Raw genomic sequence first — 57,671 nt, 5'->3', positions numbered from 1 at the left:
GGTAGAGAAGAAATCAAATAAGTCAACGGATGAGTTAATGGTTATTACAATACTATCAGGTTTGGCGGTAAGCGCTATGCGTCAAAGTCCAACTTCTAGCCATATTAATATTCGTTATGATTTATCTGTCGCTCTTCCTATGCAGCTTATTACACAAGAAATAGCTGCTGAAAATGCAAAACGTTATATGGGAAATCATAAGGTTATTTTCCATTATCCGAACGGACGCGATGTGACAATTAATGTTTCAATTGAGTATTGTAAATGCCTGCCTGAGGGTGCTTCTGGGACGTGGGGCATTGTATACGATGAAGAAGGAAATGTTGTGAAACATAAAATAGAATGTGAGCAAAATCAAGTTTCTGAAATTGATTTTGTAGATAAAACTCTACTCTCTTTTGATATTGGTGCAGGGACGACAGAAGAAGTTGTTTCATTAGGGGTAAATTTCCGTCCGCAACTAAGTAAAGGTTTATCTTATGGTGTAAAAGAGACGTTACTACAAATCATTACGAGATGGAACCGGAAGTATCCAACTAAGACGATTGATAGTATTACAGAATTCAATCAAATTTATTTAAATGATACGCATCCGAGAAATACCTTATTAGTTGAGGAATCACAGCCGGCACTATTAGGTTTAGCAGCGCGTGTCGCAACAGATATTATAAATAAAATTGATGATATGAAAGATGATCCATACGTGTTTATTTATGGCGGGGGTGCAGTAATTATTAAAAATAGTTTAAAAATGATTTTAAAGCAAAAAGGACGACTCAAAAATGTAATCTTTGTAGATAATCCGTTATTTACAAATGCACGAGGATTATTAGTATATACTTGTTCGCCAAAATATAGAGAGCATAAGCAAAAAGAGTTAGGATTTACAAACTTAACGATAAGTTAGTTGGTGGAAGTATGCGATCTAGGCGATATAAACGTGGTGATCGAGTAAAAATCAATATTCATAAATCGGTATCACCTGAAATGCTTGCGTGGCTGAATAAACAATCAAATCCAACTAATTTCTTCTTTTTTGCTGCGCAGCAATTATTTAAACAAGTAGGAGATATTGACGTTTCAAAAGCTTTACCAAGCAGCCATGTTTTCTCATTATATGTGGAGCCTTCATCCTTATTAAAAGTCGAAGTAAACCCTTTTAAAAACATGACACTAGAAGCAAATACATCCACCGAAAATGCAAAAAAAAAATTATGGGAATCTGTTGATCAATTAGATTGTCCATTTTTTTAAACATAGAAAAATATAAGAAGTCCCATCACTATACATACGAATACAGTGATGGGTTTTTGTTTGTAAATGGAAGGGGGCACAATACAATTTGTGCCCCTTCTGTTAATTATTTGTTTGTCTAAATTTCAGATGTATGTTTAGAAACCGCAGTAATTATGCTTTCCCAATCATTTGGATGATTTTCATGACCTGCCCCTTTAAGAGTTAATAATACTGAGCTTGGAATTTCATCAATTAGTGCGAGGCCATGTTCAAATGGGAGTGCTGTATCGTCTGTTCCATGAATAACCAATGTTGGTGCTTGTATGGAGTGAAGTACACCTTCATATGCATCATCACCTTGAAGTAAAGCGTGATTAAACATACTTAATAAATTGTTTGCGCGTTCTATTTCTTGTTTTACTTGTGTATAAACTCTATTTTCATCAAATATTCGCTCTGATCCACATAATAGACGAGATCCTGAAACTAAATACTCTGCCACATCATTTTTATTTGTCCAATCAATACTTGCGCTCTTTACATGATGTGTTAAAATCCTTTCATCCATTGGGGGTAAATCGCGAGTATTATTATCAGATCCTATTACACTAGTCGCTAGTAAAGTTAGCGTTAAAATTCTTTCGGGATGTTTTACAGCGGCAATTTGAGCAATCATACCACCTAATGACATACCAAAAAGATGGGCTTTATCAATATGATAAGCGTCTAATACCCCGATTGCATCTTCAGCCATATCTGTTACTGAATAATTTGAAGTGCCAGGTTCATATGTAACAGAGCGTCCAACATCGCGATTATCAAAGCGAATAACAAATTTTCCTGTGTTCGCCAACTGTTCACAAAATTCTTCATCCCAATATATCATTGAACAAGTAGCTCCCATAATTAATAAAATAGCGGGATCATTAGAGTTACCGAAGCTTTCTGTACATATATCAATACCGTTTATTTTAAATATCTTTTCACTCATAAAGTTAGCCCCATTTCTTTTGAATTTAATTAATAATACAGTTTTGAATAATTCTAAGATGTGTGTAAGATTCTTTTTGAAATTCATCCCGCTATTTGCCGGGCAGTAAGAGCCCGATTGGTGAGGAATGATTAAAGTTTTACTTTATAATGCTTTTTGCATAATTACCCCCAAAAATAAGTATATGGTAATTCAAGGCAAAAAATTTTGAGAAATAATTGTATGTTATTAAAATAAACAGTAAGGAGGAGAGGAAATGAAAGCAATTGTTATTGATCGATATGGCAGTGTTGAAGAATTAAAAGAAAGACAAGTTTTAAAACCGGTTGTTAAGAATAATGAGGTATTAATACGTATTCATGCAACATCTGTTAATCCAGTTGATTGGAAAATAAGAAAAGGTGAGTTACAAGAACAGTTACGCTTTTCATTTCCAATCACTTTAGGATTAGATGTAGCTGGAGTTATTGAAGAAGTTGGAGAAGATGTAGAGTGTTTCAATATAGGAGATAAAGTGTTTACGAAACCTGAAAATATAGGAAGCGGCTCTTATGCTGAATTCATTGCAGTACAATTAGATTTAGTATCACATATGCCTAATAATATTAGTTACGAAGAAGCAGCTTCTATTCCTCTTGCAGGACTTACAGCGTGGCAAAGTCTTGTAGATTACGCAAAAATAAAAGAAAATGACCGTGTATTCATTCATGCTGGAGCTGGTGGCGTTGGAAGTTTGGCAATCCAAATCGCAAAATTATTTGGAGCTTTTGTTGCCACGACTGCTAGTAGAAAAAATAAAGAATTTTTACAGTCTTTAGGAGCGGATCTCGTTATTGATTATAAAAAAGATAAATTTGAAGAACTAGTATCAGATTTTGATATTGTGTTAGATACAATAGGTGGCGAAGTGCAAGAAAAAAGTTTTCGAATTATTAAACCTGGTGGTGTTCTAGTTTCCATTGTTCATGAACCACTACAAAAAGTAGAAGGAATAAAATCAGGATTTTTATGGCTAAAACCAAATGGAAAACAATTAGAAGAATTATCAGCTTTAATTGTAAACGGGAAAATCAAACCAATCATAAGTAAAGTGGTGCCATTTAATGAAGCAGGAGTTCGAGAAGCTCATATTTTGAGTGAAGGACAACATGTTAGAGGAAAGATTGTAGTTAAAGTGGAATGATAATCAAGATTACAGCTTATAGAGTAACTAGATTTGAATAACGAAAAAGCTCAACAATAGATAATATCCCATACTATACATTTTCATTTGCAGGTATTATTTATTGTTGGCTATTGTGATATTACTTCTAATAAATACTGTTTCGTATTGTATCGTATAATTTCTCTAATCCAATTTCCATATCTTTCTCGTTTAACATTGAATAGCTAATTCTTAATTGGTTATCATTTGTTTCGTAATTTAATAGACAAGCTGTTCCTGGTAAAAAAGAGACATCTACTTCATTTGCTTTTTGTAATAAGGTAAAGGGATCTATCGAATCAGGCAGTGTCACCCATAAATTAAAACCGCCATTTGGTATTTCAAAGTTTAGTTCTTTTAATGGCGATAATATATCAATTGTTAAATCACGTCTCATTTGTAAAGCTGTTCGTAATTTTTCTAAATGATTTTTCATACGTTCCGCACGTAAAAACGGTAGAAGTGCCTTTTGTGTTAATAAAGGACTACCGATATCCATTGAACCTTTCACTGCATATAGCCATTCAAAAATAGGGCCATCGACAATAAGTGCTGCAATACGCAATCCTGGTGCTAACGTTTTACTAAATCCTTTTATATATATTACGTGGCCATCCTTATCAAAACTTTTGATTGGAGGTGGTACTACAGCATCTTCAAAATATATTTCTCCGAAAGAATCATCTTCAATGATAAAAAATTGATATAGCTCCGCTAGTTCTATAAGTTCCATTCTTCGTTCTTTACTCATTACTGTACCTGTCGGGTTTTGGAAGGTCGGATTCGTATACAATAAAACGGGATTTTTACTTTGACAAATACCATCAATTAAGTCGGAGCAAACTCCATGATTATCAAGAGAAACAGGAATGATTTGAACACCTTTATTGATGAAAACATCAAGCGCGGCACTGTAACACGGACTTTCTACTAATACAGTATCTCCAGGTTTTAATAATGTTTGAGCAATTAAATCAATTCCTTGTTGTGCTCCGCTTGTAATTAATAATTGAGATGGGTCCGTCACTAATTTTTGGTGTTCATTTAAGTAATTTGCTATTTCAACTCGTAGCTCATAATCGCCTTGAACTGGCCCATAAGTTGCTAACAACATCGGATTTTTATCTAGCAATTTATGCATTTCGTCTGCCAAAAATGGATTTGGTAACAGACGGGGATACAGAATTGCTTGTGAAAAATCATAATATTTACGGTGTTTATTCATTGCATATTGAGAACGCATAACATTAATCGTTTTCGTTTGTTGCCATTTATACGGAATTGGTTTGAAATCTTTCTTTACCCGTTTATATATGTAAGCACCTTTTCCTTGTTCGATGCGTATATACCCTTTCGTTTCTAACTGTTTATACGCTTTACGAACTGTTAATACATTGATTTGTAAATCTGTGGCCATACAACGTAAAGAAGGAAGAGATTCACCATGTGAAAGCATACCACTTTGTATTCTGTCAACAATTTGCATATATATTTGCTTGTAATACGGTATGTTTGTTTCTTTACGCAATACAATCTTCATAGGTTCACCTATTTTTCTTTTTAATTTAATTAAAGCGAAAAATATATAGGGAATCAACTACAACTTGAAGTAACTGTTATATGTACCGATACACTGTTATACACCATAGCCTCTATACTCATTTTAAGAGTAAAAAGGAGGAAGTAAAATGGTCATTTTTAATTACATTTTAGTATGTATTATTTTCGGGACAACATTTTTAACGATTAAAATTGGAATTGAAGTAGGGGCGCCACCGTTGTTTTCAGCAGGAATTCGCTTCTTTTTAGCGGGTATAATCCTTATGATTATTTTTAAATTAAAGCGAAAAGAAATTATGCCACATATATTTTCAAAACGTATTATGTATGCTGGATTTTGTTTAACATTTATGACATTCGCAAGTTTATATTGGTCAGAACAATATATTTCTTCGGGATTAGCTGCTGTTCTTTCTGCTACGGGACCAATGATGATTTTATTAATACAAGCAAAGAGGAATAGGGAGAAATTACAAAAGGAACAACTCGTTGCTTTAGTTATTGCACTGATAGGTGTTATATTTGTTTCTTTACCAGGAATGCATCAACAAGTAAGTTTCATATGGAGTATTGCTTGTATTGTTTTAGTTATAGGAGAGTTATTTTACGGAATAGGCTCTATTCGTTCGAAAGAAATACTTTCAGATTTATCAAATGTATCACCATTTCTTATTAACGGAATTCAAATGTTTTATGGAGGGATTTTACTACTAATCGCATCTATTATTGTAGAACAACCAAATGTAACTGTATTAACTTCATGGAGTGTACAATGGCCTATTTTATATCTCATATTTATCGGATCGATCGGTGGACACGGATTATATTACTGGCTCTTATCAAAAACAAACCCAGTATTTCCATCGACGTGGTTATATGTATCACCGTTAATAGCAATTATCGTAGGGTATATCGTATTAGCAGAACCCTTAAATCCTACAATGGGAATGGGGGCTTGTTTCATTTTGATAGGTGTGTTTTTAGCAAACCGTACAACAATTGGAGCTTATTTTAAGCAAGGGAAGCTATTAAAGAAGGAGCTTTAAATAGAAACGACTAAAGTGTTTTGAGAACTTAAATAAATAGATGACACAAAAAACATGCTATTACTAATTTGTAGCATGTTTTTCTTATTGGAGCCGTTACCATAATTTTCTTAGAGAATAACGAACACTGTACTTTACGAACAGTGTTCGTTATGTTATAAATAGAACAAGTAATTCAAAAACATGTAAGGTGTGATTAATGATGGAAAGAACGAAAAATATGAAAAAAAGAATTGCCATTATAGGCGCTGGACCAGGAGGATTAACATTAGCTCGTATATTACAACAACATGGTTTAAAAAGTGTGGTGTATGAAAGAGAAACATCCCCAATGATTCGTCAACAAGGAGGTTCATTAGATATCCATCATGATACTGGTCAAGAAGCGCTAAAAGAAGCAGGATTGTTAGAGAAATTTTATGAATTTGCTAGATATGAGGGAGAAGATTTTCGATTATTTGATAAAAGTGGAAAAATATATTTAGATGAAGAAGCAGATTCAGCTGGCGGGAATCGTCCTGAAATTGATCGTGGTACTTTGCGTGAGTTGCTTTTAAACTCTGTTGATTCAGAATGTATACATTGGGGATATAATTTAATAAAAGCCGTTTCTCTAGAAAATGGTATGCATAAACTTCATTTTGAAAATGGACATGTAGATATTGTGGATTTAGTTGTAGCGGCAGATGGTGCTTTTTCACAAATTCGCCCACTTGTCACAGATTCGGCACCGCAATATACTGGAATTAGTATGATTGAATGGAATTTGCAAAATGTCACGGAAAATCATCCGGGAATAGCGGAGTTTAATCGACGTGGTAAAGTCTTTGCGCTTTCGGATCAAAAAGGTATTTTGACACAGTTAAATGGAGATGACAGTATTCGAGTATACTTAAGTTTTAGAACTAATAAAGAATGGCTTGATAATTGTGGGATTCCATTTGAAAATGTAGAAGAAGCAAAGAGTCAACTTCTACAATATTTTGAGGACTGGGATGAAACTCTTAAAAATTATATTAGATGTGCAGATGGTGCAATTTTTCCTAGACGAATTTATATGTTACCTGTGGGGCTAACTTGGAATAGTACACCTGGTGTTACTTTAATTGGTGATGCTGCTCATTTAATGTCTCCATTTGCTGGAGAAGGTGTGAACCTAGCTATGCGTGATGCAGCAGAACTTGCACTAGCTATTGTAAAGTATGACGATTTGAACGAAGCAATCAAAACTTATGAAGGAAAAATGTACGATTATTCTTCACAATCTGCTGCTATCTCAAATGATAACCTTGAAATTTGTTTTTCAGAAGATGCTGCTATTAAAATGTACAATCTTATGAATCAACTTCATGGACAACAATAAAACTGGATGTAATTAAGGAGAACTATGGAAGAGAAAACAAATACAACGAATAGCCGTCGTTCGCGACCAGCAAAAGAACCATTGAGTAAAGAAATCATTGTGAAAACCGCATATAACCTCCTGGAGTCTGAAGGAATATCAGGCCTTAGTATGAGAAAAATTGCAAAAGTGCTAGATACAGGACCATCTTCTTTATATGTTTATGTTAAAAATGCTGATGAATTAAGAGCGTTTGTATTAGATTATGGTCTAGGAAACATTGAAGAAATAGATGTCAAAAATGAAACATGGAAAAAAGAATTATTTGAACTTGTATATTCATATTTCAGAATTTTGTTCAATTCCCCTGGAATGGCAGAATTGGCTTTAATGACAATTCCAATTGGACCAAATTCGTTAGCTCTTACCGAACGGATTTTGCACCAATTACACCTAGGAGGAGTAAATGCGAAATCATCAGCATGGGGAGTAGATATTCTACTGTTATATGCTGCTTCAGTCGCCTTTGAACAAACAGCACGTAAAGAAAAGGGAACTACACTTGACGCAATTCGTGCTTCGTACGAAACATTAGATGTAGTAAAGTATCCGATGATTGTAAGCTTAAAAGATGATATGTTGTCTGGTGGAGAAGAAAGGTTCCGCTGGGGATTAGAAGTTGTACTTCAAGGTATTTTACATGCACAATAATAAGGATTTTAAAATCGAGAATTAATGGCGATATTTATATAAAATAAAAAACACACTATGTCTTTAAAATATAGTGTGTTTTTTATAATTAATTCACTTTTTTAATAAAGCCTTTATAATGACGTTTTACAAGCTGGCTTTCTAACGTCTTCATAGTTTCTAGTGCTACACCGACAATGATAAGTAAGCTTGTACCACCAATTTGAGCAGAAGGTGGTAACGTAGCAATTTTCGTGAATACGAGCGGTAATATAGAAATTGCACCTAAGAAAATTGCACCAATAAATGTTAAACGGTATAAAATTTTAGTTACATATTGTTCAGTTGCTTTACCAGGACGAATACCAGGAACATATCCATTTTGCTTTTTCAAATTCTCAGCCATTTGTTCAGGATTTACTTGAATAAATGCGTAGAAGTATGTGAAAGCAACGATAAGACCGACATAAAGTGTCATTCCAATTGGATGTGCGAAATCAAGATTTGCAACTAACCATTTTGATACGCTTGAATCAGGGAAGAGCTGCGCAATTGTACGCGGCGTCATTAAAAATGCAGAAGCAAAGATAACTGGTATAACACCAGCACTATTTACTTTAAGCGGTAAATGAGTGTTTTTTGCTCCTTGATATTGATTGTTTCCTGAAACAGCTTTTGCATATTGGATCGGTATTTTACGTACAGCTTGTTGAATGTAAATAACACCAACAACTATCGCTAAAATTACGAGTCCAATTAAAACAATTTTTATTATGTGCATAAATAGCTGATCGCCAGCATTTTGGAATTGTTGTAAATAAATTTGATTTGCAACATTTGGAATCGCGGCAACGAGACCTGCGAAGATAATCATCGAAATACCATTACCAACTCCGTTAGCGGTAATTTGTTCGCCTAACCAAAGTAAAAATGCAGTACCTGCAGTTAAAACTGTCGCAATAAATAAGTATGTAGTCCAGCTTTGATCTGTTATTAATTGTCCACCTGCTATATTATTAAAGCCATAAGACATTCCGATGGCCTGTATGAATGCAAGAATGATTGTAAAGTATCGAGTGAATTGAGCTGATTTCTTACGGCCCATTTCTCCTTGCTTTGCCCATTCCGAAAACTTAGGTATAACATCCATTTGTAGTAATTGTACTATGATGGAAGCTGTAATATATGGTGTAATACCTACAGCAAAGATTGAGAAATGTTGCAATGCTCCTCCACCAAATACGTTTAACATACCTAGAACGTTAGCTTGATCTTGTACTTTTAATACCTCTGCGTTAGTATGAGGAACTGGAATAAACGTGCCAATTCGAAAAACGATTAACATCGCTAGTGTAAAAAGGATTTTCCTTCTTATCTCAGCTACTCTCATGAAATTTGAAATCGTACGAAACATTATGTCGCCTCCTATATTTTTATCAGTAAAAAACTGATTATTATACCCTATGAAGTAACCACAAACCTCCTTCCGCACTAAATTCATTTGACAAATGGATTTTCATACATTTTGTAGTTTTCACGGATATAAAAATATAAGGTGTTATATAAGCGACCTTTACACTTTACGTAATCATTCAATACCCATAATATATCGAATAAATTAACAAATGTACATACATACGCATTAAAAATGAATAAATAGGGTCATTTTTTACATTTATTTAATGATAAATTGATAGGACATTATTATTCAAGATTGTTATACATGTTATCAATTAAAGTTTATCCCGCATTAACTGGTAGCCCGATTGGTTCAACTAATAATCAGTGGGGATGAACAAAACCATCGCTGATTAAAGTTTCACTTTATGTGATTAGAAAATTCTTTTTGTTTAAGAAGGAATAAATATTAAAGAAAGCTAAATAAACAGTGTACGTATTTATAGGGGAGAAGATGTAAATGAAAGTTGTTATAAAAAAATTACCACCATTAGAAGTAGCGTATATAAGACGAACTGGTAGCTACTTTGAACCGCAAGATCACTGAGGGAAGTTACTGAACTGGTCAATTGAAAATAAACTGTATCCACCAGAGCAATCATTTATCGGAATATCATTAGATAATCCTGAACTTGTTGCAAGTCATAAGTGCCGGCATGATGCATGTGTTACGATTCCTGAAAACTTCGATAAAGAAAAGTATCATGATGTGCAATTTAAAAGATTAGATGGAGGTACATATGGTCTATACCAGTTCTATGATGAACCTCATAAATTAAGTGAAGCGTATCAATACATGTATGCAGAGTGGCTACCAAATAGTGAGTATGATGCAGATTATGATAGAGATAATTTAGAGTTTTGCTTAAATAATGTTGCTGAAGATCTAGAAGGAAAGTTAAAGGTTGATTTATTTATGCCAATTAAAAATATACAAAAAAACAAATAACTTCATTTGTGGCTTTAAAATGAAATTGGAATAGTAGTGAAAGAAAATCTTTTTTCGAAGATAATATTTCTAGCGTAGGAATTTAAGTATGTAGGTTACAATGAAAGGAGAATCCACATGGATACATTTGTAAATGACAAGTTTTATGAAACGAGAAATCAATTAGTTGAGGAAATTTCTTTCTTGAGTGATACTCAATTTAATAGGAAACCAGAAAAGGATAAATGGAGTATTGCACAAGTTTGTCATCATTTAGTTTTATTAGATGAGAGAGTGATAACAGTTATTTTGTCAGGATTAAAAAAGTTAGATAGTGCCCAAAATGAGCGTAAAGAAATTCACACTATTTTATTAGATAGAACGAAAAAGTTTATAGCTCCAGAAATGATTGAACCGAGTATAGAACCATTTGAAGTGCAGCAAATGCTCAATATGCTAAGCAAATCAAGAAAAGAATTGATGCATTTCCTGAGTACAATAGAAGATGAGTCTGTATTAGCGAAAAAATCAGTGATGCATCCAGCTCTTGGAGAATTGCCCCTTGATCAGTGGATAGAACTGATCTATTTGCATGAACAGCGTCATATTTCACAAATAAAAGAGATAAAATTGCTTTGTGAAATTGAAAAGTAAAAATTATTCCCTATTTATTGATACGTATTATAAACAGGGGAAACGGTTGATTCATATTGATTCAGAAGAAAACAAAAATATAATGAAATTAGTTGAAAGTGACCAATAAGCTTAAGAAAATATGAAACTATCCGATTTTCTGTATAAGTGTAACCCCGTCTTAAATGAAGAGCGGGGTTATTTTTTTGAAAGTGTATTTATTTAGAAGGAGATAAATCAGCAACGAAACTCAAAAAATTAATCATCATAACATATTGTATATGCCCGTTTTAATAAATTGAAATGATGATAAATGATATGTCCTTATTTTGAAAGTACACTTCACACCCTTAAGGAAGGGGGATTCTGTCAGAAAACGATAAAATACAATTCTGTTAGGGATGTATGCAATTTATTCTCTTTATTTTTGCAACAGAACCACCTTCAAAATTATCTTTTGTAGTTGAAGTTTCCTGAATAATAAGTTACATTTTTAAAGTTCAAGCAACTTTATGAAAGTACAAAAAGGGGAGAAATATTATTATTATGCAAAAAATGAAATGGAAGAACTATGTATGTTACTTTGTAATTCTATTACTGCTTGGAACGGCAGTAATAGTCAAACCATCTATCTCTAAGGCTGAGGAATCTGAAGTTAATATCACATTGTTAGGTACTGCAGATATTCATGGTAGATTTATGCCTTGGGATTATGCGCTTGATGGAGCAAATATGAGTGGAAGTTTGACGCAGCTTTATACGGTTATAAAGAAGGTCCGTCAAGAAAATCCAAATACCATATTAGTAGATGCCGGGGATACAATTCAAGGAAACTCAGTAGAATTATTCAACGATAAGCCACAATCGCCAATGATGGTAGCGATGAATACAATGGGATATGACGCCTGGGCATTTGGAAATCATGAATTCAACTTTGGATTAGATACATTGAAAAAAGTTAGTGAGCAATATAAGGGAAAAACGTTAGCAGGTAATATTTATAAGGAAAATGGAGAGCGCTTTCTTCCTGCATATACAATTGTAGAAAAAGGTGGAATTAAAGTCGGGATTATTGGTATGAATACCCCAATGATTAGTGACTTTGAAAAAGGAACCGATCATTTAGAGGGTTTAGTGGTGAAAAATCCAGTAGAAGAGACAAAAAAGGCAATTAAAGAATTAGAAGGTAAAGTAGATGTAATGGTAGGAGTTATGCATATGGGACTAGAAAATGAGAATGGTATACCTGGTACTGGTGTTCAAGATATTGCAAATGCTTGTCCGGAACTAAGCGCTATTTTTGCGGCTCACATGCATAAACTTGTAAAAAAAGAAGTTGTAAATGGCGTAATTATTACAGAGCCAGATAAATATGGAACACATATTTCACGTATTGACCTTACTTTTACAAAGCAAGATGGGAAGTTGGTTTTAAAAGATAAAACTGCTACCGCTATACCTGTAAAAAATGCTGATGGAACAACGATATTATCTGATCCTACACTTGAAGAAACACTAACACCTTTTCACGAATATGCGAGAGGAGATGCAAATGTTGTAGTCGCTCAATTAAAGGGTAGAAATCTTGTTCCTGAAAATGAAATAAAGGGTATTCCAAGTGTTCAGATTCAAGAAACACCTTTATCAGATTTCTTTCATGAAGTCATGCTCTACTACAGTAAAGCAGATGTAGTAGCCCATCAAATTGATAATGATTATGCCCGTTTGGATACAGGTCCTATTAAGAAAAAAGATATTGCGTACAATTACCAATATGCCTTGGGAGAAATTACAGTATATAAGATTTCTGGAAAAGATTTAAAAGACTATATGGAATGGGCAGCGGGATATTTTAACTCATCTCGTGCTGGAGATGTAACCGTTAGCTTTGATAAAACCCGCCGTGCATCTAAATACAGTACGAACGATTTCTTTGGAGGCGTAAAATACGAAATTGACTTAACAAAACCATACGGAAGCAGAATTACAAATTTACGCTCTATTCGTACAAACAAACCAATCAAAATGAGCGATGTTATGACGCTGGGAATGAATGCATATAGAATGGAGGCTCTTCAGGCAAAAGGGGGAGCTTTAGAGGGGCGTAAGTTTGAACAAATTTGGTCATCTAAACAAGAGAATGCATTCGGAGAAACAGGTGGAACCATTCGTAACCTTGCTATTACATATTTAAAAGAGGTAAAGAACGGTGTATACACACCAAAAGTTATGCATAATTGGAAAATTACTGGTGTAGATTTACATTCTTCAGAGCATAAGGCTGTAGTTGATCTTGTGAATAAAGGGATTTTAGAAATTCCAAAAACAGAAGACGGAAAATACACAAATATAGCATCTATAAATACGAAAGATTCAATTACAAAAGAAGAGATTGTAGCACTCTCACAAAAAGCAAATATTAATCCAAATCAGTTTAAGCACATAAAAACAAAAGGTGAATTTTACAAAAAACTTAGTAGGATTACTAAAAAAATATAAATTATAAGGTTTCTTATAGTAATTGTTATTTTAATAGCATTAAACCCACTCTTACAATAGTAAAGAGTGGGTTTTTATGTTGTTATTTAGATGTAAGTGTACTTTTATTAGAATGAATATAGATAATTAATAATTAACCAATTGGATGAGCTCCTAAAAGGACTCTTTTTTATTCAAATTAATGTTCATATGTGTTCCGTTCATTATTTATAATATTGACCACAATTTATGTAATTTTGCATAATGTTACATAAATTGTGTATTTTCTCTTTTTTCCGACAGAAATAGACAGTATACTTTGTACAAGCTTTCTATTTCAAAAATTATACGAGGTGAAATAATGAAAAACACAAAGACATTAACTAAGGTAGCATTAACAACAGGATTAGCTTTAACAGCTGTGGCACCATATGGGGTAGGTCATGCAGAGGAAACAGATCAGTTACAAGTTCAAATTCAGGAGGAATCGTTCCGTTCGGGTGAACTTACACAACCGTCACAAAAGGCACCAGAAAATGTAGTAAAGGATGCACTTAAGGAGAAAACAGAGCAAGCTCTGTCCCAAAAACAAGTCAATGGAGAAGCAGGAGTAGATTATAAAGTCCTTCAAAAACGTGGTTCGTATGATGGAACTACACTTGTACGTATGCAGCAAACATACGAAGGAAAAGAAGTATATGGCCATCAATTAACTGCACATGTAGATAATAATGGTGTTATTAAAAGTGTTTCAGGTGATAGCGCTCAAAATTTAAAACAAGAAGAATTGAAAAAACCTATTAATCTATCAAAAGATGAAGCAAAACAATTTATTTATACGAAGTACGGGAACGATATCAAGTTTATTACTGAGCCAGAAGTTAAAGAGGTTATTTTTGTTGATGAAAATAATGGACAAGCTAAAAATGCATACCAAGTTACCTTTGAAGCTGCAACACCAAACTATGTTTCTGGTACTTATTTAGTAAATGCACAAAATGGTGATATGTTAAAAAATATGGTACAAGAATCTAACTTAAAGGCCAGTGACAAACTAGTTGGAGCTTTAAAGAAAAGTAAACAAAGCAGTCTTACATCATTAACCGGAACAGGAAAAGATGATTTAGGTATTTCTCGTTCATTTGGTATCTCTAAACAAAGTAATGGCAAATATGCTCTTGCTGATTATACAAGAGGGCAAGGAATTGAAACATATGATGTAAATTACAAAGATATTACTAAAGAAGAAAGCTATTATCCTGGTACATTAGCGACTAGTACTTCGGCAACATTTAACGATCCAAAAGCGGTAAGTGCTCATTACTTAGCAACAAAAGTATTTGATTTTTATAAAGATAAATACAAGCGTAATAGCTTTGATAATAATGGACAAAAGGTAGTTTCAGTTGTACACGCTTGGGATTCTGAAGAGACGAATGATCCGAAGAATTGGCAGAATGCATTAAGTGCTAATAATGGAAGTATGCTTGTATATGGTGATCCTATTGTTAAAGCATATGACGTAGCTGGACATGAATTTACACATGCTGTTACTTCTAGCGAATCTAATCTTGAATATTACGGGGAATCTGGTGCGATTAATGAGGCACTATCTGATATTATGGGAACATCTATTGAGAAATACGTAAATAATGGAAACTTTAACTGGACAATGGGAGAACAAACAGGATCTGTTTTCCGTGATATGGAAAATCCAGCTTCTGTTCCATCTTCACTAGGAGTACCTTATCCAGATGATTACAGTGAATTTAACGATTTTAATGGATGGGATCAAGGCGGTGTTCATTTTAATTCAAGTATTATTAATAAAGTTGCGTATCTCATTGCAAAAGGCGGTACTCATAACGGAGTAACTGTTAAAGGAATTGGTGAAGATAAAATGTTTGATATTTTCTATTATGCAAATACTGATGAGTTAAACATGACTTCTAATTTCAAAGAATTGAGATCAGCATGTATTCGAGTGGCAACTAATAAATATGGTGCGAATACAGCTGAAGTTCAAGCAGTTCAAAAGGCATTTGATGCAGCAAAAATTAAGTAATTTAGAAATATAGTCATCATTCATATATTAATACATTATGAAAAACAGCTAGTATCATTTTAAGGATATTAGCTGTTTTTTTACGTAGCTATGTATTGTTGAAAATAAACTGACTAAGCAATAATTAGGTACGTTATCTGTAAGAAGTTGCGACAAATAAATAAGGTTTAAAATGTGTAAAAACAGAAAATTAATAATATATTGACCTCTTGATAGAAAGTCTATAAAATGAAAGCGACAACAAACGATTGCTTTAAAATGATTTCCCTGACCTTTTAGCATTTACAAATATATGAGGGCATACACAAATCTATTTTTTTAACTATTAATGCAAACGTTTTCGTATTAAAAGGTCATTGAAATACATACGTGAAAATAGCCAATATGGAGGTGAATTAAAAGAGATTTCTAGATTAATTTAAGAAGTGTTATTCAGTGTAAGCATAATAAATCGCTAGTAATATTTGAAGAAAGGGTGTATGTGGTGCAAATTACAAAAAGATTAATTAACAAATCATTCTTATTACTTACCATAATCGTTATGTTATCATCTGTTTTCTCCTTTCAGGGTGTGAGAGCAGTTTCAAATTTGAAAACAACTGAAGTTATCATTCATTACAAAGAGAAGCTTGGAAATACAAAAGACTGGAATCTTTGGTTATGGGGTGAAAATGCAAATGGTACATCTTATGAATTTACTGGTGAAGATGAATTTGGAAAATACGCTAAGATAAAAATAGACGGTGACTATAATCGTGTAGGATTTATAGTTCGAACAAATGAATGGGAAAAAGATGGTGGAGATCGTTGGATTGAAAATATAAAGGACGGTCGTGCTGAAGTATGGATTCTTTCGGGTGATGAAAAAGTATATAACTCTAAACCTTCATCGGATCTCTCAATTCAAAAAGCAACTATTGATAGTTTCCATGAAATTACTGTAACGACTAATGTCCCATTTAATATTAGGGAAAAGAAAATTGAAATTGAAGGCATTAAAATTAAGGATATTAGTCCTTATGATATAAACAGTGGAGATATTACTAATAAGGTTAAAATAATTACGGAACAGAAAATTGATTTAAAACAAACATACAAACTTAAAATAGAAAACTTAGCTGATACGAATACTGAAATTGGTAAAATCATTCGTAGCGAGGAATTTGATAATTTATTTTATTATAGTGGTAACGATTTAGGAAATATATATACTCCGCAATATACAAAGTTCCGTGTATGGGCTCCTACTGCGAGTGAAGTGAAGTTGGTTACATATAAAAAATGGAGCGATAAAATAGGTACTGAAATAAACATGCAGCAAGGTGAAAAGGGAACTTGGACAGCAGAACTAAAGGGGAACCAAAAAGGGCTCTTTTATACGTATAAGGTCAAAATTGGTGATAAGTGGACTGAAGCAGTTGATCCGTATGCACGTGCTGCTTCTGTAAATGGAGATAAAGGTGCGGTTGTTGATTTAGAAGAAACAAATCCGAAAAAATGGAAAGCAAACAAAAAGCCAAAATTTAAAAATCCAGAAGATGCTATTATTTATGAATTACATGTACGCGATCTTTCCATCCAACCTGAAAGTGGTATTAAACAGAGAGGGAAATATTTAGGTGTAACAGAAAAAGGAACAAAAGGGCCAGAAGGTGTAAAAACAGGACTTGATCATATAAAGGATCTTGGTGTTACTCACGTTCAGTTTTTACCGATATTTGATTATGCTTCAGTAAATGAAGAGACTTTAAATGAACCGCAATATAACTGGGGATATGATCCTAAAAATTTCAATGTTCCAGAAGGCTCCTATTCTACAAATCCTTATGAGCCGACTGTTCGAATAACTGAATTAAAGCAAATGGTTCAAACACTGCATGATAATAATCTTCGTGTGGTGATGGATGTAGTATATAACCATATGTATAATGCTGCTGAATCTAATTTTCATAAGTTAGTTCCAGGTTATTATTATCGTTACAATGAAGATGGAACATTTGCAAATGGAACCGGTGTAGGAAATGATACTGCTTCAGAAAGAAAAATGATGAGGAAGTTTATGATCGATTCTGTAGCATACTGGGCAAAAGAATACAATTTAGATGGATTCCGTTTTGATTTAATGGGTATTCATGATTATGAAACGATGAATGAAATACGTAAAGCTGTTAATCAAATTGACCCTTCTATTATACTGCATGGAGAAGGCTGGGATTTAAATACACCTCTTGCAGCTGAGTTGAAAGCAAATCAAAAAAATGCGGAGAAAATGAAAGGGATTGCTCATTTTAACGATAATATACGTGATGGATTGAAAGGTAGTGTATTTGAGGAGAAAGAAAATGGTTTTGTAAATGGAAAGCAAAACATGGAAGATCGTATTAAAAAAGGCATTACAGCAGGTATTGACTATGATACCAATTTGTCTACCTATCAAGATCCAGAGCAGGTATTAACTTATGTGGAAGCACATGACAATCATACATTATGGGATAAACTTGAGTTAACTAATCCAGGTGACAACGATGAAGTGCGAAAACAAATGCACAAATTGTCTTCTTCAATTTTATTAACATCACAAGGAATTCCATTTTTACATGCAGGGCAAGAGTTTATGCGGACGAAATACGGTGATCATAATAGTTACAAATCTCCAGATTCAATTAACCAGATGGATTGGCTGCGCCGTGCAACGTTTAATAATGAAGTAGATTATATGAAGGGTTTAATAGAATTACGCAAAAAGTACTCAGCTTTTCGAATGACATCTGCAGAGCAAATAAAAACACAAGTTTCATTTATAGGTGCCCCGAAAAATACGTTAGCTTATACAATAGAGGGGAATAAAAATGAATACTTTACGGTGGCTCATAATGCAAATAGAGAAGCGGTTGAAATAACACTTCCATCGAAAGGGCCTTGGAAAGTACTAGTAGACGGGAAGCAGGCGGGAAGTAAACCACTATATGTTGTCCATGACAATAAAATTAAAGTTCCTGCATTAAGTTCATTTGTTTTAAAGTTAAAATAATATAATTTCACATACTGTAATTATATTACAATTTAATAAACAAAAAGAGAAGAACTCACTAAGGTTCTTCTCTTTTTAATGTGAAATTAGGGTTTCCATAATTGTAGATATAAGAGTTCTTGAAAATAGCAAAAGGCAAGACGATGAACCTATTTACAAAATGACAAGAAAATGACAAAACTGTAAGAATGCATGAATGTTTGTAAGAAAGTTCGATGTTTTCCTTTTTCTTTTTTTATTAAAGTGAAAAAGAAGAAAGTGATGTCATAAGAGGTTGATATTTTTAGATAGATACAATAACCAAAACTATTTATGTAATGAAAGTATATGGAAATCAGTAAAACACCTTACTAAAAAGGAGGGATTTGAAATGTCTTTTTCTCAATTCAATATTGATATTTTTCGAGCAATTAATGATTTAGGTAAACAATATTCATTCCTAAACTCAGCCATGGTATTTTTGGCAGAATATATGGTATATATTTTAGCTTTTATTGTTTTAGCTTATTGGTTTACTGGGTCCAGAAAAAGTAGGATGATGGTTATTCAAGCGATGGTTGCTTTTGTAATTGCTGAGGTAATCGGGAAAATAGCAGGGAAATTTCATTTGAATTATCAACCATTTGCAGTATTGCCTGATGTTAATAAACTTGTCAATCATGCTATAGATAATTCATTTCCTAGCGACCATACGATTCTCTTTTTTTCGATTTGTTTTTCATTTTTGCTTGTTCGTAAGAAGACTGGATGGTTATGGCTTATACTTGCATTTTGTGTGGCAATCTCTCGTATTTGGGTAGGAGTTCATTATCCTTTTGATGTAGTAATAGGGGCTTTAATAGGATGTGTTTCAGCGTTATTTTCGTATTGGTTTATACCGAAATTTTCTTTTATCAACAAGTTGCTTACTCTATATGGAAGAGTAGAGAAACATGTTTTACCATCAAAAAACAAATCAAAGGGATTTTGAGTATACAAGTATGTGAGTCTTTTGAATTAATCAAATGGCATTACATTAAATCGTCTTGGAGGTCATTTTAAAGGAAGAACTGTTTTACACTGGAAAGTTGGAAATTATATTAAGGCATTTTGCTAACAGGTGATATTTTTCAAGTGATTGCCAACTGTCAGTGAGTGAGTTTCATGTACAGTTATCTACATCCACTGCTAGTAAAGTAAAATAGCTGACGGATATAGTAAAAGGGCTACCATTCAACCGTATTTATAATGCTTTTCATCGAGTCGTGTCAAAGCATGTGGACCTTGCTGTTCAGAAGTCAGCAGATCGATACATAAATGCACTGCAGGGAACACTTTTTAATACATGGGATGTTTCAATATTATCTATAGATATCTGTAAGAAATAAATAGATAAGTTTAGAGCATGTTATTATCATTTTTTTAAACATGCTCTTTGTATTTAAAGTAACACCAGCATTACTGACACGTACAAGTTATCAACAATCTTTATGTTGAAAGAATCTTAGTGTACGAATGTTGGTACTACCCCTACTTAGTAATCTCACAATTTAAGGCCTGTCATTGGATAAATGTGGGGAATTCAATCGATTCTGAATAAAATTAATAGTATCAGCGGCAATTTTTTTACGTTTAAGAACAATCCCGGCATGCCCACATGTATAAATATATCGCGTAGGTCTTTCCCAAGATTCCCACAAATAGTCCGTATCCTCAGAGTGCACATATAAATCGTGTTTACCTGAAATTAATAAAATATTTTCTTTTTTTACTTTTGGTAATGCTTGACTCGGTTCAGTGATTTTCCAATAATCTATTAAATTATCATACGTTACACCATGATGTTCCAAGTCTTCTCTAATAAATTTACCTGGAGTTGTATTCCAAATTGAATAAGAGAGTCGATTTGCATAGAAAATGGATGCTAACACATCAATTTCTTCTTCAACAAGAGAGGTTAAGTTAGTAATAAATCCACCTAAACTAATTCCTATTAGAATCAGGGGACCATTTTTATTTGCTTTAATCCATTTAATCAAAGCTCGTAAATCAGCTACCGCTTGTCTAGTTGCTTGTACTGTTCGTTCAATATTTGCACTTACCATATACTCTCCACTGAAAAAGGATTGATCGGGTTTTCTTTCAAAATGATAGGGTAGAGTGAAATAATACATATTCCACTTCAGGCTGGTCATATGATCGTGGAATATTTTTTTCACACGTTCGTTAGAATCCATTCTCCAACCGTGAACAAAGATAACATGAGGTGCATTTTTATTTTTATGTAAGAATAATTCCCCAGTTACAGAGTCGTTGCGTGAATCACCGGATTGAACCGAGCTTTTATATTTGAATTGCCCAACCATGTATTCCTTTTCCTGTTTTGAATGCTTAATGTCAAAATGAATATAGGATGGTTTTACTTTATAAAAAGATTCTATGTCCTTTATATTTAATGAAGTGTTAGATAGGGAAGTATACTGAAACGCTACACTTCTTTTTTTGTGTAAATCATATAAGGCGTACCGATCAATGAGTTTTGAAAAAATCAAATTAACCTCCTCCAAAATACATATTGTTTAAAACCTGGACAAAATTTATGTTGTAAATTAATTATAAAATATGCTCTTTTCCTAATAGTAGGTGATAAATTTGTATATCATATTATAAAGCTTGCAATAAAATAAAACTATAAATAAATTATACTAAAATCTAAAAAGTAAGTTAATATTCTTATTCATATAAGAGAATATTAACTTGCTTATTTTCGTATTAAAAGATGCACCTTTTAAAGCGACGTGATTTGTATGAGATACAGTAACTATATTAAAATCCCTATTATAGATATCCAAATAGGTTTCTCTATATTTATTGTATAGAAATTACACAGTAAATATTTTTTGTGCTACATATATTAAATTAATCTTAACCTTATAATTTATTAAACGGAATAACTCCTTACCGAAATTAAAAAACGACTGAGTTTTTGAATTTGTGTTCTAGCTTTTTTGGAACAGGTAAATAACTACACATAAACTCCTTGTATCTCTAGTTAAACTACCGATTAGCTCCATATAAACTCTAGATAACCTATATAGAATACAAGTTATCAAGGAGGTAAGAAAAAATGAATTTTATGAAACGAGCAATTCTCAGTATGAAAAAAAGGATAGGAACATCATTAATTTTGATGGCAGTTTTTCTGATTGTTACAAATTTGGTTCTTTCAGGTTTTACAATCCAAAATGCATCAAAAAAAGCAGCGGATGCTGCGAGAAAAAAACTTGGTGCAGATGTTACTTTAGGTCTTGATTTCGACAAATTAGGTCAAAAAGCTAAGGAAACTGGAGAAATGCCAAATCCCCCGCAGCTTGATACAAAAGAAACAGAACAATTAGCGAAGTCCAAGTATGTAAAAGACTATAATTACATAGCTAACACTTTCGGTATTTCTGATGGACTTAAACTAGTAGGAGCTTCAGAAGGAGAAGAAGAAGGTAAAGGTAAAGCCGGAATGGCGGCTGTGCGAGGCGGTTCAAGCTCTGGTACAGAAATAGATATGAATGCTTCTTTTATGATTGAGGGAGTTCGCAAGACTGCATTACAAGAAAGCTTTAAAAACGGAAAAAGTAAAATCATTGATGGAAAACCAATTACAGAGCAAATGAAGGATCAGAATGTAGCTTTAATGGAAAAACGATTAGCGGAATTAAACAATTTCAAAGTAGGAGACAAAGTTAAAGTGCAATCAGGGGATAAGAAGGAAACCCTTGAGGTTGAAATTATTGGTATTTACGAAACAAATGAGCAAGCAATGGTTCAACAGGTTCCTCCTATAATGGATCCGGCTAATAAACTATATATGCCGCATTCAACTATGAAAAAATTAGAAGTAGACCAAGGTATAAGTAGTGTTCAAGTCGTGTATTTCTTGAATGATCCACAATATATTGATGCATTTAAAAAAGAAGCAAAAAAATCTAATATTGATTTTAATTATTATAAATTAGATGCGCATGATTCATTGTACAAGCAAATGATTGGTCCTATCGAAAATATCTCTTCGACTTCTCAAATGATTATTTATATTGTATCAATTGCAGGTGCGATCATTTTAGGATTAATCATTATGCTATCAATTAAAGGGCGTCGTAAAGAAATGGGAATTCTATTGTCTATTGGAGAAAAAAAGTGGAAACTGATGGCGCAATTCGTAGTAGAAGTGGTCTGTGTCGCTATTTTAGCATTTGGATTATCCATAACAACAGGAGCTAAAGTTTCTCAATATATCGGGGATAATTTACTTTCGAATGAAATTGCTACTGCGAGCGAAGAAACAGATACCTCGCAACATGGTACTGTAATGATGGCTGGACCTGGTGGTACTCTACAAAATCAAAAAGAAGATCCAATTGATAAAATTGATGTAAGTGTAACAGGAGAAGATGTAGGAAAAATGGTTGGAATTGGACTAGCTATTGCTATAATAGCAACGCTTCTTCCGGCATTATCTATTCTACGTTTAAACCCAAAACAAATTCTTTTAAAAGATGAATGAGGAGGCTCGATATGGAGACGATTTTACAGTTTAAAAATTTGGATTATTATTATGAAAGTAATGGGAAAAATGTAGCGATACTAGATAATGTTAACTTTTCTTTTCAAAAAGGACATTTCTACACGATTTTAGGACCATCTGGATCTGGTAAAACCACAACTCTGAGCTTAGGTTGTGGACTGGATGTCCCTAAAAATGGTTATGTACTGTATAATGGCAAAGATATTAGAAAAATTGGTTTGGATCGATACCGTAATCAAAATGTATCTGTAATTTTCCAATCTTATAACTTAATTACCTATATGACCGCTCTTCAAAATGTCTTAACAGCAATGGAAATTACAGGTGTTAAAGTACAAAATAAAACAGCAAGAGCATTAGAATTATTAGAGAGGGTAGGACTCACAGAACTTGAAGCGAAACGAAACGTATTGCAACTAAGCGGTGGACAGCAACAGCGTGTAGCAATTGCTCGAGCACTATCTTGTAATGTTGATTTACTAATTGCAGATGAGCCGACAGGAAACCTCGACGAGGAAACCGCAATGGATATAATAGAACTGTTTCAAGAACTTGCACATAAAGAGAATAAATGCATTATTGTTGTGACGCACTCACAGGAGGTTGCTAAAAAATCAGATCGTGCAGTGTATTTAAGTAAGAAGAAGTTAGTCATAAATGAAATCTAATATAAACATCGTAGCTGTTTAATTCACATATTTTTCAAAAACTAGACCTTTCAAAAGCTTATATTTGATTTATAATAAAATCAAGCCATAATCAAAATGGTCTCCCTGTACTGAATGTTAAAATAGTTTGTCGTTCCCGTTTTAATAATATTTGAAAAAGAACTTGTAGAATATCCTACAAGTTCTTTTTATTATAATTGGTTACCTATATCATGGGATAATTACACATAAAAAACGGGACATTACCTAGATGTATGATCTAAATGCTGTCCCGTTTCCCTATGTATCTGTATAGTTATTGCAGAATTAAACCTACAATCATAATTAAACTAAATACTATCATCCAACCAAACGCGCAATAGCCAAAAATTCTAATCCATTTAGGTAATTGATTCATGTTAATTTTATTTGTGGGAACTCCTTGCATAGAAAACATCATTTTTTGATCTCTATCTCTATTATTTTGTTGTTCATACATAATATCATCACCTTTCCAGAACTATTGTGTTTATAGTATATCAGCCTAAAGAAAATTATGTACAGAATAAGAGGGGATAACATATATATTATGTGGTGAATTTTATAAATAAAGACATTTAATTGCCATGGTTCTAAGCGCTAATCCGTTATAAATTCTGAAAAAGAGCCCTACATAAATAGGAATCTTTTTCTTCAAATATTAAGTTGCTGGATATACATCAGAACCAAGGTAACGTTCTTTTATAATTTGAAGATGATGAAGCTCATGACCAGCAATGATGTATGCTAATGCACGAACTGTAACTTCAGAATTATTCGCATTTCCTCTTTGTGACCAAGCTTCTTTATCTAAGCTTCTAAGTAAATACAGGGTAGATTGGCGAACAACTATTAAATTCTCAAGAAGATCTTGCATAGATTGCTTATCAAAAGCAGCTCTAAGAACATACATATCATCATTATAGCCTGGAAGTTCTGCTGTCTCGCCTCGAGCGATTGATAACAATCGATACGCCATAATCCGTTCTGTATCTGCTATATGACCGATTACTTCTTTTATACTCCATTTAGTAGGAGCATACCGGAAAAGTCCCTCACTATTAGAAATTCCCTGTAACAAAAGATTCGTTTCCTTCATTTGTTGTTCTAGAATATGTATGATATTTCCGTCTGATACCAAGTTGGTATACGTTGCATAATAGGAGTTATATTCACTTACCTTTGGTCTTATTTGCATACGAATCATCCTTTATGTTTTATGTTTAATCTTTACATATAGCTTATCATAAAAGAATTCCAAATTAATCTGAAAGTTTGAAATTGAAATCAAAAATTATGCTTACTTCCGTAGGTGAGCTATAAATATTGTTTCACATATATAGGAAGGTTCAAGTCGAATGTTCTGCATCCGCTAAATGAAGGGACTACTTCATCATCAAAATAATAAAACTTGTTTATGACAAAAAGATAAGTTTTTTAAATATTATTATGTTTTATTAGATCTATTCCAGTTCATTCTAGTAACTATATATTCAATACGAAACACAAATGAAACAAGTAGAATGAACTTAATAAAGACAAGAAACTATCCCGTTAGGGCTTTCTGAGGCTGCATCAATTTTTTAGCGTGGAAAACACACCTAGATTTCATCGTAGCAAACTAGAAGAAGGGGATTAAAGTTCATCCGTTTTTCTCTCTTGAAAACTAGGATTCAACCCTTTGGAGAGTGAAACACAACCATATTTTATAGCATAAAAAAGCAAGAGGGATGAAGCATTACCATATTAAAACATCAAAATCGGATAGTGTCATAAATGTATTTACTACATTCAAAATGTGAACACTTATTATTCTTTAGCGTGGTCTCAATTTATTGAAAAAGCTATTCTTTCCTATTATTGTATAGAAAGAATAGCCTGTTTTGTCCGTTATATTTTTTTATGTTAGTTCAATTGCTATATGCAGCATGACGTAAAAATCCTTGAAATCCCAAATTAAGAAATACTTCTATATTGAACTGGTGATGATAAGTTAATTAAAGTTGATGGATAGCCGAACTCCATAGAATCATCGATAAATTCTTCTAACTGATGCACGGATTCAGTGATTATTTTCACCAAATAACTATATTGTCCAGCTAATCTGTGGCACTCAAAAACCATGGGATTTTCTTTGCAAAAATCCCTGAATTGCTTACATTTTTTTGATTCAAACAATACAAAAGCCGTTACATTCTTATTCAACTTTTCTGGGTTTATAACTGCCCTATAGGCGGTAATTATACTTTTATCTTCTAACTTTTTAACTCTTTCTTTTACAGCAGGTGTCGATAAGTTAACCATTTTTCCGAGCTCAGTCATAGATACCCGTCCATCTTCTTGCAGTATATATATAATTTTTTGGTCAATGTGATCCATTCTCAATAACTCCTTTTTATTTAATGTAAAATACGTATAATAAATTAAATTTTTAAGTTTACCAGATGAAATAACTCATAATTTGTATTTAAACAAAATTATTTAAAATTTATAATTTTAAGTATATCATGAAAATAATGTTATTGGAGGAATTGAAATGGGACTTGAGATGAGAAAACATTGCGAGAAATGCAATAAGAAGATTGAGGCGCAATCATTAGCCTTTATTTGTACACATGAATGTACATTTTGTGAGGAGTGTACAAAATTAATGAACAATGTATGTCCTAATTGCCAAGGAGAACTTGTTAAAAGACCTAGAGCCCTGTCGAATAGTGTCTGTCCTATTAGTTTATAACAATATTACTTATTAAGTTTATAGTGAAATAGTTTCTAAAAATACTAGATGGCGACATTATGATTATAAAAATGAGAAAAGCTATGGATAACATAAATATGTTACATAAAGGAGTTTTTATATTGAAACATGCCTTGCGTATTATTGATGTACAACAAGAATTAAATGTAGATAATTTTTCTGTTGTTCGAACTAGCCACGAGGATTTGTTTCAACCCATTCATAATAATTACAGATAAATCTATACCAAGGGTACAACTCTTACTGAATAATTATCGGAAAGGATTGTACTTTTTATTTAATATACAATAAATCGATGACTTTAATATCATTGGGTTTGAAACTGAAAAATTACTTTCTCAGATACACAAAATCAATGGATTGTGAAATAGATTTTCACGAAATGTTTGATAATCAAATTGCAATTGTAGAGGATGCTTTAATACACCGAAATACAAAAGAAGAGCAAATTCAGGCTGCGAAGAGTGCCTATGATGATTGTATATTAAAGAATCGTAAACAAGAATATCGTTTCATTTAAAACGAAAAGCCAGCCTATTAGTTCCTGATAAGTCTATAGTTACTACAAAAACAAACAAACTCGTCCTACTAAGAGGGGAGGTTGTTTGTTTTTGGTCTAGATAATGGAATCCTTATGCAAAATTGCACACTATGTTCCATATTTTTTATTGAATACTTTATATCTAGCGTTTCAAGAATTTGTTTAACAATATATAGCCCCAAACCACTTCCTCCAGTATTTCGATTCCTTGATTTTTCAATACGATAAAATGGTTTGAAAATTTGTTGTATATCTTCATCTTTAATATTGATACCTGTATTTGTAATTTGTATTTCGATTTGATCTTGTTTAGAATTCTCGCTTAACTTTATATAGACTTTTTCATTATGTGGTGAATACATAACCGCATTGTGAATAATATTTTTACATGCTTTTTCTAAAAGAGCACAATCTGTATAAATAGAAAGATCAGAATCAATTTCTTTTATTATTTCGATGCTTTTTTGAGAAGCAAAAAATTCGAGATCTTTTGTGATTGTACCTATTAACTTTGAAGGATTAACTTCCTCTACTTTTAGTTTGAAGGTGTGTTGTTCTAATTTCGATACGCTTAAAATTTCACGAACTAATTGTTCCATACTTTCAATAATTTGATGATTTTTCTTTAAATATTGATCGCGATTTTGATAAGGGCCAATATTGTAAATCATCCCTTCTAAGTAGCCTTTCATTACAGTAAGAGGGGACTTTAATTCATGTGCTACAATCGCAAAAAACTCTCTGCGTTTTGTTTCTATTTCTCTTTCTTTTTCAATATCATTTTTTAATTGTTCATTTGCTTTTTTTAAATCAAACATAGCTTGTTGTAAGTTAATAGACATGTCATTCAAACTATTAGACAATTCTCCTAACTCATCTGTAGAGCGAACCTCAATTTTTTCGGAGAAATCTAAATTTGCCATCTTTTGTGCACCTTCATTAATATAAATAAGTGGCTTTGTAATAAACCTGGAATAAAAATAAGCACTCCCTATACCAATTACGAGTACAATGATACTAATATAGGGGAGAAAGCGTACTAAAACCTGTGAAGCTTCATCAATCGGTTGAAATGTAGCAAAGACTATAAGCGTTAAACTACCATCTTGGAATTGAATTGGTTTCGTAACGTTATATGAATTGCTAAGGGTACTTGCATTCTCGAATCGTGTTGCTTTAGTAACTACTGTTTTTTGCGTACCACTTTGAATAAAAGAAAACGAAGGAGAGTAAATAATTACCCCTTCTTTATTTTGAAGGTAAAGCATCGCATTATTTTTTTTTGCGTATTCATCAAAAAGTGGTATCGCATCTTGAAACGTAAGATTTTTAGACTTATCAATGATTTCGTTTATCCCTATTTGAAGTTGATCTGTTTTATATTGCTCATAAAATGTAGGGAGAAAGAAGTATAAAGTTAAATAAATCAATACTGCAAAGGATAACAAAATGAGAGATGTAGTCATAAAGAGTTTATAAGTGATTTGCTTCATCTTCATAAGTTTCACAATACTATTCATCAATTTTATAACCAATACCCTTTATTGTTTTAATATAAGGGATAGCTAATTTTTTACGTAGATTTTTAATATGTGTATCAATTATTCGTGTTTCTCCAAAATAATCGTAGCCCCAAACCTTCTCTACGATATTTTCTCTTGTAAGTACTTTTCTCTCATTTTGAAATAGTAGTTGTAGAATTTCAAACTCTTTTGTCGTTAATATAATTTCAACGTCATTTACATACACTCTATATGCATCCACATCGATACGAACTTCTTTAAATATCAAATGATTATTTACATTTTTATCATAACTTCTTCTAAGTACAGCTTCGACTCGTCTAATCAAAACATGAAATGAAAAGGGTTTTGTTATATAATCATCGATCCCAAGATCGAATCCTTTCATTTGATCTTCCTCTTCTTCCAACGCAGTTAGCATAATAATTGGTACGTTTGACTGACTTCGAATCATTTTAGAAACTTCAAACCCATTAAGATTGGGCATCATAACATCTAGAAGAATTAAATCAAATGATTGCTTATTAAATTGTGTCATACCCTCTAGTCCATCTGAAGCGACTACCACTGTATAATGCTGTGTCATTAAAAATTGTTTAATTAATTCCTGAATTTCTTGATCGTCCTCAACCACGAGGATATGATAGTTTTTCATAATATCACCTCTGGTAGTCATTATAGCCGTACAATCTGGAGTTTATGTGGAGATACAGTAGTAAACTTCATAGGATGTTTACTATCAAAAAGTATTATTAGCTATATTACTTTTTTATGGAGAAATAATTGCTTAAAAAAACTTATCGTATGAATTGATGTACGATTAATATTTACGAAAATATACTTTTGCTTCTTTACCAAAAGAGGAAAAGGAATTTCAATATAGAAGAAGCTACCGTAATACTAGAGTTAGAGTGTGTGCCAAGAACTTTGGATTTCTTTCATCTAGTTTCTATTTAATCGTTAATCACTACATAACAATATTCTTGCTAAACCAAAAGTTTAAAGGTACAAACTTGGAGAGATTTTTATAATGCTAGAAAGGTTGTGAAATGATTTGATGGGTTATAAAGCGATGCTGTTTGATTTAGATGATACATTACTTGATAGGGATAAAGCAGTAGAGGCATTATTTTTAATTGTTTTAGAAAAGTGTTATGAAAATGTAGATGGTGCGGCTAAAAGCAACATGTTACAGAAATTCAAAGAATACGATAAAAGAGAATATGGCATAAGTAATAAAACGACAGTTTTAGAATCATTGCTTGATGAATTCACGCCGAAGTATAGATTGCCACGCAATTACATCCAAGATTTTTGGAATAATAATTTCCCTAGATGTTTTTCAATAGACCATAATACTATTCATTTCTTAAATCAAATAAAGAAGCACTTTAAAGTTGGAATTATAACAAATGGCTCAACTCAGAGGCAAAAAGCTAAAATATTTAACACGAATTTAAATAGGTATTTTGAAACAATCATTATTTCTGAAGAAGTAGGATTTAGTAAACCTGATAAACGTATATTCGAACTAGCATTAAATAAGCTAAATTTACAGCCGGAAAATACTTTATTTGTTGGTGATGACTTAGAAAAGGATATTGCTGGTCCTCAAAATGTAAATATAAAAGGTGTGTGGTTTAACCCTCAGAAGATCAAGAATACTACCAAAATACAACCGTATGCCGAGATTAACACTTTGGATAGTTTGTTAAGTTATGTTACTCCACAATATTTTTATAACAAGTAAAAGTAATCTCATATATATTCAAAAATATAAAAAAGAGAAACTATCATTAATTTCATTGACCGTATTAGTAATAAAAAATAGAGGCGATTTTAATAGCTGTGGCTAATTTAATCTATGATTAATACAAAGTTTTGTAAAACAATTTTACTTATACTGTGTAAATTATAAAGGGGTGGGACTATGGAAATAAAGAAAATAGTAATCGATGGAATCAATATTGCGGTCATTAGAAATGATAAGGTATTAATATCGGATGTTCAGTCTGCATTAGATACTATGGCAACAGTTCAATATGAGGTAGATGCGAAACATATTATTATTCATAAATCTTTAATAAGTGAAGATTTCTTTGACCTAAAAACACGGCTTGCGGGTGATATCCTTCAAAAGTTTATAAACTATAAGGCAAAGATTGCTATTGTTGGAGATTTCTCTATGTATACTAGTAAAAGCTTAAAGGATTTTATTTATGAATGTAATAAAGGGAATGACATTTTTTACTTAGCAACTGAACAACAAGCAATTGAAAAACTAAGTACATTAAAGTAATAATTATATCCTGCTAAATTCCCCCATTTCACTTAGTTCATAATTATATACGATATAGAAGAACTGATGTTTGTGGTAAACTAAGAGATGAATAAAGGGGGAGTTTTTTTGAACAATTTTAATAATATAATCCAAAATTTAAATAATATAGTTTACAAACCTAACAACTTAATGATTACGAATCTAAAAGAAGAAAAGCAAAACGCAGAATATGCCGGATGTTTATTCCACTTAAATAACAAAACCATTCGTTTTAGAAAATCAAAAGTTACTCCTAATAAAATTGGGCAATTTGTTTCTTTTTGGGAGAAAGATGAAAATATGCGAAATAGAGCTTTCTCTTATGAAGCTGCTCCTGATTTATTAGTAATCACGTGTATTGCTGATAATAAACTAGGGCAATTTATTTTCCCTAAAGAGATTCTTCTTAAAGAAAAAATATTGAGAACACCAAGTCAAACAGGGAAAATGGCAATGAGAATTTATCCTGTTTGGGATACCACTGTTAGCAATCAAGCTAAAAAGAGCCAAACGTGGCAACTTCAATATTTTGTTGATTTAAGTGATATTAATAATTTGCCTATAGATAAACTATTAAATTTATATTCGTAGCTTTTGATTTGCCCCAAAAAGAAGTAATTACAGAAAAGACATTTGTAATGACGCCTTCTATTAATTTACCTCGTGAATCGTAATTTTTGTACCGGTACAGTTAAATGAAATGTACATTGTTACAGTGCCCCTTAAAATTTACAATCAGCATATATTATTTTAACTTATAAATTTTTAAGGGGTGCTAAATATGACAAGTTTACAAGATCAGCTTTTCACAAGATTAAATCTTAAAAAACGTAATGATGTAACGATTGAAGAATTACCTACCATACTCTTTTCGTTTGCGCATACTATACCATTTGAGAATTTAGATGTTATAGCACGAAATACGAATCAAATCTCTCCGGAAAACTTGCGAGAGAAAATTTTAACTAGTTCCCGTGGTGGACTTTGCTACGAATTAAACACTCTTTTTTACTATTTTTTAAGAGACTGTGGCTATGATGTACAACTGGCATTAGGTACGGTTTATAAAAACGATATAAATGCATGGGCACTTGAGGATGGCCATATAACAATTATTTTAACTTATGATAATGTACAGTATTTAATTGATGTAGGTATAGCTTCGTTAGTACCTCTTGTTCCTGTACCTTTTACTGGTAAGTCTGTTTCTTCAAAAAATGGTTCGTACCGGGTGAGACAAAAAGCTACGAGTAAAGGAAATTATGTTTTAGAAAGAATAGATACTGATGGAGAATGGAAAGTTTGTCATGCTTTTTATAAACATAATATTGATGAGATAGTAGTAAATGATGTTCAAAGAAGAGTGATAGAAGATGAGAAGTCTATTTTTAATAAAGGACCAATTGCAGTAAAGTTGACGAACTCTGGCCATATTTCATTAACGAATACAAGTTTAACCGAAATTATTCATGGGGAAAAAACTAAGCGTGAAATTACAGAAGATCAATATAAAGAGTTTTTATATACTTTATTTGCTATTAAGTTATGAATAATAAAGATAGCCGGTTCTTATTCAGAAACGGCTATCTTTATTATTTTTGGTGTAAATGGTTTTCTTCTAATATGTTTCGGAAACTACGGTATAGTTAATGTTTTTAATGTTTCCTCAGCTTCTTCATATGTATGAAAAATTGGTTCTTTTCCATCATCCCCTTGTAAAACTAGCCCTTCATCTCGGATTACATATGGCATAAAACCACCCCATCTAGTAAAGAATTATGTTCTTTTGCAGCAGAATAATACGATTTAAAGTTTGATTTTCTTAATACATATAATACACTAGAACAGTACGAAAAAGTATGTACAATAAACTTTGAATGTAAAGGAAGATTATTATGTCAGTTATTGATAAATTGAAACTTAATAAGTATACAAATATGGTCGTTATTAACGAACCAAGCGATTATGACATTTTTACAGGTAAAGAAACTGCATTCTCAAAAGAACACGATGCTATCTTTATATTTGTAGAAACGCTTGATGAAATGGTGAAACAAACGAATTTTATTATTAGTAATGAAGAATTACTAATTGAAAAAGGTTACGTATTCTTCGCATATCCGAAAAAAGGTAATGCTCGTTATAGTACGTTTATTCACCGTGATGAGATGTTTCCGGCATTAAACGTTGGAGAAGATGGTTATGTGGGAGAAAGCGATATTAAATTTGCACGAATGGTAAGTATGGATGAAGTCTTTACTGTTGTAGGTTTAAAACGTGAAAAGAAAAAAACAACGAAAACATCTGCTATGAGTCAATGTGTTGCCGATTATGCAGATCGAATTAAAGATGTTGAAGCATTATTAACAAATCACCCGAATGAACTTAAGTTTTATCAAAGTTTAACGCCTGGATATCAGAAAGATTGGGCACGTAATCTTTTTTCTGTAAAACAAGAAAAAACACGTGAAAAACGTCTAGAGAAAATGATAGAGATCCTTTCACAAGGCTATAAAACAATTGAATTATTCCGTAAGAAGAAAAAATAATGATTAAGAAAGTCACAATGCTGCAACAATTAATTGTGATGAGTGCATTGAAAAAAGCATTCCTTCCATTATACTAAGGAATGTTCTTATATTTATATAATTAGCAAAAGAGAAAAGGTGTTTGAAATGAAATCGTATATTGTAGTTGGATCTGGAATTTTAGGAGCGTCTACTGCTTATCATCTTGCTAAGGCAGGTGCGAATGTTACTATCGTGGATCGCCAACAATTAGGGCAAGCAACTGATGCAGGAGCAGGTATTGTATGTCCATGGCTATCACAGCGTCGTAATAAAGCATGGTATAAAATCGTTAAAGGCGGTGCACGTTACTATTCTTCGTTAATTCAGCAATTAGAAGAAGACGGTGAAACTGACACAGGATATAATCGTGTAGGTGCAATTAGTTTACATACTGACGAGAAAAAGTTAGATCAAATGGAAGAGCGAGCTTATAAACGACGTGAAGATGCCCCAGAGATTGGTGAAATAACTCGCTTATCAGCTGAAGAAACAAAAAAATTATTCCCAGCATTATCAGACGAATATAGTTCTGTTCATATTAGTGGTGCTGCACGAGTGAATGGAAGATTATTACGCAATGCATTAATAAGTGCTGCGAAAAAACATGGTGCAACTTTTATAAAAGGCGATGCCATATTAGTCCGTGAAGGAAATCATATTACTGGAGTTACAGTAAACGATGAAACAATTTTAGCAGAAAAGGTTATTGTAACTGCAGGCGCATGGGCGAATGAAATCTTGAACCCATTAGGAATTAATTTCTTAGTTACATTCCAAAAAGGACAAATTGTTCATCTGCAAATTGAAAATACAGCAACAGAAAATATGCCAGTTGTTATGCCACCGAACGATCAATATATTTTAACGTTTGACAATGGTCATGTCGTAATTGGTGCAACACATGAGAATGATACTGGTTTCGATCATCGTGTAACAGCAGGTGGTTTACATGAAGTATTCCATAAGGCATTAGCAGTTGCACCTGGCTTAGAAAATGCTACAATGCTTGAAACGAGAGTTGGATTCAGACCATTCACACCAGGATTCTTACCTGTTATCGGGCCACTACCTAACTTTGAAGGAATTCTCGTTGCGAATGGATTAGGGGCTTCGGGTTTAACAGCTGGTCCATACTTAGGAGCGGAACTTGCTAAACTAGCGCTCGGACAACCGATTGAATTAGATTTAAATGATTATGACGTTGCTGGCGCAATTGAATAATATGGAGTACTGCTAACATTTATGAAAAACCATGCTAAACAAATTCGACAGAGAATAAGTAGTTTTTCCTCTGTTAAGAGTAAGCATGTTTATGAAAAATAAAATTATTTAAAAATAGAGGGCCGACATTATAAACCTGCATTAATAATGTAGAATTGTGATGTTGGCTCTTTATTCATATTGCTTTAAAACTTATTTTCGAGAGGAGGTTAAGTAATGAGAGCGCCATATCAAGTATTGATATTTCCTTATATAAAAACTGCCGATTCTATTCAATATGCCATTTTTAACCGAAGTGATTATGGTTATTGGCAAGGAATAGCTGGTGGCGGAGAAGACGGTGAGATTCCTATTGAATCAGCAAAACGGGAAGCATTTGAAGAGGCTGGTATTACAAGAGAATGTCCATATATACAATTAGATTCGGTGTCTTCACTATCAGTAGAAGATGTAGTTGGAGGATTCCTTTGGGGAGAAGAGGTTTATGTAATAAAAGAATTTTCTTTTGGAGTTAAAGTCCCTACAAAAAACATATCATTATCTAAAGAACACTTCAATTATAAATGGTTATGCTTTGAGGAAGCAGTAACGTTTTTGAAATGGGATAGCAACAAAACAGCATTGTGGGAATTAAACAAAAGACTATTAAAACAATAAAAGTTTTAGCTAACAAAGATAGTATTGGAACAAGAATGGAACCATTAACAAACCTTTGCTACACTTCTAAACAATGTTTTAGATTATAAAATAGAGTAATATAGATTTTGTATAGGTAATTTACTAAGAGAACTTGTACTAAGAAAAGCCCTATACAGTTGACTCTGAAAAAATGAAAATAGTTAGAAATATTTTTATATCGTACGGTTTTTGGCTATGAATAACGGAATAGATATTAAGTATTCAACAGTTTAAATAAAACGAGTTAGCTTTTTATTTTAAGAAGAAAGATGACTCGTTTTATGCTAAAATTCGCTTAGTGTATATTTTCGTTAAAATGTGGGTGGGCCCCCTTTTAGCAAAACCGGAGTGGGAATGATGAGTATAAATAGTTTTGTGGGATTGATAAAGGACGAATTATTAAAAGAGGTAAGTATAAGAAGTGAGGATGAATTCGAGCCTGTAGTAGTTAAAGATATTCCTAGACTTTGGAAGTGTTTAGGAACAGGTAATTATGCCGCAGTATTCATGCACAAAGAATACAAAGATTGGGTAGTGAAAGTTTACGTGCGAGAAGGAGAAGGAATTGAAAAAGAGTCAGAAGTATACCGAAGAATTGGAGATCATCCTTCTTATTCAAAGCTTATATATAAAGGAGAAAATTTCATAGTATTGAAACGTTTAAAAGAAATTACCTTATACGATGCTATTCATAAGGGAATTAAAATTCCTAAGCAAGTAATACTTGATATTAATGAGGCTTTAGAGTATGCGAGGGAACAAGGGTTAACTCCTTGTGATGTTCACGGGAAAAATGTGATGATGGAAAAAGGAAGGGGATATGTAGTCGATGTATCTGATTTCTTAAAAACAAAAGAAGATAGTAAGTGGAGAGACCTAGAAAAGGCATATTTCACCTTTTATTTTCCTTTCATTTATAAATTGCCTTTCCCCGTTAAAATACCGTATTTTATGTTAAACATTGTTAGACGTTCGTACAGAAAATATAAGAAGCTTAAAAAGAACTTCAAATTATAAAAGGATCACATATGTTCCTGAAAACGATTTGAATTCACATAAATAACTTTAGAAAAATTTAAAATTTTGTTTAGAGGCTACTTCAAGACCTTAGCTTGCTGGGCATATGGTGCTACCTCAAAATATAAAAAGATTAGGAGTGAATCCTAATCTTTTTATTTATACATATTTTTGTTATGAATATCACTATTAATTCCAAAACGGGATATTTTGAATAAATGAAACCGTCAAAATAAGTGTTGATACGGAACCAGCAGTTACTAAAGTTACTATTTTTCGTCCATTCTGTTCTTTTGAAGGTTTTATAAGTTCTGTAATTAACACAATCCATATTATGATAGAGATTATTGAAATAATATTTATAGACATATGTAACACATCCCTTCTTGTTTTCACATAAATATTTCTTCTTTTATAAAATAAAAGCAATTTAACAAGAAAATATGTAACGCATTACAAATCAATATTTTCCTGTTAAACCACCTTTTTTAAATAGAAATACGACTGATAAAACGATAACAACAGCCTTCAAACTTCCCCAATATGGATAAATAGCATGATCTGTTAGACTAGCATATTGAAAAATATTCTCTAAACCGAAAATTCCTATCATGACTGCTAAAATGAATGAAGCTGATCCATACGTCCCGTTATGATAGAGGGTAAATAAATAGACTGCGAAAATTAGTGGTAAGATGATTTGTAGTACGATTATCATAGTTCGTCCCCCATATTATTTATAATTATATTATATACAAAATTGTAATAAAAAGGAATACGACTTATTTGATACTAACAGAACTACTCTAATCATATTCTTCTATAAAAAGAAGAAAAAGGGGTGTACAGTTAATTGACAAAAGTTAAAGTTAGTTTACGACCCATTGTTCATAATATAAATTTACCAACCGTATTGAAAACAACAATACTTCCAGGCGAATCGACTGAAAGACTATTTATCGCAACCCAATTAGGAGAGATTTTTTACATAGTGAATGGAGTTATAAAGATATTTTTAGATATTCGTCACCTAATTATTAAATTAGGTACATTTGAAGAAGGTGTTTCTAGTAGCGGTTATGATGAACGCGGATTGCTAGGACTTGCGTTCCATCCACAATTTTATCAAAATAGGTTATTTTATCTACATTATTCAGTAGCCGGAACTCAAGGGCCAGGTGCACTTTCTGAACAATTTAAACCGAATCCTTGTGACCCTAAAACATTAAATTTAAAGTGGGTTAATAGAAATACGCAATATGATCACATTGATACTGTGGAAGAATGGACTTTACAACCTAATGGTCAAGCTCAAAAGCGACGAACATTACTGAATGTAAGAAGACCATTTTTTAATCATAACGGAGTCAATAGTTTAAACTTTTCACCTGAGACTGGAAAACTTGTTTTTACAAATGGAGATGGCGGATCAGGTTATGATCCATTTAACTTAAGCCAAGATGATTTAGAAATAGCAGGTAAAATAATTGAAATCGATGTAAGTAAAAATACATTTATAAATAACCCTCCTGTAGTTACACGCTTCGATGAACTTCCTTTATCTATACAAGAAACACTTACAGTAATTGCAAAAGGAGTACGTAATATAACCGGCATTTCATTTCAAAGGTTTTATAATCAATATATCAAATACGCCGGAAATGTCGGACAAGATATTGTAGAGTCTATTTTTTCATTTGTTCAATATAAACCTATACCGGTTACAGAACTTGTTCAAATGCATTTTATGAGGCTCACTCCCAATCAAGATGGGTTTATCAATTTTGGTTGGAGAGGATGGGAAGGGGATTTACCTACTTCTTTTATACGGCATTGTTCCGAAAATCAGACTTTGGATGAAAGAACAATGACTTATTATGATGAAACAATACAAACTTCAGCGAGGCGTATTCTGCCTCTACTTAGTTATTTTCATCAAGATTCCAGACCCGATAAGTTTGGAGGAACTTCCCTTACAGGAGTTCAGCCATATATGGGAAATGCAATTCCAAATTTAACAGGTAGCGTAGTGTTTACTGACCTTGCTAAGAAAGAAGATTCTCGACCGCCAGTTAAAGGTGTTTTAGCATATACTAGAGCAGGTACAGACGGTAAACATGCTGATTTTCATGCTATTGAAACCAATTATGATTTTGGTACGCAAGCAGCTTATTATATGAGTTTAGGAACAAATTTGAATCAAACTAAATTATATTTAGGAGTTTACGGTTCTATGAAAGTAACTGATTTTAATAAAGGTACCATTTTTGAAATTATCCCTTAATACGATACAAATTATCAGTCTAAAAATATAATATAAGGAATTCATTCTGTTCCCAAAACGCACGACTTAACTTATCCCCCTAAAAATCTTCAATGTATGAGCATCTATTAACTTGCAGAAAGTAACTCATAAACCGTATGTGTACGAATAATATAGAAAGTAATGAATGAGGTATCTTTAGGGGGTATTTTAATGAATCGGTTTGTACGTTATTGGTATCAACTGATGATAGAGCATGATACAAGCTTTGTTCATAAAAGGAAATTGTCCCTTGCGAATAAATTAGTACTTACAGCTTTGATGAGTGCATTGGCTACCATGTTTCAAGCAGCGGGGAACTTAATTCCTGGTATAGGTTTGCTCATTAGTCCATTTTCGACATTACCGATTTTTTTTGCTATTTTCTATTCTATTCGTGAGGGAATACTTTCTTATATTCTTACTATTCTTCTATTATTTATTATTGAGCCCAGTGAACTAATTGTTTTTCCTTTTACTACAGGCTTATTAGGTCTAGCCTTAGGGGTATCCTTTTTAAAATTAAAGAAAAGAATTTGGATTGTTTCTTTTTCAGCAACTTGTCTACTTATAGGTATTATGATCGTTCTCGATGTTTTCCGCTTTCCGGTACTTGGTCCTGCTGTTCATACAACTATGGATATAAAAATTATTTTATTGATATTTATACTGAGCTTTCTATACTGCTGGATTTATGCAGGTTTTTGCAGAATAATGATGAATAGATTATGTAAAGTGTTGTATTGACAATGGCATAATGAAGATTGGAGAATGCATTCATGACTAACGTTGCAGTTAGAAGACCGAATTTGAATGATGTAGATGAACTATATTTATTTTTCCGTATCGTTATTACGAATACATACAAAAATGAAGGATTGTCACAATTATTGGATGACATAGAAAATGAAATTAACTCAAAAAAGCGGTATTTGAAAAGTGATTTTGAAAGTAACGGAGAAAGTCGTTACTTTTTATTAGCGATTGATACAAATAACGATAAAATCATTGGAACAATTGAAGTTGGTCCAGCAAGTACATTGATTAATAGTTGTACAGGTGGTGTACTTAAGGATTTGTATGAAATAGGAACTGTATTTATACTTCCAGAGTATCAAAGAAAGGGTATCGGGAGTTTACTGCTACATACAATGTTTCTTACGTTACTTAGCAGAGGAATAACAGAATTCTGTTTAGATAGTGGATACAGAAAAGCGCAAAGTATATGGACAAAGAAGTTTGGAGAGCCTAGTTATGTACTGAAAGATTATTGGGGAGAATCAAGTGATCATATGATTTGGAAGAAGAGTTTACATGATACACCTATAATATTTGAATTATAAAATGAAATATACCTATGAACGTAGCTTTTCTTACATATGTATGCTATTATTTATCTTTATAATAAAAGAGGACGTGAATGAACTTGATTAAAATTAGTATCCCTGAAGTTGATGTTACAATTACTGAACGTAAACAAGTTATTAAAGGAGACGAGCCAATCATTACTCCAATTAATGGATTTATCGATTTCCACTTGTTCCCTAGAGATAAAGGCGGCATTTTTATGTTTTACAATATTAATGACGAACTACTTTTCGTAGGTAAAGCTCGTAAAATTAGACAACGTATTAAGAAGCATTTTGAAGATAATGTTTCACCAATTAAAAATCACCGTGATGAAGTATACCGCATTGATGCATGTATCGTAGAAGATCCAACAGAAAGAGAAATTTACGAAACGTATATCATTAATGAATACAAAGCGAAATATAACGTTGATAAAGTATTCTACAAATAATCAACATTAATAAAAAACAATCCTAGCTAATATGCCAGGATTGTTTTTTATTTAGATTTATTCTTCATATCTTTCTCCTTTTTTCAAATGATTAGCCACAATAAAACAGAATATCCCTATAAATATAAGTACAATACCAAGCGTTTTATGTTTTCCCTCAAAGAAAGGAATATCTGAAATAACATTTGTCATACATAGTCCTAAAAATACAAGGATAGGGCCCATCCAAAGTAATACATTACCGAATTTTGTGTGCTTCCACATAATAACCCTCCTTAATTCTCTTTACATATATATCCATAAACGAAAAGTAAATTCATAGAGAAATATAGTTTTTTTCATATCGAAAATTTAACCCTCATATATTGGTACAAGCAAAAGAGAAAGGAGACCATCATGAATTGGTTAGAAGCTTTCATATTAGGTATAATTCAAGGTTTAACAGAATTTTTACCAATCAGTAGTACCGGACATCTTTATTTAGGAAGGCATTTATTTCAATTAGATGAAGCAGGCTTATTTTTAGATACGATGTTGCATATTGGGACTTTACTTGCAGTGTTTATTTATTACAAAAAAGAATTTATATATTTAATTAAAAACCCATTTTCAAAGCTCATGTTATTACTTATTGTTGGGACGATACCTGCAGTTGTTATTGGTTTATTGTTTAAAGACTTCTTTGAAGATATTTCAAAAACAGGAATCACGATCGGTTGGGAGTTTTTAGTGACCGGATTCTTTCTCTACATGGCAGATAAACAAAAGAATGGTCGTAAAAAAATGGGTGACATAACATATAAAGACGCATTAATTATCGGTTCATTTCAAGCTGCTGCTATTTTTCCAGCCATTTCCCGTTCTGGAATGACAATTGTCGCTGCATTATGGAGAAAATTAGACCGTGAAACTGCTGCTTACTTTTCTTTTTTACTGTCGACACCAGCTATTGTTGGAGCTATCATTTTGCAATTTGCAGACGTTTTTCAAGGGAAAGCAGAATCTATTTCTAGTACATCTTTAATTGTCGGAACGTTATCAGCAGCGTTTTTTGGATACATAGCCGTTTCATGGATGATTCAATATTTAAAACATCACTCCTTAAAAGTATTCGCGTATTACGTATGGGGATTAGGTATTTTAATTTTAACGTTGCAATTTACTGATGTATTTTAAGTATAATGATAAAGAAGTTAATTAGTTTAAGATCCTGTTTCATTCATACAAGGCAGGATCTCTTTTTATTAAGGGGGAAAATATGTTTAATAAGGCTATCGTTATTGGTGGAAGTATGGCAGGAAAGTTTGCAGCAAAAGCATTATCAACTTTTTTTAAAGAAGTAATCATTTTAGAAGTCGGTGAAAAATGGGATGGAAAAGCTTCAAGAAAAAGAGTTCCACAAAGTAATCATCCTCACGTGTTATTAAAAGGTGGAGAAAAAGCAATTGAAGAATTGTTTCCTACTATTACGAATGAATTAATAGAAGCGGGTAGTATTATAAACAACTTTACACGTGATTTGAAATGGCATCAATTCGGTCTATGGAAACAACCGTTCATAGGGGAAGTACATATGATTCAACAAAGTCGTCCTTTACTAGAATGGCATATTCAAAAACGAATACATCAGATTTCAAATATTACTATTAAATATGAAACATTGGTTAAAGGGTTATTGGTAGATGAAAAGCTTAACAAAGTGTGTGGAGTAAAAGTTAAATATTTAGAGACAGACATACAAGAAGAAGTTCATGCAGACCTTGTAGTTGATGCGAGTGGATTTGGCTCAAAAAGTATAGAGTGGTTACGAGAATACGAAATTGAAGTACAAGAAGAGAAAATTCGTATTGATTTATTTTACGCAACGAAAATGTTCAAACTTAAAGAAAATGAGAAATTAGACTGTTGCAATGTGCTAATGTCTCCGAGTTTCCCTGATAACCCTTATGGCGTTCTTATTCAAACGATAGAAGATAATCGTTATTTTGTTACTTTCAGTGGATACGCAAACGAGAAAGCACCACAAACAGATGATGAGTTTTATGATTTTGCTGAAAACCTATCAATTTCTAATGTTACAGACTTCCTAAACAAGGCTGAGGGAATTACTGATATAAAGACATACAAAATTCCCTATCAAGTACGCCGGCGATTTGATTTAGTGAATAATGTACCAGAAGGCTTATTAGTTGTTGGAGATGCGCAATGTCGTTTTGATCCCGTTTTCGGCCAAGGCGTATCAGTTGCTGCTATGGAGGCTCACCAGTTGCAATTACTTCTGCAAGGTAGAAAACAACTTGATAAAACATTTACACAACAATTTTATAAAAAGGCAGCTAATATAATAGAAACCCCATGGGATATGACAACAACGGAAATATCACGTCATCCGCAACTAAAGAGAGAATTAACTACAAAACAAAAATTTCAGCTATGGTATACGAAACAAATATATCGACTATCCGCAAGTAATTCTGATGTTTATATTCGGTTAGTACGAGTGATGAATTTAATTCGTAGTCCATTTCATCTTTTTCATCCGAAAGTGCTACTATCTGTATTACTTAATCGAAAGTAATAGCAGGAATATAATTGATTAAAAAAGAATGTATAACAGTTAGTAAATCTAGAAGGAGAATACGGGATGGAAATATACATAGAGCAACTAAAGAAACAAGATGCTAAGGATTTATTTACGTTTGAACTTACGAATAAATATTTTTTTGAAACAATGGTACCAAATCGTGGCTCAAAATATTTTGAATTTGAATATTTCCAAAAACTACTAGACGATTTATTAATAGAACAAGCAGATGGAGATTCTTATTTTTATTTAATTCGTAATGAAGAAAAAGAAATTGTAGGGCGAATTAATTTAGTAGATATAGATACGGAAACTCGAATTAGTTCTCTAGGGTATCGGGTCGGAGAAAAATTTACTAAAAAAGGAGTTGCTACAGCAGCCGTAAAATTAATTTTAGATGTAGCGAAAAAGAATGAAATTACTGAAGTTCATGCTAAAACAACTACTAATAATCTCGCATCACAAATTGTACTAGAAAAAAGCGGATTTTCTTCTTATCAAAACGAATCAGATATAACATCTGTAGAATTAAATGGAGAACATGTGAAGTTTGTACACTATATTTGGAGAAATACTTCGCGCTTATAATAAGGAGGACTTATTCATGAATGATTTACGTTATCCAATTGGCCAATTTACATACAAACGTCCTATAACTGAAGAAATGATTGATACATGGATTCAAGAAATTGAAGATTTACCTCATGAACTAACAAAGGCAATTAAAGATTTAGATCAGAAGCAGTTAGATACACCATATCGCGTTGGAGGGTGGACTGTCCGTCAAGTTGTTCATCACGTTGTTGATAGCCATATGAATAGCTACATACGCTTTAAATTAGCACTGACAGAAAAGAATCCAACTATTAAGCCGTATAAAGAAGAGAAGTGGGCAGAGTTACCCGATTCAAAATTACCGGTAGATGTTTCACTAGTAATGCTAGATTCATTACATAAAAGATGGGTTAACCTTTTATATTCTCTAGAAATTGAAGATTTAGAAAAGACATTTAACCATCCTGAAACTGGTGAAACAAAACTTGCTGTTGCAATAGGACTATATGCATGGCATGGTCGTCATCATACCGCTCATATTACCTCGTTAAGAAAGCGACTTAATTGGTAACATGGAGATTACATTAGAGAAGGCGACAGAAAGTGATGCAGAAGTTATATTTCAAATGCAAATAGACTCATTTAGCCCTTTATTACATTAATATAAAGACTATGAAACAAATCCAGCAAATGAAACTATCGAAAAAAATATTTGTAGAATAAATCATGTAGACGGTGGCTTCTATAAAATAATAGTGGCAATGAATCTTGTTGGAGCGATATGCATTTCACAAAAAGAAACACCCTCTAAATTTTGGATCAGTCCAATGTTTATTCACCCGAGTTATCAAGGAAAAGGAATTGCCCAAAAGGTACTTACATTAATTGAGGAAATGTTTCCTGAAGCAACGAGCTGGGAACTTGCTACTATTTTAGAAGAAGAGAAAAATTGTTTTTTGTATGAAAAGATGGAGTATAAAAGAACAGAAGTTATAAAGAAATTAAATGATGAAACTACACTTATTTATTACAAAAAAGAAAGGTAAAGCATATAAAATACGCTTTACCTTTTTATGTTATTTTAGATTAAAAATACAAAAATAATGTATGTTCTTCCAAAATACTCGGATTAGTAATTTTAAAAATGAATAAAAATACAAAAACCACTACTTTGTCGTAAAGGTTACTAACGCTTTTTGAATGCTTAAAATACTATCGTCACCTTTAAATTCTTTCGTAATTGGATCCTCCATACTAGACACCCAAATTTTAAGTTCTGCATCTAAATCAAAATGCCCAGCCGTTTCGATGCTATATTGTGTAATACTTTTATAAGGAATAGAATGGTATTCTGTTTTTTTGCCAGTTACTCCTTGTTTATCTACTAAAATAAGACGACGATTTGTAAATACGATTAAATCACGAATTAATTTATAAGCATGCTCTACTTTTTCATCGTCTAGCATAATCTTCTCTAAATCACGTTCTACACTTTCAGAACTCGTATTTGATGCATTTCCTAAAATACCGCTAAATAAACCCATATTAAATTCCTCCTTTAATATATGTGGAATGAATTACTTATATTGTAACATGTTACTCACAAAGATATTATGACATTACTTTAGTAGTTTCTGGTTATTGTTGTAATTAGTTTATATAACCTCATCTTAAAATCTTATGCTAATATGAAATTAAGAAAAAAGAAGCAGAGGGATATAGCATGAAGAATATAGGTTTAGTATTAGAAGGCGGAGGAATGAAAGGTTTATATACTGCAGGTGTACTCGAATATTTCATGGAAAAGAACTTATTCTTTCCGTATGTAGTCGGCGTATCAGCTGGAGCCTGTATGGGAGCAACTTATTTATCACGTCAAAAAGGGAGAAATAAGAAAGTAAATACAGAGCTAGTAGCAGATCACCGTTATATATCTTATCGAAATTTGATTCGAAAACGCGAATTATTCGGAATGGATTTTTTATTTGATGAAGTACCTAATAAAATTGTACCATTTGATTTTCAAACTTTCTTAAAATGTAATGAACAGTTTGTCATAGGGACGACTGATTGCGAATCAGGACAAGCCATTTATTATAATAAAGCAGAACACGGAAATGATATTTTAAAAATCATTCGCGCCTCAAGCTCTGTACCGTTTATAGCACCTGCTGTAGAATATAATAATCGAAAATTATTAGATGGAGGGATTATAGACCCTATACCAGTTTTGAAAGCCCAAAAGGATGGTTATGAAAAGAACGTTGTCATTATGACAAAGCCAGAAGGATATGAGAAGCAGCGAAATAAATTTTCAGGCCTGGCTAAAATTTTATATAGAAAATATCCGAAAATCGCAGAGAATTTAGTAGACCATTATCGTTTTTATAATGAGACGATATCTTATATGAATCGAGAAGAACAAAAAGATAATTTTTATGTAATTCAACCAAGTGTACAGCTTCCTATAAGCGGAATAGAAAGAAATAAGGAAAAGCTCGTTAATCTATATAATCTTGGGTATATAGATGCTCAATATCATTATGAAAACTTATTAAATTGGATAGGGAAATAAAGGGGTGGAAAGTTGAAGTTAGGAAAACGAATTATTTTTAAGGAATTGCAGAAAATGCATAGTCCACTTCATAAACCGTTTCCTTATCGTGCTACAGCAAAATTGCAGCGAGACTTAAAAAGTAAATTTACCGAAGATGACTGTATAAACGCTGATTTTAATCATTATTGGATGCATACAGCAGCTACTTTAAATTCTGTACTAAATGGAAACGAACAGAACATTACGTTTCAACAAATAAAGTGGTTAAGAAAATCGTTTTTTGAGTGGTTTCCGCAATATCGTTTTCTAGAAACAGAAATTGTGAATTATCCCATTTTGTATAGAGATTTCATAAGTTATGAGAAGACCAGGAAGCTATTACTTTATTACCTTACTGAATAAAAGCGAAAACGTACAGGTTACATTACTTGTACGTTTTTTTGTTCATAAAACATTCAATATTAACAACTAGTTTATATAGGAATTCTAATGAGAAGAAAGAAGTACATATAATAGAATGATACAGGGGAGGAGAGAGGAATAGCTGTTTTACTTTAAGTTATTGTCCAACTCGAATACAGTTAGTTATTTATGTTAAAATATTTCGAGTGAAATCAAGCTTTTAAGGATTTCATTAAACATTAAACAAAACAAGTTAGCAACGTAGAAGGGATAACATTAACATGAAAAACGTATCAAATATAGATAAAGTAGAATCAATAAAATCTTTACAGTCAACAATTAGTAAACTTGAAAATGCCTTATCACAGATGACTCAAAAAGGATCAAATACTACTTTAGTGAAAAAAAGACTCAAAGCAGCTAGTATCGGCTTAGCTATGTTAGAAAGTGTTTGGAAGCAAGAAACTCATTATTATACTCAGGAAGATTTAGCAGAAGCTCGTAATGTTCTAATTGGTTTGCTTCCATCAATTGAAAAGATTTACGTTAAGTCAAAGCTTGGGAGTCCTCAAAGAACGCTTTTAGAAAGAAGAATAAAATCATTAGAACTTTCTATTCAGGCAATTGATTATTTTTCTAATAAATAACTTCGCTAAACAAATAACTTACGACTACTTTTATATAGGGATTCTAATGAAAAAAACTACATATAGAATACTACAAAGGAGGAGAGGTGACTACAATAATCAGTCCTAAGTTAGAGAAGCTTAAAAATTAATTAAAGAATGGAAACAAAAAAGCTCTTTATACTTTTTCGCATGAAATAAAGTCAAATCACACGCCACTAATAGAACAATGCCCTGCAGATAATCAGTATAAGCTTATAACGTATATATGGTTAGGGGATCAAAACACTGAAAACGTTTATGTATTCGGTAGTTTTCCTGGTTGGGATTTGTCTGTAAATCAATTACAACGATTGTTACAGACAGATATTTGGTATGTAACGTTTAGGACGGATAAGAGTTTTATTTCAACGTACTATTTTTCAGTAAACGATGTTTTCGAAAATGATTGGATAAAGCGTAGTGAACAGTACGAAATAGACCAATTTAATCGAAATACATTTGGAGAAGGTACCAATAAAGCGTCTGTGTTAAACATAGGAATGGAGGTGCAATATAGCATTCGTTTTCCTTCAAATGATTATCCATCCGGAAAGATTGAAACATATTCTTTTTATAGTTCGATTTTAAATAACACACGCAAAATTCATATTTATACGCCTCATGATTATTCTCACACTTCACATCTTCAAGAACTTCTCATTGTATTTGATGGGAATTCATTCATTAATGACCTTTCAATCACAAAAACACTTAATTATTTAATTTACGAAAAAGAAATCCCATCGTGTATTGCTGTTGCTATAGATCCTGTCGATCGATTAGAAGAGCTAACTTATAACGATAAAATGAATGCATTTTTAACGAAGGAATTACTTCCGTGGATTCAAGCTAAGTATCACGTTTATCAAGAAAAGAATCATATAACAATTGCTGGTTTCAGTCTTGGTGGCTTAGCAGCTTTTTATGCAGCACTTCAAAATCCACATATTTTCGGAAATGTGTTGTCACTGTCTGAATCCGTACATTGGAAAAAGGATAATTATGAAAATACAATTCCTTGGATTGAAAATCAAATTTCATCAATATATTCTAATGCGACTCATCTACATTCTTACATAGCAGTAGGTGAACTCGAAAACGAACCTCTTTTAACGGCTAATAGACGGCTATATAAAGCTTTAGAAGAAAAGAAACGCCCAAACCACTTACGAAGAGTTTCAAGGCGGACATGATAGCGTATGGTGGCGAGAAAAGCTATTCGATGGATTAAGGGCATTAGAATTTACAAAAACGACATTAGAAAATAAAAAGGAGAGAGAATCTATGAATCAAGAAGAACTAGATAAAAAACTAAAAAAACAAGAGATTTTAGTAAAAGATGAGAAAGTTTGGTCTTATACGTATGAGGATCATATTAGTTCTATCGTTAAACAAGCAGAACAGAAAGGAGCTTTTGATAATTTACCTGGTAAAGGGAAACCTCTTAATCTTGATAAAGATCTTTCTTACAATCCTGAAAAGCAACTTTATAGAACTTTAGCAAATAATCATGTTTTACCTAGGTGGATTGAGCTTTCAAAAGAAATTGATGATTTAAAAGAAAAACTAAAAGAAAATACAAATACTGCAGAAGCAGCGGACTTAATTCGAACTATTAATAAAAAGGTTTTAGAACATAATCTACTTTGTCCACCAAGCGCGCAAAAAATGAGGGTGAAAATGGATTTTTAACGATTTTCAATTAAGCTATCGCTTGCTATATAATTAAGTTAGGCATTTTCAATTCATTACTAAAGGGAGGCAAATGTAGTGAAGAATACGTATCAACTTCAAATTCCGAAAGAACTAGAACAGTATCGTAGTATTTTAGAAGAAAGTGTGAAACCGTATGTTAAAGTGTCTGGAACGCAAGCAGAGACAACGCTTTTTGAAAGTAAGTTTGGTGGATATCCGTATTTACCTATAGATCAAGAGCATCCTAAAGACTCAAACGGACAACCTATGATGTTACTTGCGCAGTTAAACCTTGAAGAAATACCAAACATTGAACATATGCCTCAACATGGAATGTTACAGTTTTTCATAAGTGCTGAAGAAGATCTTTTTGGAGCAGATTTTGATCATCCCACAAGCCAAAAAGACTTTCGAATTGTTTATCATTCTACAATCACAGCGGATTTAACTAAGGTGATTACTGATTTTAGTTATTTAAACACTTTAGATTTAGAGAATTTTATCATACCCAAAGCAGCAAAACTAAAGTTTGAGTTGGCATATCAACCAGTAACACCAAGAGATTATCGATTTGAAATGATTTTTAGTGATAACATTGATTGGGAAGAAATTGTTGATGAAGAAAATAATACAGAATTAAGCGAACTGTATGATGATTTATGTAAGGATCAAGGACATAAAATTGGTGGTTATCCATTTTTCACACAGACAGATCCAAGGGAATGGGAAGAAAAATACCAGCAACATGACATATTATTGCTGCAAATCGATACAGACGATTCATTAAATATTATGTGGGGCGATTCTGGGGTTGCTAATTTCTTTATACGTAAGGAAGATTTGTTAAATCTAGATTTTTCCAATGTCATTTACAATTGGGATTGTTACTAGAAGATATAAATAAAATAATAGCAAACAAAAAATCTTCCTGAAGGTGAGGAGGATTTTTTTATGTTAAAAATAAGCGTTATGTTAACTAGAATAAAAAACAATGAGTGTAATGAAAGTCAAGTCTAAATAACAGAAATAACAACAAATAATGTAAAGATGTAAAACATGTGCAAATAGCAATAAATTCATTAAGTAAAACATAAAATAAAATTACTAATTTATATTTTGTATAGAAATAATTTTTCTGTATAAAAATTTCTTGCCAATCAAAAATGTTTTTAATTCGTTAAATCTTAAGCGATTATTGATTAAGATTTGCTGTGATGAATTTATAACAAATAAAAACGATAAAAACTGAAGAAATTTGTTTAGATAAGATTTCATGTGAATCTCACTAAAAATCTCTGTTTCGTCTCATTAAGTATAGTTTACTTGGTTTTTGATACCTGATATTACTTTGTTTCTACAACTGCCTATAATATATATTATGTTAACTAACTTTAAATAATAAACTTATTATATGTAAGTTAATTTTGTGATTAGCCTCCCCTCGTTTTTTTTTAATCATTCTGTGTGATGGATTGTTTAGTTGTTTGTTTTATAAGTTGTTGATGAAAATGTATCCAGATATAAATTATATTTAAGACAATAAAAAATGCAATTCGTTTTAACTGAACGCATTAAACGGATTGCATTGATATGATTCATAATAAGTTTTTAAAATTAGTTTGCTACAGCAATTGCTTCGATTTCAATTAAAAAGTTATCGTTAATTAACTTTCTAACTTCTACAGCTGAACTTGCTGGTGGATTTTTAGTATCAATGTATTGATCTCGTATATCTCTAACAGTGGCCATTTGAGAAATATCTGTTAGGAAAAATGTTAATTTTACTACATCATTAAATCTTAATTCCGAAGTTTCTAATGCACTTTTAATATTTTCGAAAACTTGTCGCGTTTGTGTAGCTAAATCACTAATGCCAACTATTTGACCATCAGTGTTAATCGCTACTTGTCCAGATATGTAAATTGTTCGTTTAGCGTTACTAACTTCCACTACATGTGAATATCCAAAAGTTGGTGGCATCGTTTCTGGATTGATAAATTTCTTTTGCAAGCTATCTCTCTCCTTTTTTATCAAGACAATTGTAAAATCTATGTATTTATTATATTCAATCAATAAAATTAAGAATCCTTTATGATTTAAAAATAAAAAACCTTAGAATAGCTATCTTCATACCTATTCTAAGATTTTTTAGGATTTTATATTTAGTTATCGCTAGTGGATATTGTTAAATTAATCTTTTCATAATCTCTTTTAAATTGATTATCATTTTTTAGCCAACGTTTGAAAGCCGATTCGCTTATTTCTAAATTTGAACAAGTTGTAGTATTACATTTATTTTTCATATATTCTTCAAGGAAATTTTGTTTTCTTTGTTTAACGGCAGTTTGAGTTTGTTTTAATTTTCGATCTTGTAATTGATCTAAACTCAGACTTTCTTTCTGAAACACTTCATATTTTCTATGCAAATAAATATCTTTGTCTTTATAAATCCAATTTGAAAATAGTTGTATTGATTTTCTTCCAGATAAAATAACGCGATAATGTTTGTTTTGATTTAGTAAATCGGCTCGTAAATTGCGATTTTGAAGAATTTGATGTAAAGAATTCATAAAGTTATATGATCCACCTACGAAATTAACTGTATAAGTTTCATACTTGACGTAACCATCCCCATCAAAATATCCACGAACAAAATGATGTAAATATTCTTCTGGTACTATAGGAAATTCAATGTTAAAAGATTTACATGGCATGATTCCGTGAATATTCATTAGATCGTCTTTTATTACTTTGCTATTAATGTTTAGCATATATACGCCTGTTTTTTTATTTCGATATAGTGGCTGGTTGGTGTTTAGTTCTTGTTTTATATCTTCTAAAATGTAATTTTCTTTTTGAGATATACTGACACATTGATTTTCTTTCTGTATAACACCATCTGCTGCTATAAACCCTAAAATATAAGCCATATTGTTTGACCACGTTTTAAAATAATCTTCTGTTATGTCATACTTTCTCTTCCAACTCCCTATAGCGCGCCTTGGTACGTTATTGTCTGATAAAACCATACGAATATACCTTGCAGACACATTAGCAAGCATAGCGATTTCTGAGGTGCTCTTCCCTTCAGTATACAAATGCATGATTTCAGATTTTGATAGTTTACATTTTGATTTCTTTTTTCGTTCTATGTGCACTTACATCCTCTCCTTCCTTTCTTTTATTAGAGACATATTTTCTTCTATAACATACAACAGAACATATGTTTTCTGTTGCGTATAAGAAGGAATTTACTAAATAAAAACAATTTACATGTACTTAATATTTGTCTTAGCTGCTGCTGTGCGATTTGTACTTTATAGATACAAATAATGAATTTGACGGATTTATGAAATACAAGGCATTTTAGATGAAAGGTAAAATAATATAGTTTAAACTACAAATAGCTACAATAACAACATACGTAAATTGTTAATCGTAAAAAGGAGAACGAATGAATAAGAAATATACAAATCAAATTCATACTGATATGAGTTTTAAACCGAAAGATATTATAAGTTTAATGACGGATTACTTTAAAATAAAATCAAAGCTGCGTCCTATAAAGGATTTGCCTATCGTTTTATCAAATAAAGATAATGAATCGTTAGAGAGTGTTACATGGTTTGGCCATTCTGCTTCTCTTTTGAAAATAGAAGGTAAAAAACTATTATTAGACCCTATGTTTGGAGATGCCTCTTCCCCATTTCCTTTGTTTAATAGTAAACGCTATAGTGGTACTTTTTCTTTAGAACGTGATGAACTTCAAGAAATTGATGCGATTATCATTTCTCATAATCACTATGATCATTTGAATTACAAAAGTATTATGCAGTTAAAAGATCGCGCAAAGCACTTTTATGTTCCAACTGGAGTTGCACAATATCTTATTAAATGGGGTGTTTCGCCTAGTAAAATTAGTGAGCATAATTGGTGGGACGAAATTACGTTTGATAATATTAAGTTAGTATGTGCGCCTGCAAGGCATTTCTCGGGACGTGGTATGACAGATAGAGATTGTTCATTATGGTGTTCATGGCTTATTCTTGGTCAAGAGACTAAAATTTTCTTTAGTGGTGATAGCGGTTATGCCCCTCACTTTAAGGAAATTGGTGATAAATACGGTCCATTCGATCTTACATTAATGGAATGCGGGCAATATGATTCGCGGTGGTCTGCTATTCATATGTTGCCTGAAGAAACGGTACAAGCTCATATTGATGTTAAAGGAGAATTACTTCTTCCAATTCACTGGGGTGCTTTTACGTTAGCATTACACGAATGGAGTGACCCGATAGAACGTGTTACGAAAGAAGCCAACCGTTTAGGTGTTAAAATTACAACGCCTCAAATTGGCGAATCTATTACGTTGAAATCTACAGACTATCCTAGGTATGCTTGGTGGCGAAAAGTCTAATTATAGTAAAAAGCGAATCTGTCTTATATAGAAGATTCGCTTTTTACTTATTGATTATAATGTATCGTTTACAAACTGATTAAACTTGTCTATTTCTTCAACGAATGGATTATGATTACTTTCTTCAAATTTAGTTAATGCTGCGTTCGGGATTAAATTTGCTATTTCACGAGAAAATATGTAGGGACATTGCGCATCATGCTTACCACAGTATATAAAACTTGGGATTTTTACGAATTTAAGTTTCTGACGAACATCATAATCTTTATATTCAACTTGTCTAAAATAATTTAACCGATTGCCAACTGTCTTTCCGCTATTCGGCAATTTTAATGCCTCTTCAAGCTTTTCTTCAGAATAAAAAGACATAAGTGCCCACTCTCTACTTAATGCTTTTCTTTCTTCTTGTACTATACTATCATCATTTAATGTATTCATAATTGATACGATTCTATTAAATTTTTCATTTTTACTACAGTATATACTATCTTTATGGGATGCATATTCCATACTCGCCGCTGCGCCACCAACAATTATTTTCGTTAAACTTTCTTGTGCTTCAGTCGCATATACAAGAGCTAACATCCCTCCTGTTGAATGACCAGCAAATCCCCACTTATTAATATATAAAGCTTCCCGAATCGCTTCTAAATCTTTAACCGTTTCCGTCATACTAAATTCGGAATCGCTATTTGCTAAATCTGAATTCCCACAACCCTTTAAATTAACTAAATATACGCTATAAAAATCAGTGAATGGGTTTGCAAAAGTATTTCCATTATTGTTATATTCACTATACATATGTGTAACGCATAAAGGCGGCCCTTCTCCCTTCACAAAATACTCAAATTTCCCTCTAGTAGTTTTGATAATATTTGTTTTCCACATATTGAATCTCCTGTCTAAAATTTTTATTTCTATCTGCTTTTAGAAGTGAATTCATAAATAAAAATATTACTTTATTATATTGGATTTCCCACTATCTAAAACTCTATTTGTTGGTACACTGGACATTTCAACCACTGTATTCATACTCTTATCAGTCAGTTCAATGAGTTCGTTTTCATGTTTTATTTTATTTAAATCCCACACCATCCCATGAAATTCATTATGCTGACCACTTACCTGTATAATGCTTTTTGTTTTATTTGAAGGCTGTATTTGAAGATTTGTAAATTGATTCCCACTAATTTCATTTGGCGTAGTTACTTGACTATCCATATAAATCATTTTTACACAGTCTTCTAAAGAAAAGTTCATAAAACGATTGGCATTTATCCAAGCTTGTCCGGTGCTCGGTTTTTTTGCTACTAATTTTAGTCCGGTTTCCATTCCTACAATTTTAATGTTTTCGAAGTTAACAAACGAAATTTCATTTTCTTTTCCAGCAGAGTATAAAGAAATTCCGGTACCTTTATTCGTTTCCGTCCAATTAATAATATTTATATCTTTTATTTGCGTTTTGTTCCAAGTGTTATAATATTTATTTTTACCGTCTAAATAAATAACTTCAGAGTTAAATTTAGGATCGTCAATAGCTATATACGCTCCTTCAATGGATGCGTTTTTCTCTAGTTCTAGAACTCTAAAGTTTCCCTCAACCACAAATTGTGATCCATAACCAAATAATAATTTCACACCTTTTTTAACAGTGATTGGTGACGTGATTTTATACTTTTTATCATCAAGCAATACGGTTTTTATTTTACTAGACGCTGCTTTATTAATAGCAGATTGTATTTTTATTGAATCATTTGCCCCTTTAAAGTCTTCTACATACAAGTTAGTACTTTTAGCTGCATAGTCTTTTTTGTTGTATTGATAAAAAGCAAAAATAATTAAAACTATACCAATGAGTAAAACAATTACTTTCTTCATCGTACTCACCCCATATCGATTAATCTATGCTTTTATATTTAGGTTATTATTATTTTGCTTTGTATTTCAGATTACCATTGCTGCTTTGTCTATGATTGAATTATATTATGTAGGATTTAGTAAACTGTTTGCTATACTAATACATCATTCTTATAATGTATTAATTTATGATTTCATAAAACAAAAGTCTGCTTGTACCTAATGTAATCCCTTCCTCTATCCCTAATAAGCTCTTACTGGTGATATAAGATGTACTGCTGCAGATTGCTCTCCTGCTTCAATCAATATCGGTCTCATAGAACCACCAAAGCTTAAAGTAATCGTTTCTTCTTTTATTGCTCTTAAAGCATCAACCATAAAACGCCCATCGAAAGATATATTTAATTGTTTTTCACCTTGAATCGCATCTATTTGTTGCGTTTCGGATATTTGCCCAATTTGAGAAGCGTTTGAAGAAATTTTAATTGTAGATTCGTTTATGATTTCTAAGTTAACATTGTTATTGGCCCATTCACTTGCTAATAAACTTGATCGGTCTACACCTTGTAATATCTTTTTTCTATCTATGTTAATAATCGTTTTAAAGTCGTTCGGAATAAGATTAGAAATATTAGGATATTTACCTTCGATTAGTCTTGAATATAATGTAGTTGTTCCGAGCGTAAATATAATATGACTCTCTGAAAGATAGATATATACGAATTCTGAATTGCTGTTCATTAATTTTAGAAGTTCACTAATGGTTGCGCTTGGTACAATACAATTTGCTTTTACATCTGAGGAAAGCAATGTTTCACGTATCGCTAGTCTATGTGAGTCAGTTGCAGCACAAATTAACTTATTATTAGATAACTCTATATGCACCCCAGTAAGAACAGGTCTAGATTCATTTTTCGCTACCGCAAAGACTGTTTGTTTAAATACTTCAATCAATTGCTCTGTCTCTACTTTGATTTCTGCATGATTGTCTATAAGCGGTACATTCGGAAACTCATCTGCAGGAAATCCATTTAAACTTAATGTGATTTCTTCTGATTGTATCGTAATTAATTGCTCATTCTTACTTTTTATTGCTATATCACTTGGCATTTTCTTTATTATTTCAATGAAATACTTTGCAGGTACAACAATAGTTCCTGCCTTTAAAATAGTTGCAATCTTTTCGTCTTCAATTGAAACAGGAATGAATTTTTCGATAAAAATATTCGAGTTACTTGCGATTAAAGTAATTCCAGATTGATCTGCAGTTATTTTTATACCAGATAATATAGGAATTAAAGATTTTGTTGATATTGCTTTACTTACTTCTGAAAGTGCTTGAGTGAATTGTTTGTGATTAACGATAAACTCCATGTTTTCCCCGCCTTACATGAGATAATATTTTTATGAAGATTGATGAACGATTGTTCCGTTAAAAAAATAAGGTACTGTTTCTTTCTTTTGTAATAAATCTAGTAAATGTTCTGGTATGCGTAAATACGGTGCTGCTATATGTAATTCCATCCAAGTAATCTCTTCGATTTCTTTTGGTCTTGATATATATGTCTCCCCGCCAATTATTTCGCCTAGAAAATTAAAGAAAATTGCATGATGATCTCTTTCCTCAAAAAAGGCTTCGCTGATAGGACAAATCCCGTTTACATTTATATGTAACCCTGTTTCTTCTTTTACTTCTCGAATTACTGCTTCTTCTAACGTTTCTCCTAATTTAACTGCGCCACCTGGTAATGTATAATAAGAACCATTTTCCCCTTTGTTTTTTACCATTAAGATCTTTTCGTTTGTTTTATCGTATAAAAGTGCATATGTAACATTTACTTTTTTCATATGTACCTCCTCTATTTTTAATAAAAGGAATTTTCTGTCTTCTATTCATTTTACCATTAACTCCTTTTAATATATATAAGTTAGTTAAGTCTTGCCTTTACCAGTATTGGTGGAATTAATAAGAATAGGCTACTGATATAAAAAAAGAACGTACCTTAGGAAGATTATCCAAAGTACGTTCTTGCAGTTTTAGAATAAAAATTGATTCAATTAATACTGAAATTAATAATAACCTCGCCCTTATTGCATGTGTATTCCAAATACTAATGTTAACAAATTCTATATACTTTTTAGCCGTTTTTCTAAATAATAATGATTATGTCCTTTCGGATGATCTTCACTTACTCCGATTACTTTATATCCATGCTTCTTATAAAAATCAGGTGCCTGAAAACTAAAAGTATCTAAATTGATTAACCTGCACTCTTTTACAATTGCAAACTCTTCAATA

The 57,671-nt window shown here is 32.1% G+C and carries 57 protein-coding genes and 5 pseudogenes (1 of these 62 running past the window's edge); 41 read left to right on the top strand and 21 right to left on the bottom strand.

Going from position 1 to position 57,671, the window contains the following annotated elements:
* Together H6481_RS23020 and H6481_RS23015 are read left to right on the top strand one after the other, a co-directional pair.
* On the top strand, positions 1-907 hold the 3' portion of the coding sequence (locus tag H6481_RS23020; protein WP_000025623.1) for a ParM/StbA family protein. Its footprint begins 263 nt before the window's first position; the window shows 907 of its 1,170 coding nt (coding positions 264-1,170); its start codon lies beyond the left edge, outside the window; the stop codon is at positions 905-907.
* Positions 908-918: 11 nt separating this feature from the next.
* The gene (locus tag H6481_RS23015) at positions 919-1,254 is read left to right on the top strand and encodes a hypothetical protein (RefSeq protein ID WP_001257761.1); all 336 of its coding nucleotides are present in this window, start codon (positions 919-921) and stop codon (positions 1,252-1,254) included.
* Between the two features lie 118 nt (positions 1,255-1,372).
* Here H6481_RS23015 and H6481_RS23010 read toward each other — a convergent pair whose 3' ends face one another.
* Complete coding sequence (locus H6481_RS23010; protein WP_001290786.1) at positions 1,373-2,227, bottom strand: alpha/beta hydrolase; 855 nt, start codon at positions 2,225-2,227, stop codon at positions 1,373-1,375.
* 256 nt (positions 2,228-2,483) lie between these two features.
* Here H6481_RS23010 and H6481_RS23005 point away from each other — a divergent pair, with 256 nt between their 5' ends.
* Positions 2,484-3,410, top strand: a complete 927-nt coding sequence (locus tag H6481_RS23005; RefSeq protein WP_000644578.1) for an NADP-dependent oxidoreductase — start codon at positions 2,484-2,486, stop codon at positions 3,408-3,410.
* Positions 3,411-3,537: 127 nt separating this feature from the next.
* Here the strand turns inward: H6481_RS23005 and H6481_RS23000 are convergent, their stop codons facing one another.
* On the bottom strand, positions 3,538-4,971 hold the full coding sequence (locus tag H6481_RS23000) for a PLP-dependent aminotransferase family protein (RefSeq protein WP_182813303.1): 1,434 nt from the start codon (positions 4,969-4,971) through the stop codon (positions 3,538-3,540).
* A gap of 148 nt (positions 4,972-5,119) precedes the next feature.
* Between H6481_RS23000 and H6481_RS22995 the strand changes: the two genes are divergently transcribed.
* The 3 genes from H6481_RS22995 to H6481_RS22985 all read left to right on the top strand — a co-directional run bounded on the left by H6481_RS22995 (position 5,120) and on the right by H6481_RS22985 (position 8,090).
* On the top strand, positions 5,120-6,037 hold the full coding sequence (locus H6481_RS22995; protein ID WP_182813301.1) for an EamA family transporter: 918 nt from the start codon (positions 5,120-5,122) through the stop codon (positions 6,035-6,037).
* A 199-nt stretch (positions 6,038-6,236) separates the two neighbouring features.
* The gene (locus H6481_RS22990; RefSeq protein ID WP_182813299.1) at positions 6,237-7,400 is read left to right on the top strand and encodes an NAD(P)/FAD-dependent oxidoreductase; all 1,164 of its coding nucleotides are present in this window, start codon (positions 6,237-6,239) and stop codon (positions 7,398-7,400) included.
* Positions 7,401-7,424: 24 nt separating this feature from the next.
* Complete coding sequence (locus H6481_RS22985; RefSeq protein ID WP_023522125.1) at positions 7,425-8,090, top strand: TetR/AcrR family transcriptional regulator; 666 nt, start codon at positions 7,425-7,427, stop codon at positions 8,088-8,090.
* Between the two features lie 88 nt (positions 8,091-8,178).
* Here H6481_RS22985 and secY read toward each other — a convergent pair whose 3' ends face one another.
* Complete coding sequence (gene secY, locus H6481_RS22980) at positions 8,179-9,483, bottom strand: preprotein translocase subunit SecY (protein WP_000490135.1); 1,305 nt, start codon at positions 9,481-9,483, stop codon at positions 8,179-8,181.
* Positions 9,484-9,987: 504 nt separating this feature from the next.
* On the opposite strand from secY, the pseudogene H6481_RS22975 reads away from it, so the two are divergent.
* The 7 genes and pseudogenes from H6481_RS22975 to H6481_RS28990 all read left to right on the top strand — a co-directional run.
* Positions 9,988-10,476: pseudogene (locus H6481_RS22975) on the top strand (GyrI-like domain-containing protein).
* Positions 10,477-10,593: 117 nt separating this feature from the next.
* The gene (locus tag H6481_RS22970; RefSeq protein ID WP_098852579.1) at positions 10,594-11,109 is read left to right on the top strand and encodes a DinB family protein; all 516 of its coding nucleotides are present in this window, start codon (positions 10,594-10,596) and stop codon (positions 11,107-11,109) included.
* A 525-nt stretch (positions 11,110-11,634) separates the two neighbouring features.
* Complete coding sequence (locus H6481_RS22965) at positions 11,635-13,587, top strand: 5'-nucleotidase C-terminal domain-containing protein (protein ID WP_023522122.1); 1,953 nt, start codon at positions 11,635-11,637, stop codon at positions 13,585-13,587.
* A gap of 340 nt (positions 13,588-13,927) precedes the next feature.
* Complete coding sequence (locus H6481_RS22960) at positions 13,928-15,631, top strand: M4 family metallopeptidase (protein ID WP_182813298.1); 1,704 nt, start codon at positions 13,928-13,930, stop codon at positions 15,629-15,631.
* Between the two features lie 484 nt (positions 15,632-16,115).
* On the top strand, positions 16,116-18,662 hold the full coding sequence (pulA, locus tag H6481_RS22955) for a type I pullulanase (RefSeq protein WP_182813296.1): 2,547 nt from the start codon (positions 16,116-16,118) through the stop codon (positions 18,660-18,662).
* Positions 18,663-19,032: 370 nt separating this feature from the next.
* The gene (locus H6481_RS22950; RefSeq protein WP_182813294.1) at positions 19,033-19,632 is read left to right on the top strand and encodes an undecaprenyl-diphosphatase; all 600 of its coding nucleotides are present in this window, start codon (positions 19,033-19,035) and stop codon (positions 19,630-19,632) included.
* 30 nt (positions 19,633-19,662) lie between these two features.
* Positions 19,663-20,029: pseudogene (locus H6481_RS28990) on the top strand (hypothetical protein); the annotation flags it as partial.
* Between the two features lie 162 nt (positions 20,030-20,191).
* Here H6481_RS28990 and H6481_RS22945 read toward each other — a convergent pair.
* Positions 20,192-21,193, bottom strand: coding sequence for an alpha/beta hydrolase family protein (locus tag H6481_RS22945; protein WP_182813292.1), 1,002 nt, complete (start codon positions 21,191-21,193; stop codon positions 20,192-20,194).
* A gap of 575 nt (positions 21,194-21,768) precedes the next feature.
* Between H6481_RS22945 and H6481_RS22940 the strand changes: the two genes are divergently transcribed.
* Together H6481_RS22940 and H6481_RS22935 are read left to right on the top strand one after the other, a co-directional pair.
* Positions 21,769-23,199, top strand: a complete 1,431-nt coding sequence (locus tag H6481_RS22940) for an ABC transporter permease (RefSeq protein WP_182813290.1) — start codon at positions 21,769-21,771, stop codon at positions 23,197-23,199.
* A gap of 11 nt (positions 23,200-23,210) precedes the next feature.
* Entirely contained in the window at positions 23,211-23,888 is a 678-nt protein-coding gene (locus H6481_RS22935; RefSeq protein WP_053564280.1) for an ABC transporter ATP-binding protein, read from the top strand.
* Positions 23,889-24,183: 295 nt separating this feature from the next.
* Here H6481_RS22935 and H6481_RS22930 read toward each other — a convergent pair whose 3' ends face one another.
* From H6481_RS22930 to H6481_RS22920, 3 genes are all read right to left on the bottom strand, one after another.
* Entirely contained in the window at positions 24,184-24,366 is a 183-nt protein-coding gene (locus H6481_RS22930) for a hypothetical protein (protein WP_000273238.1), read from the bottom strand.
* Between the two features lie 201 nt (positions 24,367-24,567).
* Positions 24,568-25,104, bottom strand: a complete 537-nt coding sequence (locus tag H6481_RS22925; protein WP_023522117.1) for a DinB family protein — start codon at positions 25,102-25,104, stop codon at positions 24,568-24,570.
* Positions 25,105-25,862: 758 nt separating this feature from the next.
* Positions 25,863-26,285, bottom strand: a complete 423-nt coding sequence (locus H6481_RS22920) for an Lrp/AsnC family transcriptional regulator (protein WP_000349584.1) — start codon at positions 26,283-26,285, stop codon at positions 25,863-25,865.
* A 157-nt stretch (positions 26,286-26,442) separates the two neighbouring features.
* On the opposite strand from H6481_RS22920, the gene H6481_RS22915 reads away from it, so the two are divergent.
* Both H6481_RS22915 and H6481_RS22910 read left to right on the top strand, forming a co-directional pair.
* The gene (locus H6481_RS22915; RefSeq protein ID WP_000522150.1) at positions 26,443-26,643 is read left to right on the top strand and encodes a DUF1272 domain-containing protein; all 201 of its coding nucleotides are present in this window, start codon (positions 26,443-26,445) and stop codon (positions 26,641-26,643) included.
* 403 nt (positions 26,644-27,046) lie between these two features.
* Complete coding sequence (locus tag H6481_RS22910; protein WP_003274441.1) at positions 27,047-27,184, top strand: hypothetical protein; 138 nt, start codon at positions 27,047-27,049, stop codon at positions 27,182-27,184.
* A gap of 68 nt (positions 27,185-27,252) precedes the next feature.
* On the opposite strand, the gene H6481_RS22905 is transcribed toward H6481_RS22910, so the two are convergent.
* Both H6481_RS22905 and H6481_RS22900 read right to left on the bottom strand, forming a co-directional pair.
* Positions 27,253-28,725 (bottom strand): HAMP domain-containing sensor histidine kinase, encoded by a 1,473-nt coding sequence (locus H6481_RS22905; RefSeq protein WP_001084882.1) that lies wholly within the window; start codon positions 28,723-28,725, stop codon positions 27,253-27,255.
* Positions 28,718-29,383 carry a response regulator transcription factor gene (locus tag H6481_RS22900; RefSeq protein ID WP_000800727.1) on the bottom strand — a complete coding sequence of 222 codons (666 nt, stop codon included), beginning with the start codon at positions 29,381-29,383 and terminating at the stop codon, positions 28,718-28,720. Before H6481_RS22900 ends, H6481_RS22905 begins: the two co-directional genes overlap by 8 nt.
* A 402-nt stretch (positions 29,384-29,785) precedes the next feature.
* On the opposite strand from H6481_RS22900, the gene H6481_RS22895 reads away from it, so the two are divergent.
* The 4 genes from H6481_RS22895 (at position 29,786) to H6481_RS22880 (ending at position 32,597) form a co-directional block, all read left to right on the top strand.
* Positions 29,786-30,478: an HAD-IA family hydrolase gene (locus tag H6481_RS22895; RefSeq protein ID WP_142306886.1), complete on the top strand. Its 693-nt coding sequence runs from the start codon at positions 29,786-29,788 to the stop codon at positions 30,476-30,478.
* 180 nt (positions 30,479-30,658) lie between these two features.
* Entirely contained in the window at positions 30,659-31,027 is a 369-nt protein-coding gene (locus H6481_RS22890) for a DUF4180 domain-containing protein (protein WP_182813288.1), read from the top strand.
* An 87-nt stretch (positions 31,028-31,114) separates the two neighbouring features.
* Positions 31,115-31,639, top strand: a complete 525-nt coding sequence (locus H6481_RS22885) for a MepB family protein (RefSeq protein WP_080451150.1) — start codon at positions 31,115-31,117, stop codon at positions 31,637-31,639.
* A gap of 190 nt (positions 31,640-31,829) precedes the next feature.
* Complete coding sequence (locus H6481_RS22880) at positions 31,830-32,597, top strand: arylamine N-acetyltransferase (protein WP_000202752.1); 768 nt, start codon at positions 31,830-31,832, stop codon at positions 32,595-32,597.
* Positions 32,598-32,617: 20 nt separating this feature from the next.
* On the opposite strand, the pseudogene H6481_RS28985 reads toward H6481_RS22880, so the two are convergent.
* Positions 32,618-32,800: pseudogene (locus tag H6481_RS28985) on the bottom strand (hypothetical protein).
* Positions 32,801-32,943: 143 nt separating this feature from the next.
* Between H6481_RS28985 and H6481_RS22875 the strand changes: the two are divergent.
* The 4 genes from H6481_RS22875 to H6481_RS22860 all read left to right on the top strand — a co-directional run bounded on the left by H6481_RS22875 (position 32,944) and on the right by H6481_RS22860 (position 36,534).
* Entirely contained in the window at positions 32,944-33,597 is a 654-nt protein-coding gene (locus H6481_RS22875) for a YdeI/OmpD-associated family protein (RefSeq protein ID WP_000110846.1), read from the top strand.
* A gap of 126 nt (positions 33,598-33,723) precedes the next feature.
* Complete coding sequence (locus H6481_RS22870) at positions 33,724-34,839, top strand: FAD-dependent oxidoreductase (protein WP_000844382.1); 1,116 nt, start codon at positions 33,724-33,726, stop codon at positions 34,837-34,839.
* Between the two features lie 216 nt (positions 34,840-35,055).
* Positions 35,056-35,496, top strand: a complete 441-nt coding sequence (locus tag H6481_RS22865) for an NUDIX pyrophosphatase (protein WP_001202588.1) — start codon at positions 35,056-35,058, stop codon at positions 35,494-35,496.
* Positions 35,497-35,874: 378 nt separating this feature from the next.
* Positions 35,875-36,534 (top strand): serine/threonine protein kinase, encoded by a 660-nt coding sequence (locus H6481_RS22860; protein WP_000026522.1) that lies wholly within the window; start codon positions 35,875-35,877, stop codon positions 36,532-36,534.
* 189 nt (positions 36,535-36,723) lie between these two features.
* Here the strand turns inward: H6481_RS22860 and H6481_RS22855 are convergent, their stop codons facing one another.
* On the bottom strand, positions 36,724-36,903 hold the full coding sequence (locus H6481_RS22855; protein WP_000026312.1) for a hypothetical protein: 180 nt from the start codon (positions 36,901-36,903) through the stop codon (positions 36,724-36,726).
* A gap of 91 nt (positions 36,904-36,994) precedes the next feature.
* On the bottom strand, positions 36,995-37,252 hold the full coding sequence (locus tag H6481_RS22850) for a hypothetical protein (RefSeq protein ID WP_000587696.1): 258 nt from the start codon (positions 37,250-37,252) through the stop codon (positions 36,995-36,997).
* Between the two features lie 135 nt (positions 37,253-37,387).
* Between H6481_RS22850 and H6481_RS22845 the strand changes: the two genes are divergently transcribed.
* From H6481_RS22845 to H6481_RS22830, 4 genes are all read left to right on the top strand, one after another.
* A complete protein-coding gene (locus H6481_RS22845; protein WP_182813286.1) occupies positions 37,388-38,818 on the top strand; it encodes a PQQ-dependent sugar dehydrogenase in 1,431 nt (476 codons plus the stop codon).
* Positions 38,819-39,010: 192 nt separating this feature from the next.
* Positions 39,011-39,583 carry a hypothetical protein gene (locus tag H6481_RS22840; RefSeq protein ID WP_001079231.1) on the top strand — a complete coding sequence of 191 codons (573 nt, stop codon included), beginning with the start codon at positions 39,011-39,013 and terminating at the stop codon, positions 39,581-39,583.
* A gap of 32 nt (positions 39,584-39,615) precedes the next feature.
* Positions 39,616-40,179, top strand: a complete 564-nt coding sequence (locus tag H6481_RS22835) for a GNAT family N-acetyltransferase (RefSeq protein ID WP_000185964.1) — start codon at positions 39,616-39,618, stop codon at positions 40,177-40,179.
* Positions 40,180-40,256: 77 nt separating this feature from the next.
* Positions 40,257-40,637 carry a nucleotide excision repair endonuclease gene (locus H6481_RS22830; protein ID WP_001048947.1) on the top strand — a complete coding sequence of 127 codons (381 nt, stop codon included), beginning with the start codon at positions 40,257-40,259 and terminating at the stop codon, positions 40,635-40,637.
* A gap of 57 nt (positions 40,638-40,694) precedes the next feature.
* On the opposite strand, the gene H6481_RS22825 is transcribed toward H6481_RS22830, so the two are convergent.
* On the bottom strand, positions 40,695-40,901 hold the full coding sequence (locus tag H6481_RS22825) for a hypothetical protein (RefSeq protein ID WP_000265470.1): 207 nt from the start codon (positions 40,899-40,901) through the stop codon (positions 40,695-40,697).
* A gap of 132 nt (positions 40,902-41,033) precedes the next feature.
* Here H6481_RS22825 and H6481_RS22820 point away from each other — a divergent pair, with 132 nt between their 5' ends.
* The 5 genes and pseudogenes from H6481_RS22820 to H6481_RS22800 all read left to right on the top strand — a co-directional run bounded on the left by H6481_RS22820 (position 41,034) and on the right by H6481_RS22800 (position 44,822).
* Positions 41,034-41,813, top strand: coding sequence for an undecaprenyl-diphosphate phosphatase (locus tag H6481_RS22820; protein ID WP_088020209.1), 780 nt, complete (start codon positions 41,034-41,036; stop codon positions 41,811-41,813).
* An 82-nt stretch (positions 41,814-41,895) separates the two neighbouring features.
* Entirely contained in the window at positions 41,896-43,215 is a 1,320-nt protein-coding gene (locus tag H6481_RS22815; RefSeq protein WP_182813285.1) for an FAD-dependent monooxygenase, read from the top strand.
* A gap of 66 nt (positions 43,216-43,281) precedes the next feature.
* Entirely contained in the window at positions 43,282-43,809 is a 528-nt protein-coding gene (locus H6481_RS22810) for a GNAT family N-acetyltransferase (RefSeq protein WP_000409246.1), read from the top strand.
* Positions 43,810-43,825: 16 nt separating this feature from the next.
* On the top strand, positions 43,826-44,347 hold the full coding sequence (locus tag H6481_RS22805; protein WP_000999062.1) for a YfiT family bacillithiol transferase: 522 nt from the start codon (positions 43,826-43,828) through the stop codon (positions 44,345-44,347).
* A gap of 1 nt (position 44,348) precedes the next feature.
* A pseudogene (locus tag H6481_RS22800) lies at positions 44,349-44,822 on the top strand (GNAT family N-acetyltransferase).
* A gap of 120 nt (positions 44,823-44,942) precedes the next feature.
* On the opposite strand, the gene H6481_RS22795 reads toward H6481_RS22800, so the two are convergent.
* Entirely contained in the window at positions 44,943-45,320 is a 378-nt protein-coding gene (locus H6481_RS22795) for a PH domain-containing protein (protein WP_000522472.1), read from the bottom strand.
* Between the two features lie 179 nt (positions 45,321-45,499).
* On the opposite strand from H6481_RS22795, the gene H6481_RS22790 reads away from it, so the two are divergent.
* From H6481_RS22790 to H6481_RS22770, 6 genes are all read left to right on the top strand, one after another.
* Positions 45,500-46,351 (top strand): patatin family protein, encoded by an 852-nt coding sequence (locus tag H6481_RS22790; RefSeq protein ID WP_023522107.1) that lies wholly within the window; start codon positions 45,500-45,502, stop codon positions 46,349-46,351.
* A gap of 12 nt (positions 46,352-46,363) precedes the next feature.
* Positions 46,364-46,735 carry a YxiJ-like family protein gene (locus H6481_RS22785; RefSeq protein WP_000765936.1) on the top strand — a complete coding sequence of 124 codons (372 nt, stop codon included), beginning with the start codon at positions 46,364-46,366 and terminating at the stop codon, positions 46,733-46,735.
* 281 nt (positions 46,736-47,016) lie between these two features.
* On the top strand, positions 47,017-47,382 hold the full coding sequence (locus H6481_RS22780) for a hypothetical protein (RefSeq protein WP_023522106.1): 366 nt from the start codon (positions 47,017-47,019) through the stop codon (positions 47,380-47,382).
* A gap of 176 nt (positions 47,383-47,558) precedes the next feature.
* Positions 47,559-48,596: an alpha/beta hydrolase-fold protein gene (locus H6481_RS28980; RefSeq protein WP_346655888.1), complete on the top strand. Its 1,038-nt coding sequence runs from the start codon at positions 47,559-47,561 to the stop codon at positions 48,594-48,596.
* 91 nt (positions 48,597-48,687) lie between these two features.
* Positions 48,688-49,095 carry a DUF1992 domain-containing protein gene (locus H6481_RS28975; RefSeq protein ID WP_001987779.1) on the top strand — a complete coding sequence of 136 codons (408 nt, stop codon included), beginning with the start codon at positions 48,688-48,690 and terminating at the stop codon, positions 49,093-49,095.
* 78 nt (positions 49,096-49,173) lie between these two features.
* A complete protein-coding gene (locus tag H6481_RS22770; RefSeq protein WP_182813284.1) occupies positions 49,174-49,989 on the top strand; it encodes a YwqG family protein in 816 nt (271 codons plus the stop codon).
* A 723-nt stretch (positions 49,990-50,712) separates the two neighbouring features.
* Here the strand turns inward: H6481_RS22770 and H6481_RS22765 are convergent.
* Both H6481_RS22765 and H6481_RS22760 read right to left on the bottom strand, forming a co-directional pair.
* Positions 50,713-51,108, bottom strand: coding sequence for a RidA family protein (locus tag H6481_RS22765; RefSeq protein WP_182813309.1), 396 nt, complete (start codon positions 51,106-51,108; stop codon positions 50,713-50,715).
* A gap of 152 nt (positions 51,109-51,260) precedes the next feature.
* Entirely contained in the window at positions 51,261-52,256 is a 996-nt protein-coding gene (locus H6481_RS22760; protein WP_182813283.1) for an LAGLIDADG family homing endonuclease, read from the bottom strand.
* 296 nt (positions 52,257-52,552) lie between these two features.
* Here H6481_RS22760 and H6481_RS22755 point away from each other — a divergent pair, with 296 nt between their 5' ends.
* The gene (locus H6481_RS22755; RefSeq protein WP_182813282.1) at positions 52,553-53,515 is read left to right on the top strand and encodes an MBL fold metallo-hydrolase; all 963 of its coding nucleotides are present in this window, start codon (positions 52,553-52,555) and stop codon (positions 53,513-53,515) included.
* Positions 53,516-53,569: 54 nt separating this feature from the next.
* Here the strand turns inward: H6481_RS22755 and H6481_RS22750 are convergent, their stop codons facing one another.
* The 5 genes and pseudogenes from H6481_RS22750 to H6481_RS22730 form a co-directional block, all read right to left on the bottom strand.
* Positions 53,570-54,403 (bottom strand): alpha/beta fold hydrolase, encoded by an 834-nt coding sequence (locus tag H6481_RS22750; RefSeq protein ID WP_000266020.1) that lies wholly within the window; start codon positions 54,401-54,403, stop codon positions 53,570-53,572.
* 66 nt (positions 54,404-54,469) lie between these two features.
* Complete coding sequence (locus tag H6481_RS22745) at positions 54,470-55,393, bottom strand: hypothetical protein (protein WP_153218013.1); 924 nt, start codon at positions 55,391-55,393, stop codon at positions 54,470-54,472.
* 222 nt (positions 55,394-55,615) lie between these two features.
* Positions 55,616-56,746 carry a DNA polymerase III subunit beta gene (gene dnaN / locus H6481_RS22740; RefSeq protein ID WP_000394489.1) on the bottom strand — a complete coding sequence of 377 codons (1,131 nt, stop codon included), beginning with the start codon at positions 56,744-56,746 and terminating at the stop codon, positions 55,616-55,618.
* A gap of 30 nt (positions 56,747-56,776) precedes the next feature.
* Positions 56,777-57,220, bottom strand: coding sequence for an NUDIX hydrolase (locus tag H6481_RS22735; RefSeq protein WP_182813280.1), 444 nt, complete (start codon positions 57,218-57,220; stop codon positions 56,777-56,779).
* 279 nt (positions 57,221-57,499) lie between these two features.
* Positions 57,500-57,671, bottom strand: a pseudogene (locus H6481_RS22730) (GNAT family N-acetyltransferase); the annotation flags it as partial.

Origin of the sequence: Bacillus sp. ME78, from assembly GCF_903970865.1 — a bacterium.
GTDB lineage: Bacteria > Bacillota > Bacilli > Bacillales > Bacillaceae_G > Bacillus_A > Bacillus_A cereus.
Note: the sequence above shows the minus strand (reverse complement) of the source record. Positions and strands in the feature narration are given on the sequence as shown.

Excerpts from the sequence above, each read along its gene's own strand:
- H6481_RS23015 (WP_001257761.1), top strand. The coding sequence starts at position 919 with ATGCGATCTAGGCGATATAAACGTGGTGATCGAGTAAAAATCAATATT.
- H6481_RS23010 (WP_001290786.1), bottom strand. The coding sequence starts at position 2,227 with ATGAGTGAAAAGATATTTAAAATAAACGGTATTGATATATGTACAGAA.
- H6481_RS23005 (WP_000644578.1), top strand. The coding sequence starts at position 2,484 with ATGAAAGCAATTGTTATTGATCGATATGGCAGTGTTGAAGAATTAAAA.
- H6481_RS23000 (WP_182813303.1), bottom strand. The coding sequence starts at position 4,971 with ATGAAGATTGTATTGCGTAAAGAAACAAACATACCGTATTACAAGCAA.
- H6481_RS22995 (WP_182813301.1), top strand. The coding sequence starts at position 5,120 with ATGGTCATTTTTAATTACATTTTAGTATGTATTATTTTCGGGACAACA.
- H6481_RS22990 (WP_182813299.1), top strand. The coding sequence starts at position 6,237 with ATGATGGAAAGAACGAAAAATATGAAAAAAAGAATTGCCATTATAGGC.
- H6481_RS22985 (WP_023522125.1), top strand. The coding sequence starts at position 7,425 with ATGGAAGAGAAAACAAATACAACGAATAGCCGTCGTTCGCGACCAGCA.
- secY (WP_000490135.1), bottom strand. The coding sequence starts at position 9,483 with ATGTTTCGTACGATTTCAAATTTCATGAGAGTAGCTGAGATAAGAAGG.
- H6481_RS22970 (WP_098852579.1), top strand. The coding sequence starts at position 10,594 with ATGGATACATTTGTAAATGACAAGTTTTATGAAACGAGAAATCAATTA.
- H6481_RS22965 (WP_023522122.1), top strand. The coding sequence starts at position 11,635 with ATGCAAAAAATGAAATGGAAGAACTATGTATGTTACTTTGTAATTCTA.
- H6481_RS22960 (WP_182813298.1), top strand. The coding sequence starts at position 13,928 with ATGAAAAACACAAAGACATTAACTAAGGTAGCATTAACAACAGGATTA.
- H6481_RS22950 (WP_182813294.1), top strand. The coding sequence starts at position 19,033 with ATGTCTTTTTCTCAATTCAATATTGATATTTTTCGAGCAATTAATGAT.
- H6481_RS22940 (WP_182813290.1), top strand. The coding sequence starts at position 21,769 with ATGAATTTTATGAAACGAGCAATTCTCAGTATGAAAAAAAGGATAGGA.
- H6481_RS22935 (WP_053564280.1), top strand. The coding sequence starts at position 23,211 with ATGGAGACGATTTTACAGTTTAAAAATTTGGATTATTATTATGAAAGT.
- H6481_RS22930 (WP_000273238.1), bottom strand. The coding sequence starts at position 24,366 with ATGTATGAACAACAAAATAATAGAGATAGAGATCAAAAAATGATGTTT.
- H6481_RS22925 (WP_023522117.1), bottom strand. The coding sequence starts at position 25,104 with ATGCAAATAAGACCAAAGGTAAGTGAATATAACTCCTATTATGCAACG.
- H6481_RS22920 (WP_000349584.1), bottom strand. The coding sequence starts at position 26,285 with ATGGATCACATTGACCAAAAAATTATATATATACTGCAAGAAGATGGA.
- H6481_RS22915 (WP_000522150.1), top strand. The coding sequence starts at position 26,443 with ATGGGACTTGAGATGAGAAAACATTGCGAGAAATGCAATAAGAAGATT.
- H6481_RS22910 (WP_003274441.1), top strand. The coding sequence starts at position 27,047 with ATGTTTGATAATCAAATTGCAATTGTAGAGGATGCTTTAATACACCGA.
- H6481_RS22905 (WP_001084882.1), bottom strand. The coding sequence starts at position 28,725 with ATGAATAGTATTGTGAAACTTATGAAGATGAAGCAAATCACTTATAAA.
- H6481_RS22900 (WP_000800727.1), bottom strand. The coding sequence starts at position 29,383 with ATGAAAAACTATCATATCCTCGTGGTTGAGGACGATCAAGAAATTCAG.
- H6481_RS22895 (WP_142306886.1), top strand. The coding sequence starts at position 29,786 with ATGGGTTATAAAGCGATGCTGTTTGATTTAGATGATACATTACTTGAT.
- H6481_RS22890 (WP_182813288.1), top strand. The coding sequence starts at position 30,659 with ATGGAAATAAAGAAAATAGTAATCGATGGAATCAATATTGCGGTCATT.
- H6481_RS22885 (WP_080451150.1), top strand. The coding sequence starts at position 31,115 with ATGAATAAAGGGGGAGTTTTTTTGAACAATTTTAATAATATAATCCAA.
- H6481_RS22880 (WP_000202752.1), top strand. The coding sequence starts at position 31,830 with ATGACAAGTTTACAAGATCAGCTTTTCACAAGATTAAATCTTAAAAAA.
- H6481_RS22875 (WP_000110846.1), top strand. The coding sequence starts at position 32,944 with ATGTCAGTTATTGATAAATTGAAACTTAATAAGTATACAAATATGGTC.
- H6481_RS22870 (WP_000844382.1), top strand. The coding sequence starts at position 33,724 with ATGAAATCGTATATTGTAGTTGGATCTGGAATTTTAGGAGCGTCTACT.
- H6481_RS22865 (WP_001202588.1), top strand. The coding sequence starts at position 35,056 with ATGAGAGCGCCATATCAAGTATTGATATTTCCTTATATAAAAACTGCC.
- H6481_RS22860 (WP_000026522.1), top strand. The coding sequence starts at position 35,875 with ATGAGTATAAATAGTTTTGTGGGATTGATAAAGGACGAATTATTAAAA.
- H6481_RS22855 (WP_000026312.1), bottom strand. The coding sequence starts at position 36,903 with ATGTCTATAAATATTATTTCAATAATCTCTATCATAATATGGATTGTG.
- H6481_RS22850 (WP_000587696.1), bottom strand. The coding sequence starts at position 37,252 with ATGATAATCGTACTACAAATCATCTTACCACTAATTTTCGCAGTCTAT.
- H6481_RS22840 (WP_001079231.1), top strand. The coding sequence starts at position 39,011 with ATGAATCGGTTTGTACGTTATTGGTATCAACTGATGATAGAGCATGAT.
- H6481_RS22835 (WP_000185964.1), top strand. The coding sequence starts at position 39,616 with ATGACTAACGTTGCAGTTAGAAGACCGAATTTGAATGATGTAGATGAA.
- H6481_RS22830 (WP_001048947.1), top strand. The coding sequence starts at position 40,257 with ATGAACTTGATTAAAATTAGTATCCCTGAAGTTGATGTTACAATTACT.
- H6481_RS22825 (WP_000265470.1), bottom strand. The coding sequence starts at position 40,901 with ATGTGGAAGCACACAAAATTCGGTAATGTATTACTTTGGATGGGCCCT.
- H6481_RS22820 (WP_088020209.1), top strand. The coding sequence starts at position 41,034 with ATGAATTGGTTAGAAGCTTTCATATTAGGTATAATTCAAGGTTTAACA.
- H6481_RS22815 (WP_182813285.1), top strand. The coding sequence starts at position 41,896 with ATGTTTAATAAGGCTATCGTTATTGGTGGAAGTATGGCAGGAAAGTTT.
- H6481_RS22810 (WP_000409246.1), top strand. The coding sequence starts at position 43,282 with ATGGAAATATACATAGAGCAACTAAAGAAACAAGATGCTAAGGATTTA.
- H6481_RS22805 (WP_000999062.1), top strand. The coding sequence starts at position 43,826 with ATGAATGATTTACGTTATCCAATTGGCCAATTTACATACAAACGTCCT.
- H6481_RS22795 (WP_000522472.1), bottom strand. The coding sequence starts at position 45,320 with ATGGGTTTATTTAGCGGTATTTTAGGAAATGCATCAAATACGAGTTCT.
- H6481_RS22790 (WP_023522107.1), top strand. The coding sequence starts at position 45,500 with ATGAAGAATATAGGTTTAGTATTAGAAGGCGGAGGAATGAAAGGTTTA.
- H6481_RS22780 (WP_023522106.1), top strand. The coding sequence starts at position 47,017 with ATGAAAAACGTATCAAATATAGATAAAGTAGAATCAATAAAATCTTTA.
- H6481_RS28975 (WP_001987779.1), top strand. The coding sequence starts at position 48,688 with ATGAATCAAGAAGAACTAGATAAAAAACTAAAAAAACAAGAGATTTTA.
- H6481_RS22755 (WP_182813282.1), top strand. The coding sequence starts at position 52,553 with ATGAATAAGAAATATACAAATCAAATTCATACTGATATGAGTTTTAAA.
- H6481_RS22750 (WP_000266020.1), bottom strand. The coding sequence starts at position 54,403 with ATGTGGAAAACAAATATTATCAAAACTACTAGAGGGAAATTTGAGTAT.
- H6481_RS22745 (WP_153218013.1), bottom strand. The coding sequence starts at position 55,393 with ATGAAGAAAGTAATTGTTTTACTCATTGGTATAGTTTTAATTATTTTT.
- dnaN (WP_000394489.1), bottom strand. The coding sequence starts at position 56,746 with ATGGAGTTTATCGTTAATCACAAACAATTCACTCAAGCACTTTCAGAA.
- H6481_RS22735 (WP_182813280.1), bottom strand. The coding sequence starts at position 57,220 with ATGAAAAAAGTAAATGTTACATATGCACTTTTATACGATAAAACAAAC.